Origin of the sequence: Kitasatospora sp. NPDC088264 (genome assembly GCF_040685715.1) — a bacterium.
Classification (GTDB): Bacteria; Actinomycetota; Actinomycetes; order Streptomycetales; family Streptomycetaceae; genus Kitasatospora.
On sequence record NZ_JBFBIR010000055.1, the window covers coordinates 1 to 56,218 of the forward strand.

Annotated in this window: 49 protein-coding genes and 1 pseudogene; 24 read left to right on the forward strand and 26 right to left on the reverse strand. The window is 73.3% G+C overall.

The annotated features are described in order from the left end of the window. Positions 1-108: 108 nt before the first annotated feature. Complete coding sequence (locus AB0O82_RS30445) at positions 109-1,197, reverse strand: NADH:flavin oxidoreductase (RefSeq protein WP_363587134.1); 1,089 nt, start codon at positions 1,195-1,197, stop codon at positions 109-111. 354 nt (positions 1,198-1,551) lie between these two features. Between AB0O82_RS30445 and AB0O82_RS30450 the strand changes: the two genes are divergently transcribed. The 4 genes from AB0O82_RS30450 (at position 1,552) to AB0O82_RS30465 (ending at position 7,560) form a co-directional block, all read left to right on the forward strand. Further along, on the forward strand, positions 1,552-2,328 hold the full coding sequence (locus tag AB0O82_RS30450; RefSeq protein ID WP_363587135.1) for an SDR family oxidoreductase: 777 nt from the start codon (positions 1,552-1,554) through the stop codon (positions 2,326-2,328). 30 nt (positions 2,329-2,358) lie between these two features. After that, positions 2,359-3,555, forward strand: a complete 1,197-nt coding sequence (locus AB0O82_RS30455) for a cytochrome P450 (protein WP_363587136.1) — start codon at positions 2,359-2,361, stop codon at positions 3,553-3,555. A gap of 107 nt (positions 3,556-3,662) precedes the next feature. Further along, a complete protein-coding gene (gene car, locus AB0O82_RS30460; protein ID WP_363587137.1) occupies positions 3,663-7,133 on the forward strand; it encodes a carboxylic acid reductase in 3,471 nt (1,156 codons plus the stop codon). Positions 7,134-7,188: 55 nt separating this feature from the next. Next, positions 7,189-7,560: a nuclear transport factor 2 family protein gene (locus AB0O82_RS30465; protein WP_363587138.1), complete on the forward strand. Its 372-nt coding sequence runs from the start codon at positions 7,189-7,191 to the stop codon at positions 7,558-7,560. Positions 7,561-7,586: 26 nt separating this feature from the next. On the opposite strand, the gene AB0O82_RS30470 is transcribed toward AB0O82_RS30465, so the two are convergent. The 7 genes from AB0O82_RS30470 to AB0O82_RS30500 all read right to left on the reverse strand — a co-directional run bounded on the left by AB0O82_RS30470 (position 7,587) and on the right by AB0O82_RS30500 (position 14,422). Continuing rightward, complete coding sequence (locus tag AB0O82_RS30470) at positions 7,587-8,288, reverse strand: hypothetical protein (RefSeq protein WP_363587139.1); 702 nt, start codon at positions 8,286-8,288, stop codon at positions 7,587-7,589. A 109-nt stretch (positions 8,289-8,397) separates the two neighbouring features. Further along, positions 8,398-9,945 (reverse strand): Na+/H+ antiporter, encoded by a 1,548-nt coding sequence (locus AB0O82_RS30475; RefSeq protein ID WP_363587140.1) that lies wholly within the window; start codon positions 9,943-9,945, stop codon positions 8,398-8,400. 149 nt (positions 9,946-10,094) lie between these two features. Beyond that, a complete protein-coding gene (locus AB0O82_RS30480) occupies positions 10,095-10,262 on the reverse strand; it encodes a hypothetical protein (protein ID WP_363587141.1) in 168 nt (55 codons plus the stop codon). Between the two features lie 166 nt (positions 10,263-10,428). After that, the gene (locus AB0O82_RS30485) at positions 10,429-11,025 is read right to left on the reverse strand and encodes a hypothetical protein (RefSeq protein WP_363587142.1); all 597 of its coding nucleotides are present in this window, start codon (positions 11,023-11,025) and stop codon (positions 10,429-10,431) included. Between the two features lie 53 nt (positions 11,026-11,078). Further along, a complete protein-coding gene (locus AB0O82_RS30490) occupies positions 11,079-11,711 on the reverse strand; it encodes a hypothetical protein (protein WP_363587143.1) in 633 nt (210 codons plus the stop codon). Between the two features lie 165 nt (positions 11,712-11,876). Further along, positions 11,877-12,956 (reverse strand): helix-turn-helix transcriptional regulator, encoded by a 1,080-nt coding sequence (locus AB0O82_RS30495; RefSeq protein WP_363587144.1) that lies wholly within the window; start codon positions 12,954-12,956, stop codon positions 11,877-11,879. Positions 12,957-13,096: 140 nt separating this feature from the next. Next, positions 13,097-14,422: a radical SAM protein gene (locus AB0O82_RS30500; RefSeq protein WP_363587145.1), complete on the reverse strand. Its 1,326-nt coding sequence runs from the start codon at positions 14,420-14,422 to the stop codon at positions 13,097-13,099. Between the two features lie 367 nt (positions 14,423-14,789). Between AB0O82_RS30500 and AB0O82_RS30505 the strand changes: the two are divergent. Together AB0O82_RS30505 and AB0O82_RS30510 are read left to right on the forward strand one after the other, a co-directional pair. Then, positions 14,790-15,959: pseudogene (locus AB0O82_RS30505) on the forward strand (family 2 encapsulin nanocompartment cargo protein terpene cyclase); the annotation flags it as partial. Between the two features lie 55 nt (positions 15,960-16,014). Continuing rightward, positions 16,015-16,899, forward strand: a complete 885-nt coding sequence (locus AB0O82_RS30510; protein ID WP_363587146.1) for a geranyl diphosphate 2-C-methyltransferase — start codon at positions 16,015-16,017, stop codon at positions 16,897-16,899. Positions 16,900-16,983: 84 nt separating this feature from the next. On the opposite strand, the gene AB0O82_RS30515 is transcribed toward AB0O82_RS30510, so the two are convergent. Further along, on the reverse strand, positions 16,984-17,637 hold the full coding sequence (locus tag AB0O82_RS30515) for a dihydrofolate reductase family protein (RefSeq protein ID WP_363587147.1): 654 nt from the start codon (positions 17,635-17,637) through the stop codon (positions 16,984-16,986). A 203-nt stretch (positions 17,638-17,840) separates the two neighbouring features. On the opposite strand from AB0O82_RS30515, the gene AB0O82_RS30520 reads away from it, so the two are divergent. The 5 genes from AB0O82_RS30520 (at position 17,841) to AB0O82_RS30540 (ending at position 22,413) form a co-directional block, all read left to right on the forward strand. Continuing rightward, complete coding sequence (locus AB0O82_RS30520; RefSeq protein ID WP_363587148.1) at positions 17,841-18,920, forward strand: phosphatidylinositol-specific phospholipase C domain-containing protein; 1,080 nt, start codon at positions 17,841-17,843, stop codon at positions 18,918-18,920. A 271-nt stretch (positions 18,921-19,191) separates the two neighbouring features. Beyond that, complete coding sequence (locus AB0O82_RS30525; RefSeq protein WP_363587179.1) at positions 19,192-19,524, forward strand: ribonuclease domain-containing protein; 333 nt, start codon at positions 19,192-19,194, stop codon at positions 19,522-19,524. An 84-nt stretch (positions 19,525-19,608) separates the two neighbouring features. Then, positions 19,609-20,055, forward strand: a complete 447-nt coding sequence (locus AB0O82_RS30530; RefSeq protein WP_363587149.1) for an isomerase — start codon at positions 19,609-19,611, stop codon at positions 20,053-20,055. Between the two features lie 92 nt (positions 20,056-20,147). Further along, positions 20,148-21,506, forward strand: a complete 1,359-nt coding sequence (locus tag AB0O82_RS30535) for an MFS transporter (RefSeq protein ID WP_363587150.1) — start codon at positions 20,148-20,150, stop codon at positions 21,504-21,506. Between the two features lie 58 nt (positions 21,507-21,564). After that, entirely contained in the window at positions 21,565-22,413 is an 849-nt protein-coding gene (locus tag AB0O82_RS30540; RefSeq protein WP_363587151.1) for an SAM-dependent methyltransferase, read from the forward strand. Between the two features lie 13 nt (positions 22,414-22,426). Here AB0O82_RS30540 and AB0O82_RS30545 read toward each other — a convergent pair whose 3' ends face one another. Continuing rightward, complete coding sequence (locus tag AB0O82_RS30545; protein WP_363587152.1) at positions 22,427-22,708, reverse strand: hypothetical protein; 282 nt, start codon at positions 22,706-22,708, stop codon at positions 22,427-22,429. 357 nt (positions 22,709-23,065) lie between these two features. Here AB0O82_RS30545 and AB0O82_RS30550 point away from each other — a divergent pair, with 357 nt between their 5' ends. Together AB0O82_RS30550 and AB0O82_RS30555 are read left to right on the forward strand one after the other, a co-directional pair. After that, positions 23,066-23,704, forward strand: coding sequence for a DUF4360 domain-containing protein (locus AB0O82_RS30550; protein WP_363587153.1), 639 nt, complete (start codon positions 23,066-23,068; stop codon positions 23,702-23,704). 207 nt (positions 23,705-23,911) lie between these two features. After that, positions 23,912-25,564 (forward strand): metallophosphoesterase family protein, encoded by a 1,653-nt coding sequence (locus AB0O82_RS30555; RefSeq protein ID WP_363587154.1) that lies wholly within the window; start codon positions 23,912-23,914, stop codon positions 25,562-25,564. 10 nt (positions 25,565-25,574) lie between these two features. On the opposite strand, the gene AB0O82_RS30560 is transcribed toward AB0O82_RS30555, so the two are convergent. The 5 genes from AB0O82_RS30560 to AB0O82_RS30580 all read right to left on the reverse strand — a co-directional run bounded on the left by AB0O82_RS30560 (position 25,575) and on the right by AB0O82_RS30580 (position 30,237). Then, positions 25,575-27,020 carry a cytochrome P450 gene (locus AB0O82_RS30560; RefSeq protein ID WP_363587155.1) on the reverse strand — a complete coding sequence of 482 codons (1,446 nt, stop codon included), beginning with the start codon at positions 27,018-27,020 and terminating at the stop codon, positions 25,575-25,577. A gap of 85 nt (positions 27,021-27,105) precedes the next feature. After that, on the reverse strand, positions 27,106-27,723 hold the full coding sequence (locus AB0O82_RS30565) for an ATP/GTP-binding protein (protein ID WP_363587156.1): 618 nt from the start codon (positions 27,721-27,723) through the stop codon (positions 27,106-27,108). After that, entirely contained in the window at positions 27,704-28,066 is a 363-nt protein-coding gene (locus AB0O82_RS30570; protein ID WP_063345928.1) for a DUF742 domain-containing protein, read from the reverse strand. Before AB0O82_RS30570 ends, AB0O82_RS30565 begins: the two co-directional genes overlap by 20 nt. 132 nt (positions 28,067-28,198) lie before the next feature. Continuing rightward, positions 28,199-28,585, reverse strand: coding sequence for a roadblock/LC7 domain-containing protein (locus AB0O82_RS30575; RefSeq protein ID WP_208869028.1), 387 nt, complete (start codon positions 28,583-28,585; stop codon positions 28,199-28,201). 17 nt (positions 28,586-28,602) lie between these two features. Further along, positions 28,603-30,237 carry an ATP-binding protein gene (locus AB0O82_RS30580; protein ID WP_363587157.1) on the reverse strand — a complete coding sequence of 545 codons (1,635 nt, stop codon included), beginning with the start codon at positions 30,235-30,237 and terminating at the stop codon, positions 28,603-28,605. Positions 30,238-30,681: 444 nt separating this feature from the next. Here AB0O82_RS30580 and AB0O82_RS30585 point away from each other — a divergent pair, with 444 nt between their 5' ends. The 5 genes from AB0O82_RS30585 to AB0O82_RS30605 all read left to right on the forward strand — a co-directional run bounded on the left by AB0O82_RS30585 (position 30,682) and on the right by AB0O82_RS30605 (position 36,277). Continuing rightward, positions 30,682-31,365, forward strand: a complete 684-nt coding sequence (locus AB0O82_RS30585) for a Crp/Fnr family transcriptional regulator (RefSeq protein WP_363587158.1) — start codon at positions 30,682-30,684, stop codon at positions 31,363-31,365. Between the two features lie 163 nt (positions 31,366-31,528). After that, the gene (locus AB0O82_RS30590; RefSeq protein ID WP_363587159.1) at positions 31,529-32,545 is read left to right on the forward strand and encodes a hypothetical protein; all 1,017 of its coding nucleotides are present in this window, start codon (positions 31,529-31,531) and stop codon (positions 32,543-32,545) included. Next, positions 32,542-34,746, forward strand: a complete 2,205-nt coding sequence (locus AB0O82_RS30595) for a hypothetical protein (protein ID WP_363587160.1) — start codon at positions 32,542-32,544, stop codon at positions 34,744-34,746. The genes AB0O82_RS30590 and AB0O82_RS30595 overlap by 4 nt, the downstream gene beginning before the upstream one ends. Further along, a complete protein-coding gene (locus AB0O82_RS30600; RefSeq protein WP_363587161.1) occupies positions 34,743-35,702 on the forward strand; it encodes a hypothetical protein in 960 nt (319 codons plus the stop codon). Before AB0O82_RS30595 ends, AB0O82_RS30600 begins: the two co-directional genes overlap by 4 nt. Next, entirely contained in the window at positions 35,699-36,277 is a 579-nt protein-coding gene (locus tag AB0O82_RS30605; protein ID WP_363587162.1) for a Pycsar system effector family protein, read from the forward strand. The genes AB0O82_RS30600 and AB0O82_RS30605 overlap by 4 nt, the downstream gene beginning before the upstream one ends. A gap of 73 nt (positions 36,278-36,350) precedes the next feature. Here the strand turns inward: AB0O82_RS30605 and AB0O82_RS30610 are convergent, their stop codons facing one another. Beyond that, a complete protein-coding gene (locus AB0O82_RS30610; RefSeq protein ID WP_363587163.1) occupies positions 36,351-36,707 on the reverse strand; it encodes a helix-turn-helix transcriptional regulator in 357 nt (118 codons plus the stop codon). Beyond that, a complete protein-coding gene (locus tag AB0O82_RS30615) occupies positions 36,704-37,888 on the reverse strand; it encodes a histidine kinase (protein ID WP_363587164.1) in 1,185 nt (394 codons plus the stop codon). Before AB0O82_RS30615 ends, AB0O82_RS30610 begins: the two co-directional genes overlap by 4 nt. 212 nt (positions 37,889-38,100) lie before the next feature. On the opposite strand from AB0O82_RS30615, the gene AB0O82_RS30620 reads away from it, so the two are divergent. The 3 genes from AB0O82_RS30620 (at position 38,101) to AB0O82_RS30630 (ending at position 42,163) form a co-directional block, all read left to right on the forward strand. Further along, a complete protein-coding gene (locus AB0O82_RS30620) occupies positions 38,101-39,033 on the forward strand; it encodes an ATP-binding cassette domain-containing protein (RefSeq protein WP_363587165.1) in 933 nt (310 codons plus the stop codon). A 72-nt stretch (positions 39,034-39,105) separates the two neighbouring features. Continuing rightward, entirely contained in the window at positions 39,106-39,888 is a 783-nt protein-coding gene (locus tag AB0O82_RS30625; protein ID WP_363587166.1) for an ABC transporter permease, read from the forward strand. A gap of 88 nt (positions 39,889-39,976) precedes the next feature. Continuing rightward, on the forward strand, positions 39,977-42,163 hold the full coding sequence (locus AB0O82_RS30630) for a hypothetical protein (RefSeq protein WP_363587167.1): 2,187 nt from the start codon (positions 39,977-39,979) through the stop codon (positions 42,161-42,163). Positions 42,164-42,226: 63 nt separating this feature from the next. Here the strand turns inward: AB0O82_RS30630 and AB0O82_RS30635 are convergent, their stop codons facing one another. Continuing rightward, positions 42,227-44,596, reverse strand: a complete 2,370-nt coding sequence (locus AB0O82_RS30635; protein ID WP_363587168.1) for a lamin tail domain-containing protein — start codon at positions 44,594-44,596, stop codon at positions 42,227-42,229. Positions 44,597-44,900: 304 nt separating this feature from the next. Between AB0O82_RS30635 and AB0O82_RS30640 the strand changes: the two genes are divergently transcribed. After that, complete coding sequence (locus AB0O82_RS30640; protein WP_363587169.1) at positions 44,901-46,352, forward strand: WGR domain-containing protein; 1,452 nt, start codon at positions 44,901-44,903, stop codon at positions 46,350-46,352. 65 nt (positions 46,353-46,417) lie between these two features. On the opposite strand, the gene AB0O82_RS30645 is transcribed toward AB0O82_RS30640, so the two are convergent. The 3 genes from AB0O82_RS30645 to AB0O82_RS30655 form a co-directional block, all read right to left on the reverse strand. Then, positions 46,418-47,425, reverse strand: coding sequence for an NADP-dependent oxidoreductase (locus tag AB0O82_RS30645; RefSeq protein ID WP_363587170.1), 1,008 nt, complete (start codon positions 47,423-47,425; stop codon positions 46,418-46,420). 92 nt (positions 47,426-47,517) lie between these two features. Beyond that, a complete protein-coding gene (locus AB0O82_RS30650; RefSeq protein WP_363587171.1) occupies positions 47,518-47,958 on the reverse strand; it encodes a nucleoside deaminase in 441 nt (146 codons plus the stop codon). After that, positions 47,955-48,800: a TIGR03619 family F420-dependent LLM class oxidoreductase gene (locus AB0O82_RS30655; protein WP_363587172.1), complete on the reverse strand. Its 846-nt coding sequence runs from the start codon at positions 48,798-48,800 to the stop codon at positions 47,955-47,957. The genes AB0O82_RS30650 and AB0O82_RS30655 overlap by 4 nt, the downstream gene beginning before the upstream one ends. A gap of 93 nt (positions 48,801-48,893) precedes the next feature. Between AB0O82_RS30655 and AB0O82_RS30660 the strand changes: the two genes are divergently transcribed. Next, a complete protein-coding gene (locus tag AB0O82_RS30660) occupies positions 48,894-49,340 on the forward strand; it encodes an Lrp/AsnC family transcriptional regulator (RefSeq protein ID WP_363587173.1) in 447 nt (148 codons plus the stop codon). A 49-nt stretch (positions 49,341-49,389) separates the two neighbouring features. Here AB0O82_RS30660 and AB0O82_RS30665 read toward each other — a convergent pair whose 3' ends face one another. From AB0O82_RS30665 to AB0O82_RS30675, 3 genes are all read right to left on the reverse strand, one after another. Beyond that, positions 49,390-50,427, reverse strand: a complete 1,038-nt coding sequence (locus AB0O82_RS30665) for an LLM class flavin-dependent oxidoreductase (protein WP_363587174.1) — start codon at positions 50,425-50,427, stop codon at positions 49,390-49,392. Between the two features lie 209 nt (positions 50,428-50,636). Further along, positions 50,637-51,026, reverse strand: a complete 390-nt coding sequence (locus AB0O82_RS30670) for an SCO5389 family protein (protein WP_063345914.1) — start codon at positions 51,024-51,026, stop codon at positions 50,637-50,639. Between the two features lie 81 nt (positions 51,027-51,107). After that, positions 51,108-52,646 (reverse strand): MFS transporter, encoded by a 1,539-nt coding sequence (locus AB0O82_RS30675; protein ID WP_363587175.1) that lies wholly within the window; start codon positions 52,644-52,646, stop codon positions 51,108-51,110. A 205-nt stretch (positions 52,647-52,851) separates the two neighbouring features. Here AB0O82_RS30675 and AB0O82_RS30680 point away from each other — a divergent pair, with 205 nt between their 5' ends. Further along, positions 52,852-53,607 (forward strand): class I SAM-dependent methyltransferase, encoded by a 756-nt coding sequence (locus AB0O82_RS30680; RefSeq protein ID WP_363587176.1) that lies wholly within the window; start codon positions 52,852-52,854, stop codon positions 53,605-53,607. A 94-nt stretch (positions 53,608-53,701) separates the two neighbouring features. Here AB0O82_RS30680 and AB0O82_RS30685 read toward each other — a convergent pair whose 3' ends face one another. Together AB0O82_RS30685 and AB0O82_RS30690 are read right to left on the reverse strand one after the other, a co-directional pair. Next, positions 53,702-54,922, reverse strand: coding sequence for a hypothetical protein (locus AB0O82_RS30685; protein WP_363587177.1), 1,221 nt, complete (start codon positions 54,920-54,922; stop codon positions 53,702-53,704). Positions 54,923-55,114: 192 nt separating this feature from the next. Beyond that, positions 55,115-56,218, reverse strand: a 1,104-nt coding sequence (locus tag AB0O82_RS30690) for a glycoside hydrolase family 15 protein (RefSeq protein ID WP_363587178.1), incomplete at its 5' end; no start/stop codon positions are given.

A 56,218-nucleotide genomic window follows, 5' to 3' on the forward strand; every position in this document is an offset into this window, starting at 1 on the left:
GTGGATAACTTCTGTGGGGAACGGGCGGGGCCGGGGTTATCCACAGGATCCGGGCGGTGCCTGTGGTGGCGGACAGTCCGGCGGGCGCCCGTTCGTCGAACGGCCCTGTCAGGCCAGGCTGGTGAGCACCGCCGGGTCGTACGGGACGGTCCGGGAGAGGTCGCCGCGCAGCGCCCTGGCGGCCCAGTCCGGATTGGCGAGCAGGGTGCGGCCGACGGCGACGAGGTCGAACTCGTCGCGCTTGAGGCGGGCCAGCAGTTCGTCGATGCCGGTCACGCCGGCCCGGCTGGTGTAGCCCTGGGCGAACTCGCCCTCGCCGTACTGCTGGTCCAGGCCGACCGAGCCGACCGTCACGGCGGCCTTGCCGGTGAGCTTGCGCGCCCAGCCGGCCAGGTTGAGGTCGCTGCCGTCGAACTCGGGCTGCCAGTAGCGCCGGGTGGAGCCGTGGAACGCGTCGACCCCGGCGTCGGCCAGCGGGGTCAGCAGCTGCTCCAGCTCGGCCGGGCTCTGCGCGATGCGGGCCCCGTAGTTGCCGACCTTCCACTGGGAGAACCGGAAGAAGACCGGGAAGCCCGGGCTGACGACCGCGCGGACGGCCCGCACGATCTCGGCGCCGAAGCGGGCGCGGGAGGCCGGGTCGCCGCCGTAGCGGTCGGTGCGCCGGTTGGTGCCGCTCCACAGGAAGTCGTCGATCAGGTAGCCGTGCGCGCCGTGCAGTTCGACGCCGTCGAACCCGAGCCGCTCGGCGGTCGCCGCGGCCTCGGCGAAGGCGGCCACCGTGTCGTCGACGTCCCGCTGGGTCATGGCCCGCCCGGCCGGGGCGCCGTCCAGGCCGATCCCGGACGGGCCTTCGGCGGGCGGCTCCGTCCCGGTGCGCACGACCCCGGTGTGCCACAGCTGCGGGATGATCCGGCCGCCGGCCTCGTGCACCCGCCGCACCACGCGGGCCCAGCCGGCCAGCGCCTGTTCGCCGTGGAAGTGGGGCACGTGGTCGTACGCGCGGGCGGCGGCGCGGTCGACGTAGGTGCCCTCGGTGATGATCAGTCCGACCTGGTGGGCCGCCCGGCGGGCGTAGTACTCGGCCACCTCCTCGCCCGGCACGCCGCCGGGGGACTGCATCCTGGTCATCGGGGCCATCACGATGCGGTTGGGGACCGTCAGATCACCCACGACGAACGGCTCGTCCAAGCTGGACATGCTTTCTCCCGAGTTCTCGGCACTCATGGTGTGAACATTCCGTGTGCGCCTTCTCCGCCGCTCCGGCGAATCACCGCCGGGCCGTGCGGAAAATGGTGTGGTCGGCCGCACATAGGTAACACACGATTATCGGCCCTGTTGATCGCGGCGTCCAGCGGGTGCTCTTGTCCGTGCTGCATTGCCTCAGGCGATCCACGGCATCGACACAATCATGTTGACCGTGTCCGGGAGATCACGGATAGTGGTGCAGGTGGTTCCGCGTCGCCTTCTGGGTCGCAACTGGAGAATTGATTCCCTTGCCGACCAGTGCCGCGGAAAGGAATTTCCCAGGAACGAAAGGTGGCGGAACCCAGGGTGAGCGAGAGTCGCCTTACCGCGCAGATTTCCCACGACTTGGACGGCAAACGGGCCGTGGTCACCGGCGGCAGCCGGGGCATCGGCGCCGCGATCGTGCAGCACCTGCTCGACGCCGGCGCCACCGTCGTCACCTCCGCCCGCAACCCCACCGAACACACCCCGTCCGCGGCCAAGTTCATCCAGGCCGACCTCAGCTCGCCGGCCGGGGTGCGGGCGTTCGCCGACGCCGCGCTGGACTCCCTCGGCGGGGTGGACATCGTGGTCAACAACGCGGGCGGCTGCCGGGCCTTCCAGACCGCGCTGGAAATCGAGAACGACTGGCAGTACACGGTCGACATCAATTTCCTGGCCGCCGTCCGGCTCAATGCCGCACTCGTGCCGGCCATGCGCGCGGCCGGCGGCGGGGTGATCGTGCACCTCTCCTCCATCGCGACCATTTCCTCCTACCCGATGATCCTGCACTACGCCGCCGCGAAATCCGCGCTGGAGGTGTACAGCAGGGGCCTCGCGGTCGAGTTGGCGCCGGACGGAATCCGGGTCGTCGCGATCTCCCCGGGAAACGTGATGACTCCCGGGGCGGATGAGGCGCGCGAGAAGATCGTCGACTATCTCGGCATGGAATCGGAGGGGGACTGGGCCGACGAGGTCCCGCTCGGGCGGATCGGCCAGACCGAGGACATCGCCGAGGCGGTCGGCTTCCTGGTCTCCCGGCGCGCCTCGTGGATCACCGGCAGCAACCTCGTCATCGACGGCGGCAAGAGCGCGTCCCTGTGACCGCCCGCCAGGACTGGAAGGACTGACACGATGACCGCGACAGAAGAGGGACCGCGGGCCTATCCGTTCGGTCCGGCCGAGCAGCTCGACGTGGACCCGAAGCTGGCCGAGGCCTGCGGCGAGCAGCCGGTGCTGCGGGTGAGCCTGCCCTACGGCGGCGACGCCTGGCTGGTCACCCGCCACGCCGACGTCAGGACGGTGCTGGCCGACCCCCGGTTCAGCCGGGCCGCCGCCGCGGGCGAGGACGTGCCCCGCATCGTCTCGGCCGGCCTGCCCCGCACCTCGATGCTGAGCATGGACCCGCCGGAGCACAGCCGGCTGCGGCGCAGGGTCGCCAACCCCTTCACCGTGCGCCGGGTCGAGGCGATGCGCCCGCGCGCCCAGCAGATCGTCGACGGCCTGCTCGACACCATGATCGCCACGGGCTCGCCCGCCGACCTGACCCAGATGCTCACCTGGCCGCTGCCGATCACGATGATCTGCGAACTGCTCGGCGTGCCCGTCGAGGACCGCGACCGGTTCAACGCCTGGGTGGACGGCCTGCTGATGCTCTCCGACCCGGCCCGCTCCGCACGGGACCGCGGGCACCTCAACGAGTACCTCGCCGGCCTGGTCGCCGAGCGCCGCGTCGAGCCCACCAGCGACCTGCTCGGCGAACTGGTCGCCGTGGAGGACGAGGAGAACCGGCTCACCGAGGAGGAGTTGGTCAGCCTCGGGGTCAGCCTGTTGTCCGCCGGCCAGGAGGCCACCGCCAACCAGATCGGCAACTTCGTCTACACGCTGCTGACCAGGCCCGAGCTGTGGCACGAGCTCGTCGCCGATCCCGGCCTGATCCCCGACGCGGTCGAGGAACTCTCCCGGATCATCCCGATCAGCGCCACCGCCGGCTTCACCCGGATCGCCACCGAGGACGTCGAACTGGGCGGGCAGACCGTCCGGGCCGGCGACGCGGTGGTCACCGAGTTCTCCCTGGCCAACCGGGACCCGGAGGTGTTCGACCGCCCCGAGGAGATCGACTTCCGCCGGAAGAACATCCCGCACGTCACCTTCGGACACGGCATCCACCACTGCCTCGGCGCGGCCCTGGCCAGGATGGAACTGCGCGTCGTGCTGGACACCCTGGTGCGCCGCCTGCCCGGCCTGCACCTCGCCGTGCCGGCCGACCAGGTGACCTGGCGGACGGAACGGCTCATCCGCGGAGCGGACGCGCTGCCGGTCGCCTGGTGAGACGCCGCCGGCCGGAGCGACCGCCTGACGTCAGGGAGTCGGCGGTTGCTCCGGCCGGGCCCCAGCCCGCACTTCGACATCACCCGGACACTACGGGAGGACTCAGCATGGCCGAACCACCGGAGGCGATCACCGCGGCCGTGCGTGATCCGGGCAAGGGACTCGCCGAGGTCATGGCGGCCATCATGGAGGGCTACGCCGACCGGCCCGCCCTCGGCGAACGCGCGCGGGAGCCCGTGACCGGGCGCCTGCTGCCCGGCTTCGAGACCGTCAGCTACCGCGAACTGTGGGCCCGGGTACGCGCCGTCGCCACCGAGTGGCACCACCACCCGGACCACCCGCTGAGCGCCGGCGACCGGCTCTGCATCCTGGGCTTCACCAGCACCGACTACGCCACGCTCGATCTCGCCTGCCTCCACGCGGGCGTGGTGGTCGTGCCGTTGCAGTCCAGCGCGCCGCTGTCCCAGCTGGCGCCGATCGTCGCGGAGACCGAGCCGCGCGCCCTCGCGGCGAGCATCGAGCGGCTGGACACCGCCGTCGAAGCCGTCCTCGGGGTGCCCTCGATCCGGCGCGTGATCGTGTTCGACTACCGCCCCGACATCGCCGAGCAGCGCGACGCCTTCGAATCCGCCCGGCGGCGCCTGGCCGGGGCCGGCCGCCCGGTGGCCGTCGACCCGCTGGCCGCCGTGGTCGAGGCCGGAGCCGGACTGCCGCCCGCGCCCCTGTTCGTCGCAGACCCGGGTGACGACCCGTTGGCGCTGCTCATCTACACCTCCGGCAGCACCGGCACCCCGAAGGGGGCCGTCTACCCCCAGCGGCTGGTCCGCACCGCGTGGAACGGCTTCAGCTACGGCGCGGAGGACGCACCCCCGGTCAGCGTCCACTACATGCCGCAAAGTCACCTCGCCGGCCACTGGGCGCTGATGGGCTCGCTCTCCCGGGGCGGCGTCGGCCACTTCACCGCCAGGAGCGACCTTTCCACCCTGCTCGACGACATCGCGCTGGTCCGCCCCACCGAGCTGACCATGGTCCCGCGCATCTGCGACCTGCTCTTCCAGCGGTACCGCAGCGAACTGGACCGGCGCTCCGGCGAACCCGGCGACGTCGACACGGCGGTCAAGACCGACCTGCGGGAGAACGTCCTGGGCGGGCGCGTCACCAAGGCCTTCTGCGGCACCGCCCCGCTCTCCGCCGAGGTGGCGGCCTTCGTCGAGTCCTGCCTGGGCTTCCACCTGTACACCGGCTACGGCTCCACCGAGGCCGGCGGGGTGCTGCTCGACTCGGTGGTGCAGCGCCCGCCGGTCATCGACTACAAGCTGGTCGACGTCCCGGAACTCGGCTACTTCCGGACCGACTCGCCGCACCCGCGCGGGGAACTGCTGCTCAAGACCGCCACCGCCATCCCCGGCTACTACAAGCGGCCCGAACTCACCGCCGAGATCTTCGACGCGGACGGCTACTACCGGACCGGCGACATCATGGCCGAGATCGGGCCGGACCGGCTCGTCTACGTCGACCGCACCAAGGACGTCCTGAAGCTCTCCCAGGGCGAGTTCGTGGCCGTCTCCCGCCTGGAGACCGCCTTCGTCGCCAGCCCGCTGATCCGGCAGATCTTCGTGTACGGCAACAGCGAGCGCGCCTACCCGCTCGCCGTGGTCGTCCCCGCCCCGGACGCGCTGGCCAGGGCCGACGGGGACGCCGAGTCGCTCAAACCGCTGCTCATCGAGTCGCTCCAGCGGATCGCCAAGGAGGCCGAGCTCAACTCCTACGAGATCCCGCGCGACGTCCTGATCGAGACCGAACCCTTCAGCGCCGCGAACGGCCTGCTCGCCGACAGCCACAAACCGCTGCGCCCCCGGCTCCGGGAGCGCTACGGCGAGGCCCTGGAACGGCTCTACGCCGAACTCGCCGACGGGCAGGAGCGCCGGCTGCGCGACCTGCGCCGGGCCGGGCCGGACCGGCCGGTGCTGGAGACGGTCGGCCGGGCCGCCCAGGCGCTGCTGGGCTGCGCGGGCGCCGAGCTGAGCGCCGACGCGCACTTCACCGACCTGGGCGGGGACTCGCTGTCCGCGCTGTCCTTCGCCGCCCTCATGACGGAGATCTTCCGGGTCGAGGTCCCGGTCGGGGTGGTGATCAGCCCGGCCAACGACCTTGCGCGGGTGGCGGGTTACATCGAGGAGCGGCGCCGCACCGGCGCCGCGCGGCCCACCGTCGCCTCCGTCCACGGCGAGCACGCCGTCGAGGCCCGCGCCGGCGACCTCACCCTGGACAGGTTCCTCGACGCGGCGACGCTCGCCGCCGCCCCGACGCTGCCCCGCCCCGACGGCGCCGTCCGCACCGTGCTGCTCACCGGGGCCACCGGCTTCCTCGGCCGCTTCCTGTGCCTGGAGTGGCTGGAACGGCTGGCGCCCGCGGGCGGCAGGCTGGTCTGCGTGGTCCGTGGCGCCGACGCGGCCGTCGCGGCGAAGCGGCTGGAGGCCGCCTTCGACAGCGGTGACGCCGAACTGCTCCGGCGGTACCGGGAGTTGGCCGACGGAACGTTGGAGGTGCTGGCGGGCGACATCGGCGAGCAGCGGCTGGGCCTGGCCGAGGACACCTGGCAGCGGCTGGCCGACACCGTGGACCTGATCGTCCACCCGGCCGCCCTGGTCAACCACGTGCTGCCCTACGACCAGCTGTTCGGGCCCAACGTCGTCGGCACGGCCGAACTGATCCGGCTGGCGCTCACCACCCGGCTCAAGCCCGTCACCTACGTGTCCACCGTCGCCGTGGTGGCCGGCGCCGCGGCCCTCGACGAGGACGGGGACATCCGCGTCACCAGCCCGGTGCGCCACCTCGCCCGGGGCACCGGCAACGGAGGCGCGCATGGATCCGAGCACGAGGACGGGCACGACGACGCGCACGGGTACGGCGACTACGCGCACGGGTACGCGACCAGCAAATGGGCCGGCGAGGTGCTGCTCCGCGAGGCCCACGACCTGTGCGGACTGCCGGTCGTCACCCTGCGCTCGGACATGATCCTCGCGCACGGCAGGTACCGGGGGCAGCTGAACGTGCCCGACGTGTTCACCCGCCTGCTGCTCAGCCTGCTCGCCACCGGCATCGCTCCGGGCTCCTTCTACCGGGGCGGCGGGCGCGCCCACTACGACGGCCTGCCGGTCGACTTCACCGCCGAGGCCGTCACCGCGCTGGGCGCGCGGGCCACCGAGGGCTACCGGACCTTCAACGCGCTGAACCCGCACGACGACGGCGTCTGCCTGGACACCTTCGTCGACTGGCTCATCGAGGCCGGCCACCCGATCCGGCGGATCGACGACTACGACGACTGGCTCGCCCGGATCACCACCGCGCTGCGTGCCCTCCCGGAGAAGCAGCGCCAGCACTCGCTGCTGCCCCTGCTGCACGCCTTCGCGCGGCCCGGGGAAGGCGTCCCCGGGTCGGCGATCCCCGCCGCCGGGTTCCGGTCCGCCGTGCGGGCCGCCAAGGTCGGCGCCGACCAGGACATCCCGCACCTGTCGGCGGCCCTCGTCGGCAAGTACGTCACCGACCTGCGCCACCTCGGCCTGCTTCCCCGCTGACCGCAGCACCGCACCACCATCCCCGCATTCGACCCGACGGACACAGGAGTTCGGCATGGCACAGAGCATCGGCGAGACGGTCATCTCGGGTCTGCGGCTGCTGGAGGCGAACGACTTCGCCGGCTTCCGGGCGCTGTGCACCGAGAAGGCCACCGTGTGGCAGAACGACGGCAAGGACGAGCAGGCGATCGACGAGCGGCTCGTGCACTTCAAGGCCTTCGCCGCCGGTGTCGAGTCGCTGCGGTTCGAGGTCCTCCGCCAGTTCGAGAAGCCGGACGAGGTGCTCCAGCAGCACGTCATCCACCTGCTGTCGGCCGAGGGGGTCGTCCAGGAGGTCCCGACCGTCGTCTACTTCCGGTTCGAGGGCGGCCTGATCGACCGGATCGAGGAGTGCCTCTACACCGTGCCGAAGGCCGGCACGGCCTGACCGCCCGCCTTCCTGAACCCGAACCGTCAGGCGGGCGCTGCGGCGCGGGAGTCCCGGAGGCTGCGGCGGGCGGCGGCGGTGACGAGCAGGACCCAGAGCAGGCTGAGGCCGCCCAGGGCGTAGACGCCGCCGTGCAGGAAGGCGAGGTCCAGGTCGGTGCCGGCCGGCGGGGCCCAGCCGTCGGGGTCGACGAGGACGGTGGTGGTGGTGCCGGCGGAGGACGACCCGGAGCAGCCCGAGCCCTGGAACTCCGGGTGCGGCAGCGGCTTCCCGTCCGCGCGGCGGATCGCGCAGGACCAGCTGGTCCGGCCGCTGCGGTCCTTCGAGCTGTGGGCCTCGGTGACGACGACCTCGGTCCGCTCCCCGCGGTGCGCGAGCACCTCCGCCCGGATGGTGGTGGGTGGCAGGGCCAGCAGCAGGACCCCCAGCAGGACGCCGGGCCAGAGCACCCAGCCGGCGGCCCGGACCACCATCAGCCCGCCCAGCGAGGTGATGAGCACCAGCACGGCGAGGATCGTGAACAGGGCGGAGTAGTCCGGGTCCACGGCGAGCGCCATCAGGCCGACGAGCAGCAGCGGGGCGAGCACCGCGACCAGGCCCGCCGCCCGGCGGATGGTGCGGGGCGCGAGCGGGTTGTCCTTCCGGGGTCTCCGCTTGGCGGTCTTCGGCCGCTGGGCGGCGGCCGCCGCGCTCAGTGGTCTCTTCTGCTTCTTCCTGCCCTGTGCCATGTGGCCCCCGTTCGGTGCTGCGTCGGACTGCTCGCGACAGTCTGACCTGCGGTGCGGAGGTGCGGAAGACCGGGGCCGCAAGCCGTCACGGCCGGCCGGGTCGGGCCGGTCAGACCCGCCCGAGTCCGGCCTGCTCCAGGTCGAGGTCGCGCTGGAGGCGGCGCAGGGTGGTGTCGCTGATGAGGTGTTCCGCGTAGAGGCGGTGCAGCCGGGCGTTCTGCACGGTGATGACCTCGTGCCGGAGTTGACGGTAGGCGGCGTCGGCGGTGGTGCCGTCGGGGGTCTCGGGGGTGCGGTCGAGGCGGGCGGCGAGGCCGCGCCGGACCCGGTCGATCGCGGTGTCGGGCATGACCTCCAGCGCCGCGAGGTGGTCGACGTGGTCGAGGGCGGCGCGGTTGAGGGCGTCGCGGGCGTCGTCCTCCTCGCGGGCGGTGTGCTCGGGCTCCAGGGCGAGCCCGGAACGGTGGACCACGGCGGCGAGGGTCAGGCCCTGCACGACCAGGGTGAGGACGACCACCGCCGTGGTCAGCACCAGGACGAGCGGGCGCCCGGGTATCCGGTCGCCGTCCGCGGTGAGCAGCGGGATGGACAGGGCCGCCGCCAGCGGCATGACGCCCCGGGTGCCGGCCCAGGTGACGACCCCGGCGACCCGCCAGGACAGCCGGCCGCGGGCGGGCTTGACCCCGCGGGTCAGCGGCAGCGTCCACAGCACCCGGACGGCGATCAGCACGGCCGCCAGCGCGAGCGCCTGGAGCGGCCACCAGCCGGTGCCGGCCGGCAGGTCGCGGACCAGGGCGGGCAGTTGCAGGCCGACGATGCTGAACACGACGCTCTCCAGCAGGAACACCACCACCGCGGAGACGGCGTGCAGCTGGAGCCGGATGCGGGCGTCGGTGAGGCGGCGGCCGGAGCGGCCGAGCAGGACGCCGGCGACCACGACCGAGGTCACCCCGGAGGTGTGCGCGGACTCCGCGAGCACGTACGCCGCGTACGGGGTGACCAGGGCTATCACGGTCTCCAGGACGGGGTCGGCGGTGCGGCGCCGGATCAGCCACACCAGGCCGGCCACGGCGGCGCCGACCAGGCTGCCGCCCCCGCCGAGCAGCAGGAGCTCGCCGCCCGCCGCAGGCAGGTCCACCGTGCCGCCCACGGCCACGGCGACGCCGACGGCGACCTTGAACAGCACCAGCGAGGTGGCGTCGTTGAACAGGCTCTCGGCCTGCACCAGCACCTGGACGCGCCCCGGCAGCGCCAGCCGGCGGCCGAGCGCGGTGACGGCCACCGGGTCGGTGCTGGACAGGACGGCCCCCAGCACGAACGCCATCGCGGGCGGGAGCCCGGCGACGGCGACGGCGACGAAGCCCACGGCGGCGGCGGAGGCGAAGACCAGGCCGAAGGAGAGGATCGTCACCGGGCGCCACACCGTGCGCAGATCGCGCAACGACAGTTCCTCGGCGGAGGAGTAGAGCAGGGGTGGGAGCACCACCAGGGCGATGGCCTGCGGCGGTACGTGCAGCGCGGGCACACCCGGGACCATCGCGACCGCGAGGCCGACCAGGACCAGCAGGGAGGGCGCGGGCACCCGCAACCGCCGGGCGAAGGTGGCCACGCTCGTGGCCAGAACCACCAGAACCAGAACGATCCCCACGGCGTGCATCTGCGGAAACGACCCATCACGACGATCGGGGTCGCCGCCGCCCGAGCGCTGCGGTCGTCCCCCGAGCCGACCAGACTTCCCGGCACACCGTCAATCATCTTATCGGGTCGTTTGCGCGGGACGGCAGGGTGCCCGGCAGGTCGTGCCCCTCAGCGGCGCCCGAGCAGCCTCGCCAGGAAGCCGCCGCTCTTGCGCTTCGTCCGGTCGCAGGCGCAGCGGCCGGACTCGGGCACCCCGGCGAGTACCTGGTCGACGTGCATGCCGCACCCCGCGTAGCTTGCCTTGCCGCACGTCCGGCAGGTGGTTCGTCGACACATCGCGCTGCTCCTCACGTCGCACCCCCGGATGGGGTGGCCAGTCCTTTCAGGATACCCCGCCCGGTATTTTTGGACGCGTGCCCCGGGCTGGCGCCCCGGACCTGCGGTGCCCGGCCGGACAGCCCCGGCCGGGCACGGCAGGCATTCCTGGTGGTGCGCCGTACGGTCAGACGGCCTGCAGATAGAACAGGTCCGGTCGGCTGTCCTGGACGATCTGGTAGCCCAGGCCGTCGCTGTGGTTCTGGGCGGCGACCCACTTGCCGGAGTTCAGGTTCTGGAGGGCGAAGCGGTTGCCGCCCGGAACCTTCGCCATCCAGAACGCCTGGTTCTCGGGGACGATGTCGCCGCAGCCGACCGTGATGATCCAGTTGCCGTCGTCCTTTCCCCAGCGGTCGACGACCATGCACCAGCCGCGCCAGCTGTCGCGGAAGTACACCAGCTCGCGGCCGTCGGAGGCGTGCTTGCGGCAGACCTGCCACTTCTGGTTCGACTCGTCACCCCAGAAGTACTGGATGACCGAGCCGTGGTTCCCGGGGGAGAGCGCGACGGTCAGCGGCCGGTCGGCCCCGGCGGTGTTGATGCGGTAGAGGCCGGGGTCGCAGGGGTAGTCGCTCTCCGGGTCCGCAGCGAGTGCGGTGGCCGACGTGGGGGCGGCCAGGGCTGCGGGGGAGGCGGTGAACAGCAGGGCGCCGACGGCGGCCGCCGTGCCGAGGACGTTCAGCGGGCGGCGGGCGCGGTAGCGCGGACGGTGCGGGTGGGGCATCGTGGACTCGCTTTCGCAGCAGGTGGGTCGGGCCGTTTCGGTGATCCTGGGCATCAGCAGACGAGTCGCGCCCGGGCCGCCGCGCGCAGGGTGCCGGCAGGCTCCGGGTAGGCACAGGAGACGGTCCCCTGCTCCGGGACGTCGAAGGTGGTGAAGGTGCCGGGGCCGTTCGGGCTGGTGTTGATCCAGTAGCCCGTGTTCCCGCTGCGGGCGCAGATGTAGCGGACCCACTCGCCGGTGACCTTCCGGGTGCCGCGGTAGAGGCCGTAGTAGCCGGGGCTGTTGAAGTTCACGGTGTCGGTGACGGTGGTGGTGCGGGTGGTCGCCTTGGTGCTGGCCACCGAGAAGCCGACCTTGACGCTCACCTTGGCGAAGATCGCCTTGAATTCGGCGCTCACCTCGGTGCTGGTGTTGATCGTGGTGCTCACCGAGTCGACCTCGCTGAGGGTCTTGGTGTAACTGCCGGTGGTGCCGGGGGTGATGGCGACCGCGAGGAAGTCGGTGACGGTCGGTTCGACCCGGGCCGAGGCGATGTCCTCCCACAGGTAGTCGCGGGCGGGGTCGCAGGTGGCGGTCGGCGGTGTGGTGTCGGCGTGTGCGGGCGCGGCGCCGAGGCCGAGTCCGGTCACCGCGACCAGTGCGGCGACTCCTGAGGTGAAGGCGGTGCGCCTGGTGCGCGAGCTCATGAGGGTGCTCCTCCGCTGGACGATGAAGGCACTGCGATGCACGTCACGTCATGTGCATGACGTGAATCCCCCGTGGGGAAATCTTCACGTTCGCGGCGGGGCCCCGGCCATCCCAGATTCCTGGGGGCGTGCGGCGGGCGCGCGCCAGGGGCGCGGGGCCACGGGTCAGCAGCGCCCCCCGCCGAGCATGATCCGCGCGATCAGTTCCTGTCGGCTGCCCACCCCGGTCTTGGTGAACACCGACTTCAGGTGGTCCTGCACCGTGTACGGCGTCATCGCGAGCAGCCGGGCCACGTCCCGGGTGTCGCTGCCGCGCACCAGCAGCAGCGCCACCTCCTGCTCGCGGGCGGTCAGCCCGTACGCGGCCAGGTAGAGCGGCATCACCTCGGCCGGCGAGGCGGGCGTGGCCACCACCGTCACCTCGTCCGCCGCCGCGTCGCCGCGCAGCGCCGATCCGTGCAGCAGGTACCAGCGATCGTCCCGGGAGCGGACCCGTACCGGCGTCTGCGGCGCGGCCAGCCCGTGCGCCGCCCGGCGGGCGTGCTCGGCGGCCATCGCCACGGAGGTCGGGATACTGAGCGAGGTGGGGGTGGGGTCGGCCAGCCGGTCGAGCAGGTCCTCGGCCGGGCCGGACATCGCCCGCAGCCGGTTGCGCCGGTCGAGCAGCAGGACCGCAGGCCCCGCGTCCTCCTGGTCCGGCGCGCCGGCCGGAACGTGGCACGCCCGCAGTGCGTTGCCCAGGTGGCGGGCGGCGGCGCCGGCGAGCTCGCGCTGGCGTCCCAGGTAGGGGCCGCGGTCCGGGGCCCGCATGAACGCCGCGCACCCCCACATCCCGCCCGTCGCGTCGAACACCGCCCGCAGTTCGTCCCCGAACCCGGCCGGTGCTATCTGCTCCCGGAACCGCACGCTCTCCTGCGGGCGCCCCTTGGTCGCCCGGCTCAGCGTCTCCGCCTGCGCCCCGCTGTGCCGGATCTTCGGGAAGGTCGCCAGGTCGTCCTCCCAGACCTCCAGCCTGACGGCGTGCTCGTACGCCGTCAGGCTGAGGTCCTCGCTCTGCACCGAGTTCACCAGCCCGGTCGCCGGATCCGCTGTGTGCCAGCACACCGCGTCGAACTCCAGGACCGGGCGCAGCAGTTCGTCCGCCCGCCGGAACACGTCCGGCGCCGTCAACCCCTCCCCGGCGAGCTCCCGCATCCCCTCGATCGCCGACCGCGCCGCCACCCCACGAGCCCCACGTAATCCCATGGCGGGAAGCTAACACGCTGTTCGTACCCCCACCCACGCGCCGATCGGCGGGGTCCGCCTCCTCCTCGCGGTGGGCCGACGGCCCCCGGCGTCATCCTGACGTCCCGTCATGCCGACCGGGGGCGGCGTGCGTCGGGGGCTCAGCCGGGCAGCGAGTCCATGAAGGAGCTGACCGAGAAGACGGCCTTGCCGGGGCCGGCCGGGCCGTAGCCGGGCGGGGAGGAGAGGCCGAACTCCTCCAGGGTGGCGCGGTAGGCCCGGAGCAGGCGGATGTGGTACTCCAGCGGGGCGCCCTGGGGGTTGGCCTTGCCGAGCGGAGTGGTGGGTTCGGGGCACCAGGTGGTGAAGCGGGGCACCACGCCGTGGGACATGAAGAAGCGCAGGCCCTCCCGGGTGGAGGCGATGGCCTCGTCGACGGTGGTGAAGCCGAAGGGCTGCGCCATCTCGACCCCGGCGACGAAGTTGGGGATCACGTTCTCCGGGCCGAACACCTCGGTGGAGTCGAGGATGCGCCGGTGCCACTCGTCGCGGCCGACGTAGCGCTCCTTGCCGGGGCAGTACAGCTCGAACAGGCGCTTGTCCCAGACCTCGAAGTTGGGGTGGTAGATCCGCACGCCGTAGTCGTGGAAGCGCTGGACGTCCTCGCGCGGCAGGGCCTGGGCGACGACCTTGCCGATCCAGCGCCCGGGGAAGCGCTCCTCGATGGCCTTGGCGTAGTGGCCGTAGAAGTCGGCCTCGTCCCGGCCGCCGACCTGCGAGGTGATGGCGCCGCCGGTGAGGGTGTACGCCTGGGAGGCGCGGGCGGTGTCGTGGCGGTCGATGAGCTCCAGCGCCTCCAGCACCTCCTCGACCGGCTTGACCCCGGTGTAGGGGCGGCCGGCGGCCTTGTGCTGGCGCCAGTTGTGGTTGATGTCGCAGTACTGGCACTCCTCCTTGGCGCCGAAGTACTGGCAGACCCGGAAGACCGTCAGGTAGATCAGGTAGCCCCACTGGATGGTCGGGGCGACCTCCATCACCGACTTCCCGTTGGCTAGGGCGTGCCGGTAGTAGTCAGGCATCGGAGGCAGGCCCACGTCGGCGATCCGCGCGCCGTCGAGGTACAGGCCGAGCGTGCCGTCCTCCCCGGCGCCGACCCGGTACGGCGAGTCCGGGTTGACCCGCACCGACACCACGGTGCGGCGCAGCCCGTACGGGCCGCCGGTGAGCACGACCTCCTCCGGCGGGCGGTTGAGCGCGGCCGCGCCGAGTTCGGGCAGGGTGCGGTGGTCGAAGGAGAAGATGAAGTACGACTTCGGCTTGACCTCGCCGCTCCCGTCGGCGCCGGTGCTGCCGCTGAGGGCGGACTCGTCGAAGGCCATGCCGCCGCGCAGCAGGTCCTCCTTGATCACGGCCTCCCGGGGCACGTCGGGGAAACGCTCCATGAGGTCCTCGACCAGTGCGGTGCGGCTGCGGCCCTGGGTCTCCATGTGCTGGTACGTCCTTCCTGGCCCCGTTCCGTCACGGGGTCGTGGCCATTCTTCTCCCCCTTACGCCGGCGGGCGCGGCGGACCGATGCATGAGGAGGTGGCGTTTCAAACGCCATACGGGCCCACGTTCACCTGATCGGGTGTAGAAGATCGTTCGGAGCGTTTCCGAACCGGTCCCCGCGCCTACGGTTGTGAACCGAGCGAGACGGGGGGCGCGTTCGAAGACCGCCCGCGCCGTCGGCCAGGTGACGAAGCGTCATGTCTCGCGATCCTTCATCAGAGTCAGAGGAGGCTCCATGCCCCTGTGCACCAGAGCGGGGACACCCTTCGAGCGCACTGCCCCCGCGGCGGTGGGGTCATGAGCTCCTCGGCGATGGAGCGGATCCTGCGCGGGCCGAGCGGCCTGGGCACCGCGGGCCTGAACCTGGCGCAGAGTCCCCCCGCCCCGAGCGCGCCCGCACCCAACACCTCCGTGCCCGGCGTCCCCACGTCCGACAGCCCCTCGCCGGGTGGTTCCAAGCCGGGCGGTTCCAAGCCGGGTGGTTCCAAGCCGCAGCCCGGCGACGCCATCCCGGGCCTCTACCACCACCCGGTGGCCGAGCCCGACCCGGTGCGGGTGGAGGAGCTGAGCCTCAGGATCAAGGCCTGGGCGCTGGACGAGGTCGAGCTGTACCCGCCGGACTGGGAGAAGCAGTTCGACGGCTTCTCGACCGGCCGCTACATGGTGGCCTGCCACCCGGACGCGCCCGGCGTCGACCACCTGATGCTCGCCGCCCGCCTGATGGTCGCCGAGAACGCGGTCGACGACTACTACTGCGAGGAGCACGGCGGCTCGCCGGTCGGCCTCGGCGGGCGCCTGCTGCTGGCGCACACCGCGCTCGACCCGCTGCACACCACCCCGGAGTACCACCCGGAGTGGGAGGCCTCGCTGCACGAGGACGCGCCCCGCCGGGCGTACCGCTCCGCGATGGAGTACTTCACCCGGGCCTCCACGCCCTCCCAGTCGGACCGGTTCCGGCACGACATGGCCCGGCTGCACCTCGGGTACCTCGCCGAGGCGTCGTGGGCCGAGACCGAGCACGTCCCGCAGGTGTGGGAGTACCTGGCGATGCGCCAGTTCAACAACTTCCGCCCCTGCCCGACGATCACGGACACCGTCGGCGGCTACGAGCTGCCGGCCGAACTGCACGCGCTACCCGCCATGCAGCGCGTGATCGCCCTGGCCGGCAACGCGACCACCATCGTCAACGACCTGTACTCGTACACCAAGGAGCTGTCCATCCCCGGACTGCACCTGAACCTGCCCGTGGTGATCGCCGAACGCGAGGACTGCTCGCACCGGGACGGCTACCTCAAGGCGGTCGAGGTCCACAACGACCTGATGCACGCCTTCGAGGCCGAGGCGGCCGCGCTGGCCGCGGCCTGCCCCGTCCCGACCCTCGTGCGGTTCCTGCGCGGTGTGTCCGCGTGGGTCGACGGCAACCACTTCTGGCACCAGACCAACTCCTTCCGCTACACCCTGCCCGACTTCTGGTAACCACCGTTTCCGGCAGCCGTCCCCCTTCCGTTGATCACCCGCTAGGAGCTGACGCATGTCCCTGACCGACGACATCACCACCCCCGCCGACAACGCCGCCATCCCCGGGCCGGCGACCCCCTACCAGGGCGACATCGCACGTTACTGGGACCACGAGGCACGGCCGGTCAACCTTCGCCTCGGCGACGTGGACGGCCTCTACCACCACCACTACGGCATCGGCGACGTCGACCAGGCCGCCATCGGCGACCCGGCTGACAGCGAGCGCGAGAAGAAGGTGATCACCGAGCTGCACCGCCTGGAGTCCGCGCAGGCCGAGCTGCTCCTCGACCACCTGGGCGCGGTTCCGGCCGACGCCACCTTGGTGGACGCCGGCTGCGGCCGCGGCGGCTCGATGGTGATGGCCCACCAGCGCTTCGGCTGCCGGGTCCAGGGCGTCACGCTCTCCGCCAAGCAGGCCGAGTTCGGCAACAACCGGGCCCACGAGCTGGGCATCGGCGACTTCGTCCGCTCGCAGGTCTGCAACATGCTCGACATGCCGTTCGAGACCGGCCAGGTGGCGGGCTCGTGGAACAACGAGTCCAGCATGTACGTCGACCTGCACGACCTGTTCGCCGAGCACTCCCGGATCCTCGCCGTCGGCGGCCGGTACGTGACCGTCACCGGCTGCTGGAACCCCGCCTACGGGCAGCCGTCCAAGTGGGTCTCGCAGATCAACGCGCACTTCGAGTGCAACATCCACTCCCGCCGGGAGTACCTGCGGGCCATGGCCGACAACCGGCTGGTGCCGCAGGCCGTCATCGACCTGACCCCCGCCACCCTGCCCTACTGGGAGCTGCGCGCCACCTCCTCGCTGGTCACCGGCATCGAGGAGGCGTTCATCAACTCCTACAAGGACGGCTCCTTCCAGTACGTCCTGATCGCGGCCGACCGGGTCTGACAGGGTCTGACAGGTCTGACAGGTCTGACGGTCCGAGTGTGACGGTGGCCTCCCCACGGGTGCGGGGAGGCCACCGTCTTTCGGCTACCGCCGGGTGAAGGTGAGGTGGGTGACGCCGCTCGGGCTGGTCACCGCCTCGGTGCGGAAGCGCTGTTCCAGGCCTTCGAGCCCGTCCCAGAGCCGCTCGCCGCGGCCGAGGACGATCGGCACCACCACCACGTGCAGGTGGTCGATCAGGTCCGCCTCCAGGAAGGCCCGGACGGTGCTCGGGCCGCCGCCGATCCGGACGTCCTTCCCGTCGGCCGCCGCCTTGGCTTGGCGCAGTGCCTCCTCGGGCGTGGCGTCGAGGAAGTGGAAGGTCGTCCCGCCCGCCATCTCCAGCGTGGGGCGCGGGTGGTGGGTGAGGACGAAGACCGGGGTGCGGAACACCGGCTCCGGCCCCCACCAGCCCTTCCACTCGTGGTCCTGCCACGGGCCGCGCTGCGGGCCGAACTTGTTGCGCCCCATGATCTCCGCACCGATGCCGTCGCTCCAGGTGCGGGCCATCGCGTCGTCGACGCCGGTGTCGCCGCCGGTGTCGCCCTCCCGGCCGTGCATCCGCCGGAAGGTCCGGGTCTGGAAGAACCAGCCGTGCAGCCGGTCGCCGGCGTGGCCGAACGGCGAGTCGAGGCTCTGCCCCTCGCCCGTTCCGTAGCCGTCGAGCGAGATCGAGAAGTTGTGGACGCGGACCAGGGACACGGGAGTTCCTCCGGTGCTCGGTGCTCAGGCGCGGACCGGGCCGCGCCTGCTGGACGGCCCACGCTAACCCGGGCGGGAGCGGTACAGCCGTCACGCTATTGTCGTGTCTTCTTCACCCGGAGCTCGCCCTGGTGGGCGATGCTTCGTCCGACCGTCCGGGAGGGGCGGCCGGAGGCACATCCGCACTTGGGGGGACAGTACCTGTGACCGTACGCCGCACCGCCGCCGCCATCTTGGCGGCCGGCCTGCTCGCCGCCGCCGCGGCCCTGATTCCGACGACCGCCGACGCGGCGCAGGACGCGGCCGCGAGCGGCCCGGCGGACCTGCCGTTCGGCTCGGCCACCACCGTCGGCCTGCACAACACCTACGACCCGGCCGCCTACCCGTACCTCGCCCAGGGGCTCGACACCGGCACCGGGATGATCGAGCTGGACATCTGGACGGACATCGTCACCAAGGAGTGGAAGGTCAGCCACTCCAACCCGCTCGGCAACTCCAACAACTGCACCGCCGCCAGCACCCCGGCGCAGCTCTACAGCGGCGGCGCCAACAAGAACCTGGAGAACTGCCTCGACGACGTCCGGGTCTGGCTCGGCGCCCACCCGGGCGCCGGCCCGCTGGTGGTCAAGCTGGAGCTCAAGGCGGGCTTCTCGGCCAACCTCGGCATGGGGGCGACGGAACTGGACGCGCTGATCGCCGCCCACCTGGGATCGGCCGTGCTGCGCCCCGCCGACCTGCTCGCCAAGCCGGGCGGCGGCTCGTACGCCAGCGTCGACGAGGCGGTGCGGGCCGGCAACTGGCCGAGCCGCGCGGCGCTGGCCGGAAAGGTCCTGCTGTACGCGATCCCGGGGACGGTCGAGGAGAGCAACCCCTTCGACACCCTGCACACCGACGTCGAGTACGGCCGCCACCTGCGCGACCTCGCCGCCGCCGGCCGGATCGGCGACGCCCAGCTGTTCCCCGCCGTGCACGGCGCCAAGACCGGCGACCCGCGCGCCGCGTACACGGGCGCGGACGCCGGGATCCGGCCCTGGTTCGTGGTCTTCGACGGCGACGCCGCCACGTACCTCGACGGCGTCGACACCGCGTGGTACGACCGCTCGCACTACCTGCTGGTCATGACGGACGCGCACAATGTGGCGCCCGCCATCAGCGCCACCGACCCGACGGCGGACCAGGCCCGCGCCCGCACCGAGCAGCTGGCCCGGGCGCACGCCAGCATCGTCTCCAGCGACTGGCGCAAGCTGCCGGCCGTCCAGTCCCTGGCCCTGCCCCGGGGCTGACGCCGAGACGCCGGACGCGCCACCGGGGCGGTGAACGCCCCGGTGGCGCAGGCGTGTCCGGCCTCGGCTCGGCTCGGCTCGGCTTCGCGCAGGGCGGGCCCGGAGCGGCTGCTGTCCAGGCCAAGTCCACTGTGGGTACGTCGAGTTGACCCGAGATGAAGAGTTGGATCAGGGCTTTCGGCGGGCCGGGGCGGTCGCCATGCTGGTTGTCATGACCCGAACTCTACGCGCGTGGAAGTCTCGCGCCGCCGCCGTCCCCGCCGTCGCTCTGATGACCCTCGCGCCCGTCGCGGTCGCCACCGAGGCGCACGCCGCGGTGAGCGGCTCGGTGTGCCTGTCCGCCCTGCCGTCGCAGGCGCGCACCACGCTCAACCTGATCGCCTCCGGCGGGCCGTTCCCGTACAGCCAGGACGGCGTGGTGTTCCAGAACAAGGAGCGCGTGCTGCCGAGCCAGTCCTCCGGCTACTACCACGAGTACACCGTGGTGACGCCCGGCTCGCCGACCCGCGGCACCCGCCGGATCGTCACCGGCCAGCGCACCCGCGAGGACTACTACACCGGCGACCACTACGTGACCTTCCGCCTGATCAACTTCGGCTGCTGACCCGCTGTTCACGCTCCCGGGCTCCCGGGTCACCGCCGCAACCGGGGGCCCGGGAGTGCCGCGCCACCGCCGCGCCGCACCCCGGTGAGCGCCCTGCCCGAGGGCCGCGCGGCCGCGCGCGGTAGCGTCGCCGAACTGTCCGAGGAGCCCCGAGCGGGCTCCGTCTCCTGGGAGGTCCCCGTGCCGCAGATCCTGGTCGACCACTCCGCCGGCCTCGCCCTCGACCAGGCGGGCTTCGCCGAGGAGGTCCACCGGCTGATCGCCGAGGTGATCGACACCACCGTGGCGGACTGCAAGACGCTGTTCCGCCCGGCCGGGCGCCACGTGGTCGGCGACGGGAGGGGCGGGCGCGCGGTGGTGCTGGTGGAGGTCAAGATCCTGGCCGGCCGCAGCACCGCGCAGCGTGCCGAGCTGACGGCCCGGGTGCTCGCCGCGCTGGAGGCCCGCCTCGACGTGCCCGCCGCGATCGGCGTGGAGGTCACCGAACTGGACCGCGAGACCTACCGCTTCGTCCACCACCCCGGCCGGTAACACCACCCCGGCCGGTAGCGCCGGGCCGCCGGGGGCGGCGGACCTCGCCGCGTCCGATACCGCGCCACCTCGATCGGTGCCATGCTGAGGCCATGACAGATCGGACCGGAACCACCCCGCCGCGCGAGGAGCCGCAAGCCGGCCGGCGGCGACGGGAGTTGGCCGCCGCCACGGTGGGCTCGGTGGTCGAGTCCTTCGACTGGAACATCTACGCCGTCCTCGCCCCGTACTTCGCGGCGGACCTCTTCGGGCACGGCAAGGGCGGGGTCAGCGGCCTGCTCGGGGCGTACGCGACCTTCGCGGTCGGGTTCGTCGCCCGGCCGGTCGGCTCGTACCTGATCGGGCGGCTCAGCGACACCCGGGGGCGGCGCTTCGCCCTGACCCTCGGCATGTCCGTGATCGCCGCCGCCAGCCTCGGCATCGCCGTGCTGCCGGACCAGCGGACGATCGGCGCCTGGGCGGCGGTCCTGGCCGTCGCCGCGCGGGTGGTGCAGGGGCTGGCCTTCGGTGGGGAGGCGCCCAGCGTCGCCGCGTACGTGACCGAGACGGCCCCGCCCCGGCACCGCTTCGCGTTCAGCTCGGTCTCCTACGGCGGGATCATCGTCGGCTCGCTGCTCTCCTACGGGGTGCTCGCGCTGCTGCTGCACACCCTCGGCAAGTCCGGTGTGACCGACGGCGGTTGGCGCTGGGCCTTCGTGGTCGCGGCGCTGCTCGGGCTGGCCGCCGTCTGGGTGCGCCGGGCGGCCCCGGAGAGCGCGGAGTTCCGCCGAGCCCGGGCGGAGTCGACGGGCGCCCGCCCGCCGTTCCTGCGGGTGCTGCGCGAGCACCGCTGGGCGGTGCTCACCGTCTTCCTCAACACCCTGGGCGGGACGGTCGGTTACTACTTCGCCCTGGTCTACCTGCCGCAGTACGCCGCCGCCTACGGGGTGGTCGACCGGGAGGAGGCGACCTCCTTCATGACCGTGGTGCTCGCGGTGGTGCTGGCCACCATGCTGCTCAGCGGCGCCGCCGCCGACCGCTTCGGCCTGCTGCCGGTGGCCCGGGCCGGGTTCGCGCTGCCGGTGCTGCTGGTCCCGGTGCTGCTGATCGGGCTGCGGCAGGGCTGGCTGCCGTTCCAGGTCGTCGCCGTGCTGCTGGGGATGCTGGTGGCGACGGTGCTCGGGACGCTCAACGTCTTCACCGGCCTGCTGTTCCCGACGGAGGTCCGCGCCCTCGGCCTGGGCGTGGTCAACGCGGCCACCATCGCCGTGTTCGGCGGCTCCTTCCCGCTGCTCGCCGAGTGGCTGCACGACCACCACCGCCTCGGCCTGATCCCCGGCTACGTCACCCTCTGCACGCTGGGCCCGGCGCTCGGCCTCGTCACCGCCCTGCGGGTGCCGTCCTTCGCCGCCGCCGTGGGGGCTCCGGCCATCAAGGCGCGCGGCGGTCGGGTGCCGTCCCGAAGTGGCTGACGTTCGATCATGTCCTGTGGTTGAGTGGGACGGGAACGAACGTGCGGAAGGGCAAGACATGGAGAACAGCGGTCCGGACGGCTGGCTGACCGGGGTCCGGTTCGAGGAGGCGCCGCAGGTGGACCTGCGCACCGACCGCGCGCACCCGGCCCGGGTCTACGACTACCTGCTCGGCGGCAAGACCAACTTCCCGGTGGACCGCGAGGTCGGCGACCGCATCCTCGGGGAGTGGCCCGGCTCGCGCACCGCCACCGTCGCGGCCCGCGCGGTGATGCACCGGATGGTCCGCCGGCTGGTCGAGGTGCACGGCGTCCGCCAGTTCCTGGACGTCGGCACCGGCATCCCCACCACGCCCAACCTGCACGAGGTCGTCCAGGCCGTCGACCCGTCCTGCCGGGTGGTGTACGTCGACAACGACCCGATCGTGCTCGCCCACTCGCGCGCGCTGCTCACCAGCACCCCCGAGGGCCGCACCGCCTACGTCGAGGGCGACCTGCGCGAGCCGGGGAGGTTCCTGGCCGATCCCGCGGTGGCCGCCACCCTGGACCTCGACCGGCCGATCGCGCTGACGCTGATCAACATCGTGCACTTCCTCTCCGACGAGGCCGCGCACCCGCCGGTCCGCAAGCTGGTCGACGCCCTGCCCTCCGGCAGCTTCCTCGCGCTGACCGCCGGCACCGCCGACTCGATTCCCGACCTGGTCGCGATCGGCTCCCGCCGCTACTCGGAGGCCGGCATCGAGAACCACCTGCGCCCCCGTGCGGGCGTCGAGCGCTTCTTCACCGGGCTGGAACTGGACGACCCGGGCGTGGTGCTGATCAACCGCTGGCACCCGGAGCTGGGCGAGGGCCCGGTGCTCGGCGACCACGAGGTGGCGGCCTACGCGGGGCTGGGCCGCAGGCCGTAACGGTTTCTCCGCTCTACGGCGCCAGGGCGAGTTCCGCCGCGCCCGCGTCCCGGCTGAGCACCACCGAGCGGATGTGCTCCAGGGCGCGGGCGTAGTCGGCGCGGCCGGGGTCGCGGCGGACGGCCTCGCGCAGGCCGAGCACCCGGTAGGGCGGCCCGAGGTCGGTGATCTGCGGGACGAACTCGGCCCGGCCCACCGTCCGGCGCAGCCCCGGCCCGGCGGGCGGGGGGACGGTGAAGCGGGCGAGGGAGCTCCGGTTGCCGCGCGGATCCTCGGCGCCGTCGTAGGTGAACATGTGCCCGGCGAGCTGGTCGCCGAGGCCGTAGACCGTCCAGGTGTCGCCGATCTTCTCGTAGGCCTGCGGGATGTGGGCGCGGGTGCCGAGGATCAGGTCGATGTCGGGCTGTCCGGGAGCCGGTTCGACGGCCGGCTCGCGGGCGAGGGTGAGCTGCTGCTCGTCGCCCGCAGGTCACCCGGGAGGCGCGTCACCCCCTGTACGCGGACACCCCGGGTGTGGTGACATAGTCATGTCAATTTCGGGGCCGCGCTCGAAGTGCCAAGGCGCTCGGACCGCCAACGCGCTCGGAACGTCACCGCGCTAGGAGCGCCAACGCGCCGGCCCCGGCTCCGTGGACGATCGAAGGGGAAGCCCATGCTGCTCCGTGTACTGGCCACGACCGGAATCGCCGCAACCCTGTTCGCCTCGCCGACCCTCGGCTCCGGCGCGCTCCCGACGCCGCCGGATCGGATCGTCATCGACGTCGCGACCGTCAACGGCTCCGGCTGCCCGGCGGGGACGGCCGCCGTGGCCGTCTCCCCGGACAACACCGCCTTCACCGTGACCTACAGCAGCTACCTCGCCCAGGTGGGGGTCGGCTCGAAGCCGACCGACTTCCGGAAGAACTGTCAGCTCAACCTGCGGGTGCACGTCCCCCAGGGCTTCACCTACGCGATCGCCTCCGCCGACTACCGCGGCTTCGCCCACCTGGAGAAGGGTGCGACCGGCACCCAGCAGGCCGGCTACTACTTCCAGGGCGACCCCGCGACCGTCCAGCTGAGCCACCACTTCAGCGGCCCCAAGGACGACAACTGGCAGGCGACCGACACCGTCGACGTCGCCGCCCTGGTCTTCGCCCCCTGCGGCGAGGAGCGCAACTTCAACATCAACACCGAACTGCGGGTCGGCGCCGGCAGCTCGGACCCGAACAGCACCACCAGCTTCATGACCATGGACTCGACGGACGGCAGCATCAACACCGTCTACCACCTCGCCTGGAAGCAGTGCCCCTGATCTCCGGCGCTTGACCCCCGGGCCCTGTGCCCGACTCCCTGTGCCCGACTCCCTGCGCCCGGCCCCGGCGGAGCCCCCGACCCCTGCCGGGGCCGACGCATGCCCTCCGTCGTACCGGTGGTGACCGTCCGTCATATCGATCGTTTCCGCATGCACATGTCTGTACAGTGCTCCGGGTCGACACCCCCACTCGGCAGGCGGAGCTCCATGACGATCGCACGCAGGTCCATCCTCAAGGGCACATCCGCGGCCGGCGCCGCGCTGGTCGCGGGCGGTGCGGCCGCCCAGCCGGCCGCGGCGGCGGACCCGGAGGCAAGCCCGGACGCGGGCCGGGAGGCGGGGCCCGCCGCGAGCCCGCTGCTGCGGTCCACCCCGCACCGGACCGGGGCGCCCAGCGTGAGCGGGCTGCACCTGCAGTTCGGCACGGACCCGTCCGCCGACATGACGGTCTCCTGGATCACCCCGCAGTCCGTGCGCCGCCCGCAGGTCCGGCTCGGCTCGCCGGACGGCGGCCTCGGCCGTGTCGTCGAGGCGCAGACCCGCACCTACCGGGACGCCCTCGGCAAGGAGGAGGTGTACGTCCACCACGCCCGCCTCACCGGCCTGCGCCCCGCCACCACCTACCTCTACACCGCCGGCCACGACGGCGCGAGCCCCGAGCCGGGCTCCTTCACCACCGCCCCGCGCGGCCGGGCGCCCTTCACCTTCACCAGCTTCGGGGACCAGGCCACCCCCAACCTCCGCCGCCAGGTGGTCTTCCCCGACGGCATGCCGTCACCGCTCGGCAAGTACCCGGTGTTCACCAGCAGCCAGGTCGGCACCCCGCACTCCGCCGACATCGTCGCCGCCGTCGAACGCGTCGGCCCGCTGTTCAACCTGGTCAACGGCGACCTCTGCTACGCCTCCTACAGCGGCCGGCACGGCCAGAGCCGCACGCTGACCTGGGCCGACTGGTTCATCAACAACAGCCGCTCGGCCCGGCTGCGCCCCTGGATGCCCTGCGCCGGCAACGGCGAGAACGAGGCCGGCAACGGCCCGATCGGCGCCCTCGGCTACCAGACCTACTTCGAACTGCCCGACTCCGCGGCCGCCGACGACGCGGAGACCCGGGGCATGTGGTACGCCTTCACGGTCGGCTCGGTGCGCTTCATCAGCCTGGCCAACGACGACGTGGCCATCCAGGACAGCGGCGACCACTATCTGCGCGGCTACTCCGGCGGGGCCCAGCAGCGCTGGCTGGAGCGCGAGTTGCGGTCGGCGCGGAGCAGCCGGGCGATCGACTGGATCGTGGTCTGCATGCACCACCCGATGATCTCCAGCTCGCAGCACGGCGCCGGCAGCGACCTCGGCATCCGCGAGGCCTGGGGCCCGCTGTTCGACGCCTACGGGGTCGACCTGGTGGTCAGCGGCCACGAGCACTACTACGAGCGCTCCCACCCCGTCCGCGGGACCCTTCCCAACGACACCCGCACCCCGGTGCCGTCCGACACCGACCTCCACACGGTCGACACCGGCCGCGGCACCGTCCACATGGTCATCGGCGCCGGCGGCAACGCCGCCACCACCCAGGACGACCTGTTCGGGGAGCCCAAGGGCCGGGTGGTCGTCGCCCTGGAGGACGCGCCGCGCCCGCCGGCCCCGTACCGGCAGTCCGTGTGGCTGACCGAGGACGCCCCGTGGGCCGCCGTCCAGGACCGGCAGCACACCCACGGCTTCGCGGCCTTCGACGTCGACCCCGGCGACCGGCGCGGCGGTCTGACCAGGATGCGGGTGACGTACTACACCTTCGACGGCCCGCACGGGGACCTCACCCCGGTCGACACCTTCACCCTGCAGCGGCCCCGCAGCGACCGTCGTTAGGGACGGGCCGTCAGCGCCGGAACAGGCCGGTCAACGCCCGCCACCAGCCGCGCCGCTGCGCCGGGATCCGTACGGCGGCCGGTGCCTCCGCCTCCTCCACCGCCGGCGCGGGTTCGGGTGCGGCGACGGCCGCCGGCTCCGGGGCGTCGACCGGCTTGGAGTCGGGGTGCGGCTCGATCTCGCGCGGGGTGAACTCCACCGGCAGCTCCACCAGGTGCCGGGAGATCCAGGCGGAGGTCCAGGTCAGCTCCTCCTCCGGCACGGCGAGCCGAAGGTCCGGCAGGAGGGTCAGCAGGATGTCGATCCCGGCCTCGGCGACGGAGCGCCCGATGTCCTGGCCGGGGCACTCGTGCGGGCCGGCGCCGAAGGAGAGGTGGGAGCGGTTGCCGTACAGCGGGGTGGCCAGGTCGGGCCGGACGACCGGGTCGACGTTGCCGGCCGCGAGTCCGAGCAGCAGCAGGTCACCGGCCCTGATCTGCTGCCCGCCCAGCTCGGTGTCGACGGTCGCCCAGCGGCCGGCCACCAGCGACATCGGCGGGGAGTCCCACAACACCTGGTCCAGCGCCTCGCCCAGGGTCATCTGACCGCCGGACAGGTGGGCGCGGAACCGGGGGTCGGTGAGCACCATCTTCAGGGTGTCCGCGATCAGGTTGACGGTGGTCTCGTTCGCGGCGAGCAGCACCACCCGCAGGTGCTCCATCACCTCGTCGTCGGTCAGCCCGGCCGGGTGCTCCATCAGCCAGGTGACCAGGTCACCGCCCGGGTCCTCGCGCTTGGCGGCCATCGTCCGGCGCAGGCTCGCCACCACGTACTCGTTGCTGGCGATGGCCGTCTCGGTGCCCTTCATGAGGTCCCGGGCGGCGTTCACCAGCTGTGGTCCGTACTCGTCGGGCATGCCGAGCAGCTGGGTCATGACGAGCATCGGCAGGTGCTCGGCGAACTGGGTGACCAGCTCGGCCCGGCCGGTCTGCCCGACCACCTGGACCAGCTCGGTGGTGAACCGCCGGACGTGGCGGCGCACGCCGCGCCGGTCGAAGCGGTTCAGGCCGTCCAGCACGGCGCCGCGCAGCCGCCGGTGCTCCTCGCCGTCCGCGAACACGCACAGCGGCTGCCAGGCGATCACCGGCATCAGCGGCGAGTCCATCGGGACGTCACCGTCGCGGAACGCCGACCAGAGGCGGGAGTCGCGGGAGAACAGGGACGGCGAGCGCATCGCGGTGATGTTCGCGCCGTGGCCGAGGATCAGCCAGGCCGGGAGGTCCCCGTGCAGCAGGACCGGGGCCACCTCGCCGTGTTCGGCGCGCAGCTTCTCGTACAGGCCCGCCGGGTCGGCCTCGGCCTCCGGCCCGTACAGGCGCCGGACGCCGCCGGGGCCGAACGGTTCGAGGGCGCGCCCGTGGGCCGGGCAGCCGGGCGGCGGGGTGGGGGCGGCGTCATCGGGGAACGGGGTGCTCACGGGCTCTCCGGGGTCGGGTGGGGTCGGCGGGGCGGACGGGGGGTTCGGCTGGCGGGGTGCGCGGGCGGCCCCGGGCGGGCGGTCGTCAGCGGGTGGGCGGGACCGCGAGCTCGTACAGGTACCGCATCAGGGTCATCAGGGTGTCCCGGCTGGACTCGCGGCTGCGCGCGTCGCAGGCCACGATCGGCACCTCGGGCGGCAGGTCGAGGGCGGCCCGCAGCTCGTCGACCGGGTGCGCCGGCGCCTCCGGGAAGCCGTTGACGGCCACCACGAAGGGCACGCCGCGGTCCTCCAGCCTCCCGATCACCTCGAAGCTGACCTCCAGCCGGCGGGTGTCCACCAGCACCACCGCGCCCAGGGCGCCCTCGAACAGGCCGTTCCAGAGGAACCAGAACCGCTCCTGCCCGGGGGTGCCGAACACGTACAGCACGAGCTGGTCGCTGATGCTGATCCGGCCGAAGTCCATCGCCACCGTGGTGGAGGTCTTGCGTTCGACCCCGGTGGGATCGTCCACGCCGACCCCGGCCTGGGTCATGGTCTCCTCGGTGGTCAGCGGGCGGATCTCGCTGACCGAGCCGACCAGCGTCGTCTTGCCGACGCCGAAGCCGCCCACGATCACCACCTTGACCGCCATCGCGACGGAGTCCGGCAGCAGGTCCGAGGCGGCCGGCCCGACCACCGTGTCAGAGCCTTTGAAGTCCATGGATCACCGCCTCCAACAGGGCACGGTCGGGAAGTTCCGCCTTGGGGACGGCGGCGCGGGCCTCGATCCGCCCGTCGTCGAGCAGGTCCGCCAGCAGCACGGTGACGACGCTGGTGGGCAGTTCGAGGTAGGCGGAGACCTCCGCCACCGAGAGCGGCGAGCGGCACAGCCGCAGGATGGCCGCGTGCTCGGGCTGCATGGTGGGCGTCGGCTCCGCGCGGGAGACGATCAGGGTGACCAGGTCGAAGACGCCCGGTCCGGCCGGGCCGCTGCGGCCGCGGGTGATCACGTACAGGCGGGCGGGGTCGGGACCGTCCCACCCGTCCTGGTCGGCCGTCGTCATGTGCCCGCCTCGCTGTGCTCGTTCATGTGCCCACTCCGCGGTGCCGGGTCAGGCGGTCGCGGTCGCGGTCCCTGTCGCGGTCGGGACCGGGACGGCGCACCGGCCGCCGCTGCGTCCGACGCTCCGGCCGGTTCACGCGACCACCTCGGGGTTGCGCGGGGGAGTGGCCAGGTGCTCGCCGATCCGGGCGACCAGGTCGCGCATCTGCTGGCCCACCAGCCCGGCGTCGACCCCCTCGTCGGCGAGTACCGCGAGGTACGCGCGGGAGGCGGCCGCCATCAGGTAGAAGAAGCCGCCGTCCACCTCGATCACCACCAGCCGCATCGAGCCGTCGCCGTGCGGGAACTCCTGCCCCACCGCCGCGGCCAGGCTCTGCAGCCCGGCACAGGCGGCGGCGAGCCGGTCGGCGGTGTCCGGATCGGTGCCGTGCTGGGCGATCCGGAGGCCGTCGCCGGAGAGCACGACGATGTGGCGGATGTACGGCACGCTGTCTGCGAGGTCCTTGAGGATCCAGTCCATGTTGCTGCGGTGCGGAATCACTGCTCGCCTTTCCCTGCCGTCTCTTCATTGGTCTGACCGGCCGAACTCGCGGCCGGCCCATGGCCGTTGATCCCCTCGGTGAACGCCTCCAGCCAGAGGCCGGGCTGTACCGGCTCCTTGGCGTGACGCCCTCCCGTCCCCGGGGCGGGGCCCGCGGCGGGCCCCGAGGCCGGGTTGCCGTACTGTCCGGCGGTCCGGGCCGATCCGGGGTAGCCCGCCCGGGGGGTGGGCGGGCGCCGCCGCCGTTGCGGCAGGCCGTTCGCGGTGCGCTCGGTCACCACCACCTCGTCGTCCCCCGGGCCCGGCCCGCTCGGCGCCCACGGGCCAGGCGCCCCGAAGGACGGCCCGATGGACGGTCCGACGGACGGCCCCGTCACGCCGGTCGCCGCCGCCCGCGCCCCCCACGGGGCCGCCGACTTGGGCGGGTTCGCCGGGAGCGGCCGGGGGCCGGAGAACGCGCCGATCCCGTGCGCCCGCCCGGTCGGGGGCGCGGTGGTGACCAACTCCTGCGGCACCACCAGCACGACCCGGACGCCGCCGTAGGCGGAGCGGCGCAGCGAGATCTGGAAGCCGTACGCCTGGCACAGTCGGCCGACCACCGCGAAGCCCAGCCGGGGCGACTCGGTGAGGTCGTCCAGGTCCTTGGAGACCTGGGCCTCGCGCAGGCTGCGCTCGGCGCGGATCCGGGCCTCGTCGGTCAGGCCGAGGCCGCCGTCCTCGATCTCGATCGCTATGCCGCTCTGCACCTCGGCGGCGCTCAGGTGCACGTGGGTGTGCGGCGGCGAGTAGCGGGTGGCGTTGTCGAGCAGTTCGGAGACGGCGTGGATCAGCGGCTCGACGGCCGGTCCGATCACCGACACCTGGGCCACCGGGTGCAGGTCCACCCGCTGGTACTCCAGGATGCGCGACATGCCGCCGCGCAGCACGCTGTAGAGCGCCACCGGCCTGGTCCACTGACGGCCGGGGCGGGCGCCGGACAGGACGGCGATGCTGTCGGCGAGGCGGCCGGTCAGCGCGTTGCCGTGGTCCAGGCGCAGCAGGTCGTCGAAGACCGCCGGATCGTTGCCGTGCCGGTCCTCCATCTCGCGCAGGTCCTTGGCCTGCCGGTGGATGATCGCCTGCACCCGGCGGGCGATGTTGACGAAGGCCCGCTCGGCGGAGTCGCGCCGGTTCACCTCGTCGTCGACGGCGACGATGATCCCGCGCACCACCGACTCCAGCGCGCCCCGGAACTTCGGCGCGGCCAGCGGATCGCGCACCTGGTACGACCGGGCCAGGCTGTCCATCGACGCGCCGTACCGGGCCCGGGCCACCAGCCTCGGCAGCTCCTCCTTCGCGAGCCGCACGGCCTCGGCCTCCTGGCCGGCCAGCCGCCGCTGCAACTCGCCCACCTGTCGGGCGTGCTGCTCCCGCAACGCGGCCAGCGCACGCCCCCGGCGGGCCGACTCGGCGGCCACCACGGCCACCAGCACCGTGCCCGTCGCCCCGCACCAGAGCACCTCCGCACGGACCCCGGCGGACACCACCGCCGCGGCGGCCGCCACGGCCGCCGCCATCACGGCGGTGGGCAGCAGCCACCCGAGCAGGGGCGCGGACGGCCGTCTGGCGGGTGATGATCCAGCTCGAAGCATTCTCGGCATCCTCAAACGATCGGAACAGTACGGGGACGGGCGACGGCCGGCGCCGGAGGCATGGTGATGCAGCATAGCCAAGTTCAGGACAATCCTGACGGAAGTTCAAGAATCCAGCTGTACAGCCGACTTGTCCTGCCGTGCCGGACATGCCGGACATCTCGCACACCAGTCTCAGCCCCGGCCGGCCGCCGTCCCGCCACCAGGCTTCTCGCCCCGCCCCGCCCGCACCGCCAACCCGCCCCGGATTCGCTCATGCGAAGGGTTTCTTCGCCAATTCCCCACCCCGAAAGATGAGTTCGTGCTACAGCGGCGCCTCCTGCGCCGGCCCCGACCGGACCACCCCCCTCCCGGGGACCGCCACCACCGGGGCGCCCAAGGGAAATTCCGGCGGGAGACCGCATCCGTCTGCGCACCCGCCGTGGCGCCTCCTAAGGTCAGCGCATGAACGATCACGGCCGAACGGCGGACCCCCTGGGTCAGACCCTGCGCCGACTCATGGGCGAAGCGAGCTGGAACAGCATGCTGGCGGAGGCCTTCGAGCGCCGGCATCCGATCGGCGCCACCCTGCTGCGCCAGGCGGAGCCCGGAACGCACGTGCTCGCCCTGCTGAGCGGGGTGGCGAAGGTGACCCGGCGGGAGCGCACCGGAGACGTCAGACTGCTGGCGTTCCGCGGCCCCGGTGAACTGCTCGGCGAGGTGGCCGTGCTGGACGACGGGGTCCGTTCGGCGAGCGTCCAGGCGATCTCGGACTGTACGGTCGCGGTCCTCGCCAAGGCCGCGTTCCTGCGGTTCGTCACGGACCGGGACCTGTTCCCGGTGATGGTCCGCTACGCCATCGGCAGGCTGCGGGAGTCGGACCTCGCCCGCAGCGGCGGCGACATCGTGGCCCGGCTGGCGGGCGCCCTGGCCACCCTGGCCGACGTCTCCGCGGACCCGGCGGGGCCGCCGGGGCGGCGCACGGAACTCGCCCTGACCCGCGACGAACTGGCCCAGCACCTCGGGGTGTCCCGGAACACCGTCACCGCGGGCCTGGCCGAACTCGGCTCCCACCAGGTCCACGCCGGACGGAAGTCCATCGTCATCGGCGACCTGTCCGCGCTCCGGCGGGTGGCCCACGGGGCGTGACTGACGCGGCGCCGGTCCGTTCGGAAGGTCCGCCGCACGACTGATGCCACGTCAGTTCGTGTGACGGGCGTCACCAGGTTTCCGCACTGAGCGAGCACACCGCACGGCGCGCGCTCGCGAAGCTTGGGGCACACGGTCCGCACCGGAACCACAAGGAGCACAGATGTCGCAGTCCGACCAGCCGATGCCCGAGGCCAGCGCCCTGCCCTACAGCCGGAGCCGCCAGCTGCCGCCGTACCGGGGCATCGTGGCCGTCGACGCCAAGGACTTCACCGGCTACCCGGCCATCGAGCACGGCATGATCAGCCAGGCCGTCCCGCAGGTCCTCCAGTGGTCCTTCGAGCGCGCCGGGCTCGCCGAGGTCTGGCACGGTCGCCGGTTCCCCGCCTCCACCGGCGACGGCTACGTCTTCGGCTTCGACCCGGCATGGATGCCGTTCCTGATCCACCCGTGGCTGCACACCCTCCAGGAGGTGCTCACCGAGTTCAACGTGAACTCGGTCGGGACGGTGCGGATCCGGCTGCGGGTCAGCCTCCACATCGGGCCGCTGCCCGACTCCGGCGGCGAGTTCGACGGCAACGGCACGCCCCGCAACGACACCCACCGCCTGCTCGACTCCCGCCCGGTGAAGGCCATGCTGGCCGCCTCCAACGAGAGCATCACCCAGGTCGCCGCCATCCTGTCCGACCGCTGCTACGACGACGCGGTGGCGGGCGGATTCACCGGCCGCCACCCCGACCACTTCATCGAGGTGCCGGCCACCGTCGAGGGCAAGCGGTTCGACCAGCGGGCCTGGCTGTACGTACCCGCGCCCTCGGGCAACCTCTACGACCGCCGCATCCTGGGCGACACCGTGGTCGGGGAGCACGAGCGGGCGCAGGCCGCGGCGGCGGAGCCGGCGGCCGGGCAGGCGGACGGTGGTCGCGTGGGGAGCGGGCCGGTGAGCTACCGGGCCGACCGCGGAAACGTCAACGGCGGCGGCACGGTGCACGGCGGCCAGCACGTCACCAACGTGGAGGGCGGCCAGCAGGTCACCAAGGTGCGCGGCGACTACGCCGGGCGCGACTTCGTGCGCGGCGACTCCTTCGGGGGCGACTACGTGGCGGGCCACAAGGCCGGTACGGTCCACGGCAACCAGGGCGACACCTTCCACGGTGACAAGAAGGAGCGCCGCCGGTGAGCGCCGGGGACCAGTCCTCCGCCGCTGGCGCGTCCGGCGGCGGCCCGTCCGGCGACCGCCCCGGCGACCCGACGCCCGACCGGGACGAGACCGCGTCCGGATATCCGGACCCGGACGACACCGACGACTTGGCCGACCTCGACCGGGACTTCCCCGACCGGCGCTATGTCATCTACGCCCCGAACGGCAACATCAACACCGGCGCGGTGCACGGGGACCAGCGCGTCGAGAACGCCGGCGCGACGTCCGCCCCGGGGGGCCCGCACGTGGAGGCGCACGAAGGTCCGATCTCCGCACTGGAGATCCTGGACGCGCGGGCCGGCTTCGCCCGGCCCGAGTGGTTCCCGTCGGCACTGCGGCAGTTGGACACCGGCCTGCTGTTCCTGGCGGGCGAGCCCGGTACCGGGCGCCGCACCGCGGCCCTCAACCTGCTGTTCCAGCACAGCGGGCACAGCACGAAGCTGCGCGCGCTCGACAGCGACGAGGACCTGTCCACCTGGCGCCCCCGCGACGCCGAGGCCCGCGGGTACCTGGTGCACGGCCTGCTGCCCACCCTCCAGCTGGGCCCTGCGGTGGTCGCCAACCTCCGCCGCCTGCTGGCGGACGCGAACGCGCGCATGGTGGTCATGCTGCCGCACGACCCGGACCTGCTCCGCAGCCTCGCCCGCGACCTGGACCTCACCCCGGTGCGCTGCGTGCCCCCGCCGCCCGGCGCGGTCTTCGAGGCCCGTCTGGAGGCTGCCGTCCCCGACCCCGACCGGCGCCGACACCTGCTGGAGCGGCTGCGGCCGGGGCTGGACGACCTCCTGGCGTCGGAACTGGTCCCCGCCCAGGTCGCCGAACTGGTCGCCGAGGTGGCCAGGGCCGGCGACGAGGGCCCCGACCTCGCCGATCTCCGCAGGCGGCTCAGCTTCCTCGCCGAGAAGGAAGTCCCCGACCTGCTGAAGAAGTTGCGCGACGACCCGGACGGACTCGCCTTTCTGCTGGCGACCAGCGTCTTCGAAGGACTCGACCACCGGATCGTCCGGGACGAGGCCGACCGCCTGCTCAAGCTGGCCGACGGCCGTCTCGACGCCGTCCTGCCGACGGGCGGCGACGACGGCCAGACCGGTGGGGTGAGCCGGGAGGCCCCCCGCCCGAACCCGCGGTTCGTCTTCCGGCGGTCACTGGACGAACTCCTGGCGACCGTCCGCGCCGAGTGCGCGCCCGGCGAGATCCGGGCGACCTCCCGCTACACCTACACGGTGGAACCGGTGCGCTTCACCCGGCACCGCCAGGCCGAGACGGTGCTGCGGCACGTCTGGCGGCAGTACGGCGAGCTGTCCGGGCTGCTGACCGAGTGGATGGACGCCGTCCCGGGTACGGACCCCGAACTGGCCGCGCCCCTGGGCCGGGTGATGGGACTGGCCGCCGGCTGGGGCGGCGGCCGGCGCGCCCTGCGCGACATCGTCAAGCTGGCCCGGTCCGACCGTCAACGCAGCCGCCGCACCGCCGCGTTCGCGCTGGGCATCGCGGCGCTGGACCCGGTGCTGGCCGGAGAGGTCAAGTACCGCCTGAGGAACTGGAGCCACGAGGTCGGCTGGCAGGCGCGGTCCACGGTCGCCTACGCCTGCGGCGAGGAATTCGGGACGTCCCGCCCGGAGCTCGCGCTGTCGCTGCTGCGGGGGTGCTACCGGGGGCGGGAGGGGGACGAGAGGGCGGTCGCCACAGCCGTCGACGCGGCGTTGTGGGAGCTCTTCGCCTCAGGTAACCAGCCGGTCGTCCTGCGCGAATTGATGGACTGGACGGACCGCCCGGGGCGCGGGGCCGAACTCGCGCTCCGGACCTTCCCCCGACTGCTGTGGGACCGCGCCTGGTTCCAGGCCCAGTTGATCACCGTCGGCGAGTTCACCGACACCGTGATCACCTTCATCCGGCTCTCGCTCAACGACGACGACCTCTTCGGCGAGACGCGCAGCGCACTGCTCTCCTGGTGTGCCTCGGCGGTCTGGAACGAACCGCTGCGCGCCGCCGTGGAAACGCTGCTGACCGCGCTCGCCCAGGAGATGAGCCTCGGTGAAATGCGCCTGTTCGTCGAGATCGACGGCGACGACAACCCCGACCTGGCCGGACGGCACATCGTCCAGCACGCCCTGGACGCTTGGCGCCAGGGCGAACCGCAGCCGTACCGGCCCGCCCCTGCCGATGGAGGAGCCCGATGACCGCCGACAGCGACCCGCCCGTCTACGCCCGCGCGACCCAGGCGCCGTGGCGGGAGATCCTGCGCCACCGCTGGTCCGGGCGGCGCGACCGCGCGCTCGTCCTGCTGGACCGGGACGGGCTCTACCACCAGGTGGGCCACCGCCGCCGCGCCCGCGCCGACGAGGACCCGGACCTGGAGGGCCCGGTGGCCGTCCGGGCGGGCCTGCGCGGATTCGACGAGGCGTACCTGGTCGAGCTGGACGAGCGGTCCGGGACCCGGGCGGTCGGCCTGTCGACCCCGTACGGCACGAAGTCGGTGGACGTCCACGTCCTGTGGTGGGTGCACGACGCCGTGAACGTCGTGCGGGCGCGGACCGTGCGGGGCTGGCTGCCGGTCCGCAAGGATCTCGAACAGCGTCTGCGCCAGCTCAAGGAGCAGTTCGCCACCGCCGGGCACGGGCTGACCGAGGCCGAGCTGATGCACTACCTCGCGACGCCCCACCTCCTGCCGCACTGCGGCCTCGGCTACCGCGTCACGGACGTGTCCGCCCGGGAGCACGACGCCGAACTGCGGCTCGGGGAGCCGGACGGGGCCGACGTGCCCTACAACTGGATGGACAAGAGCGAGGACGAGTACGCGTTCTGCCGCCGGGCCGTTCAGGAGGGCCCGGTGTCGCTCGCGGCGCTCTGGCTGGCCAGACACCCGGACCAGGTCCGGGAGGTCCTGGACTGGGCGGTCGGCCACGCCGAACTGCTCCGGGGTGAGACCACCTGGCAGGACCAACTGGCTCTCATGCTCGGCAAGTTGAGCGAGCAGGAGAGGCAGGAGCTGTCCCGGATGCTGCGCGACCGCCTCATCGCGCTCGGACGGCGGGTGCCGGGCCCCGGGCCGCAGGGCACCGGGCCGGAGTTCGTCAAGATCCGCTCGCAGGCCAACGGCTGGGCGGGCGGCGTGGCGAACGGGAGCCCGGTGTGACCGCCGCCGGCATACCCGGCGGCCGGGCGCCGACCGCACCGACCGCCGCCTCTACCGCCGCCTCGGACGCCGCCCCGAGCCCGTCGGCGGTGGCGGCGATCGAGCGCCTGGTGGCCGCCAACAGCATGGAGCTCACCCGGGCCGACGCCAAGGCCGCCGTGTTCCTGGCGTTCACCGGTGCGGTCCTCGGGGTGTTCATCCCGCTGGGCGGGGGCGGGAGCGGCGGCGGATCCGGGCCCCGGGACTGGGCGGTGCCGTTCCTGTGGTGGAGCGCGGTGGCGAGCGCGCTGCTGGCCGTCGCCTGCTTCGTGGCCGCCCTCGTTCCCCGGTACCGGAAGGGCGAGCGGCAGGCCCCGGCCAGCCCGGCCTACTTCGGGCACATCGCGCCGGGTGCCGGGGTGGACCGGCTGCGCCGTGTCTTCGAGCTCGGGGGCCGTGATCCGGTGGGGGCGCTGTTGTCCTCGCTGGCCGGGACCAGCGCGATCATCCGGGCGAAGTACCGCTGGATCGAGGCCGGTACCGCCGTGCTGCTCCTCGCGCTGCCCCAGTTCGCGCTGACCCTCCGGCCGGTCTGAGGCCGGTCTGAGGCGCGGTCTGAGGCGCGGTCCCGTCCACGGTCCGCCCCAGGGCTCCTGGGGCGGGCGGCCGTCAGGATTCGACGAGGGCTGCGCGGTAGGCGGTGATCACCAGGTGCACGCGGTCCCGGGCGGCGAGCTTGGCCAGCAGGTGGCCGACATGCGTCTTGACCGTCCCGGTGCTGACGGACAGCTGCTCGGCGATCTCGGCGTTGGTCAACCCGCGACCGATCAGCGTCAGCACCTCCAACTCCCGCCCGGTGACGGCGCGCAGGACTCGATCCCGCTCGCCGCCGCCGGGCGCGGCGCTCGCCGGCTCGGCGGCGGCCACGATCCCGGCCAGACCCGCCCGCACCAGGGTCTGGTCGTCGGCCACCACGACCCGGATCGGCGGGCCGACGGGCGCCCCGGTCACGACGTCTCCCGTCATGAGGTCTCCCGCCCGCCCGGGTCGGCCAGCGGCAGCACGGCACGCACCCGGAACCCGCCGCCCGGCAGCGGCCCGACCTCCAACCGGCCCTCGTACAGCCCGACCCGCTCGGCCATCCCCGCCAGTCCGTGCCCGCCGACCCCGACCGGCCCGCCGCGCCCGGCGTCGCTCACCTCCAGCACCAGCGCCTCCTCCTCGAACTCCACGGCGACCCGCGCCTCGGCCGTGTGCGCGTGCTTCACCACGTTGGTCAGCGCCTCCTGGACGATCCGGAACGCGGACAGCTCGACCCCGTCGGACAGCTCCCGGACCACGCCGCCGACCCGTAGTTCCACCCGCACCCCGGCCTCGGCGCTGCTCGCCACCAGCCGGTCCAGATCGGCCAGCCGGGGCGCGGGCGCGAGCCCGGCCCCGTCGGCGCCGCGCAGGACGGTCAGCAGGCCGCGCATCTCGACCATCGCGTCCCGGCTCACCGCCTGGATCGCGGCCAGCGCCTGCTCGGCCTGCGCCGGATCCCGCCCGATCACGAAACGACCGTACCCGGCCTGGACGTTGACCACGCTCATGCTGTGCGCGATCACGTCGTGCAGCTCCCGGGCCAGCCGGATCCGCTCCTCGGCCAGCTCCGCCGTGGCCAGGTCGACCTGGTGTCGGCGCAACTCGGCGCCGTACGCCCGGTAGCGGGCCACCGCGCAGCCGAGCGCCCACGCGGTGACGACCCCCAGCGCGGACAGCACGAGGTTGTTCCACAGCTCCCGCGACCCGAACCGGCTCAGCCCGGCCCCGACCAGGCCGAACGCCAGGACGGTGAGACCCAGCCGCATCGGCCCGGCGGCCGCGACCAGGTAGACGACCATCGCCGCCGCGACCACCACCAGGAACCCGGCCAGGTTGGCGATCGTCAGCTGCCCGGCCACCGCGACCACCACTGCCCAGGCGGCGAACACCACCCCGGCCGCAGCCGTCGGCGCGAGCCGGCGCAGCCCGGCGGTCGCGCCCACCGCCACCACACACACCAGCACCGTCACCAGCTCCGCCGACGTCGGCTTCGGGTAGCCGCGGTGGTGCGGGTCGAACACCCGGTAGGCGTCCAGCACCCGGAACCAGGTGAGCACGGTCAGGGCCAGCGAGACCGTCAGGTCGACCGCGACCCAGTGGCCCGGGCGCAGCCTCCTGGTCACCGGCGGATGCGGAGCACAGGGCATTTCCCCAGGTTAGCGGCGGCCCCCGCGCCCGGCATCGCCCTGTGGGCCTACGACCACGGGCAGAGGCCGGCCCCCGCCGAACGTCGTGATTTCCGCCCACGGCGGGACGCCCCGCCCCGGGCCCGGGCGGGAGCGTGGAGCCCGCGTCGGCCCCCTCGGCCGACCAGGAGACCCGGAAAGGCACCACGATGATCGAGGTACGCGACCTCACCAAGCGCTACGGCGGCGCCGTCGCCGTGGACGGGCTGACCTTCACGGTCCGGCCGGGACAGGTCACCGGCTTCCTCGGGCCGAACGGCTCGGGCAAGTCCACCACGCTGCGGATGATCCTCGGCCTGGACGCCCCGACCAGCGGGCGAGCGACCGTCAACGGCCGGCCGTACGCGGCCCTGCGCCACCCGCTGCGGGAAGTCGGGGCGTTGCTCGACGCCGGCGCCGTCCACCCTGCCCGCTCCGCCTACCACCACCTGCTCGGCATCGCCGTCACCAACGGCATCGGGCCGGCCCGGGTCCGCGAGGTGTTGGCCCGCACCGGCCTGGAACAGGCGGCCCGCCGCAAGGCCGGGCGGTTCTCCCTCGGAATGAAGCAGCGTCTCGGCATCGCCGCCGCTCTGCTCGGCGACCCGCCCGTCCTGCTGCTCGACGAACCGGTCAACGGGCTCGACCCGGAGGGCGTGCACTGGATCCGCACCCTGCTGCGCGGCCTGGCCGCCGAGGGCCGGACCGTCCTGCTCTCCTCGCACCTGATGAGCGAGACGGCCGCCACCGCCGACCACCTGGTGATCATCGGGCGCGGCCGGTTCGTCGCGGACCGCCCCACCGCCGACTTCCTCGCCGAGAACGCGCGCACCGACGTCCTGGTCCGCTGCGCCCGGCCGGCCGAACTGGCCCGACTGCTGCGCGCCCCCGGAGCCGCCCCGGTCACCGAGGAGTCCGGCGGGGCACTGGCCGTCGGCGGCCTGGAACCGGCGGCGATCGGCGAGCTGGCCGCCGCGCACGGCCTCGGCGTCCACGAACTCACCGTCCGGCAGGCCTCGTTGGAGCAGGCGTTCCTGGACGCCACCGGGGAGGCCGTCGACTACCGCGCCACCACCGGTACGTCCGGAAGGCGGACCGCATGACGGCCACCACCACTACGTCCGGAAAGAGGACCACATGACCGCCCCCGCCAGTACGTCCGGAAAGAGGACCACATGACCGCCCCCACCACCCGAGGCGCGCTGGCCGGAGAGTGGGTCAAGCTGCGCAGCGTCCGCGCGACCCCGCTCACCGCCGTCGTCGCGCTCGCCGCCGCCCTGTTCATCGGCCTGATCGACTACGGCAGCGCCGCCGACAACTGGGACGTCTGGACGGCCGTCCAGCGCGAGCGCTTCGACCCCGTCCGCTACGGCTTCTCCGGCGGCTTCTACGTCGCCGTCCTGGCGATCGGCACGCTGGGCACCCTGGCCGCCTCCAGCGAGTACACCACCGGCCAGATCCGCAGCACCCTGGCCGCCGTGCCCCGGCGGGGCCAGGTGCTCGCGGCCAAGGCGCTGGTGGTCGGCGGGGTGTCGGCGCTGCTCGGGCAACTGCTGGCGTTTCTGACCTTCCTGCTCGGCCGACGGGCCCTGGCCGGGAAGCACCTGGCGGTGTCGCTCGGCGACCCGGGCGTGGCGCGCGCGGTCGTCGGCTGCGGCGTGTTCCTGTCCGTCTTCGCCCTGCTCGGCCTGGCTCTCGGCTTCCTGGTGCGCCACACCGCGGGCGCCGTCGCCGTGCTGTTCGGCCTGTTCTTCCTCTCGCCGATGCTGCTGGCGCCGCTCGGTGACGGCGCCACCCGGTTCGGCCTGCAGAGCGTCTTCGAGGGCCTGGGCAGCACCGTCGCCTCCGCGGGCGGCACCGACCGGCTCGGCGCGGCCGGCTGCCTGGCCACCCTCGCCGGCTACCTCGCCGTCGCCCTCACCCTGGCCGCCCTCAGCCTGACCCGCCGGGACGCCTGACCCTCCCGCCGGGACGCCTGACCCGCCGGGAGGCCTGAGCACTGGGGGACGCCCGAGCGCTGTCGGTGGCGGCTGCGATGATCCGCCCATGGACATCGCCCACGCCCTCGACGGACTCGACGCCCACCCCTGGGCGTCCGTCTCGCACGCCTACGGACCCGCCGAAGACCTGCCCGGCCTGCTGCGCGCGCTCGTCGCCGGCGGCGAGCAGGCCGACGAGGCGCTCGCCGAGCTCTACTCGTGCATCCTCCACCAGGGCTCGGTGTACACCGCCAGCGCGGACGCCGTCCCCTATCTGGCCCGGATCGCGGCGGCCGGCTGCGGGACGGTCGAAGTCCTGGGCCTGCTCGGCGGGTTGGCCGAGAGCGAGGGCGAGTGGGGCGGAGCGCGGGACGGGGAGCGGGAGGGCGGCGGGGAGGGCCCGCCCGCTCCCGTCCGGGCCGCCGTCGTCGGCCAGCTCCCGCTGCTGCTGCCGCTGCTGGCGGACGGGATCGCCGCCGTCCGGCAGGCCACCGCCTGGGCCGTCGGCCAGACCAGGGCCGTCGAGCCCGCCCTGCCCGCGCTGCGCCGCCGCTGGGCGAGCGAGACCGACCCCGTCGTCCGCGGTGAACTGCTCACCGCCCTCGGCCGGTTGGACCGGTCCGCAGCCGCCGCCGAGGCCGGGCCGCTGCTGGGCGAGGACACGCCGGCGCCGCTGCGCCTGGCCGCCGTCCTCGCCGGGTTGGACGCGGGCGAGCCGTGGACCGGTGCCCACCACGCCGCCGTCCTCGCCCTGCTGCCCGCCGACCCGGTGGCCGCAGACCGGTACGACCTGGACCGCCGGGAGCCGTTGCGCGCGATCACCGAGGAACTGCTGCTGCGCGAGACGCCCGCCGACCGCGACGCCGCCTACGCCCTGCTCGACCGGGCCCTGCGCGACGAGCGCCGCGAGGTGCGGGCCGAGGCGGTCTGGGCGGCCGACCATGCCTGCCAGCTGTCCCGCAGCGCGCCCCGGCGGCTGCTCCCGGCGCTCGCCCGGCTCGTCGCCGACCCTGACGTGGTGCACCTGCTCGGCAACCTCGGCCCGGCCGCCGCCGAGGCCGCCCCCGGGCTGGCCGCCCGGGCCGCGCAGGCCGAGGACGGGCCCGCCGACCAGGCCCTGGCCGCGCTCGTCCTGATCGCGCCCCGGACGGCGGCCCCGCTGCTCGCCCGTGCGCTGGGCCGGCGCCCGCGCGCGCTGGAGGCCGCCGCCGGCCAACGGGCCCCTGCCGACGCGCCGTTCCCCTTCGACCCCGAGCTGCTCGCCGCCGTCCGCGTCCGGCTGACGGCCGAGCAGCTCGGCGGAAACGAGCACCACCAGCTGTTCCGCCTGGTGCGCCAGTGGGGTCGCGCGGCTGCCCCGGCCCTGCCCGAGCTGTGCGCGGCGCTGCCGCACCGCCCGGAGGCGGCGGACGCCGTCGCGGCCGTCGCGGTGGACGGCCCGGCGGCGGAGCGTGACCGCGCTGCCGCCGCGCTGCGGGAGGTGCCCGGTTCCGTCGCGGCGGCCCGGGCGCTGTACGACCTCACCGGTGATCCCGAGACGCTGCTCGGGGCACTCGCCGACCGGCTCGCGGCCGGCCCGTACGCGGTCGCCGAGGCCGCCCGGGCCGCCGCAGGCCTGGGCGCCGAGGCCCTCTCGCTGGCCCCCGCCCTGCGCGCCGCGCTCAGCGCCGGAGGCGTGCCCGACACTTCCCCGGTGCCCGACACCTCTCCGGTGCCCGACACCTCTCCGGTGCCCGACACTTCCCCGGTGCTGGAGGCCGACCTGGCGGTGGCCGACGCGCTGTGGCGGATCACCGGGGACGCGGCCGAGGTCGTCCCGATCCTGGACGGCGTCCTGCGGCGCGCCGATGACGGGGCGTGGTTCGACCGGACGGCCGTCCGCGCGGCCCGCGTCGCCGCCCTCCTCGGGCCGGTCGCCCGCCCGCTCACCGCCAGGCTCGACGGGCTGCTCGCCGACCGGGTGAAGGCCCCGGCCGCCGTGCTGGCCCTCCTCGCGGTGACCGACGGCGCCGCCCTCGACCGCGGCCGCCTGGCCGAGGCCGCCCTGTGTGCGGCCGAGACCGGGTCGGACCTCCGGGGCGCGGGCGAGGCCCTGGCGGCCCTGGGCACCACCGCCCTGGACGACGGTCAGCGCCGCCGCCTCGCGGACCTCGCCGGGCGCGACCGCCGGATCGTCGGGGGCTGCTTCGCGGGCGCCGGCATCCGTGACGACGAGGCCCTGCGCGCCCTGCTGGCCGCCGTGGCCGGAGGCTGAACGGCGAACGCGGTGCCGGCCTCCCCGTCCGGCGGGAGGCCGGCACCGCGCCGGTGTCGTGCGTCAGGGCAGCGGGATCCGCACGACCTGCGGGTCGTGGTCGCTCAGCTGGGTGCTGAACTCGCTGTTGATGTGCACGATGTCGTAGCTGTACGGCTTCGCCGCCAGCGCGCCGGAGATGAGGATGTGGTCCAGCACCTGGGAGTTGCCCTCGTACACGTAGGTGTAGCGCTCGGGCAGCGGCAGGGTGCGCGGCAGGTCGGTCAGCGAGCCGCCGGCGGTGAGGATGTCGGCGGTCTGCGAGAACTCGAAGTCGTTGAGGTCGCCGAGCACGATGACCGCCGCGTTCGGGTCCACCGCCAGGATCTGGTCGGTGAAGTTCTTCACCGCCGTCGCCTGGTTGTGGCGCTGGGTCTCGGACGGGTGCGCGGGCGGCTGGTAGCGGCCGAACAGGGGCTGGTCGCCGCCCTTGGAGTTGAAGTGGTTGGCGATCACGAAGACCGGCTTGCCGTTCCAGCGGAACTCGCCGGCGAGCGGCTTGCGGCTGGAGTTGAACGCCGTGTTGGTCGGGTCGATCCGGCCGGGGGAGTAGGCGAGTTGGGGCGTGCCGCCGTTGTTGACCACCGAGTCGGCGGTGGTGGAGCCGGCGCCGGGGCGGTCGGTGAAGCTCAGGCCGCGGTCGGTGCGGAACAGGAACACCTGGCGGATGTTGCCGCCGGGCTGGCCGCCGTCCTGGCCGTCCACCGGGTCGATCTGGCGGTAGGAGTAGGCCGGGCCGCCGGCCGCCGAGATGGCGGCGGTGAGCTTGGCGAGGGTCTGGTCGGGGGCGGTGGTGCCGTCGTCGGTGGGGCCGCTGTTGTCCTGGATCTCCTCCAGGGCGACGAGGTCGGGCGAGCGTAGGTTGGTGACGATGCCCGCCGCGAGGCCGTCGAACTTGCTCTGCGGGTCGGCGGGGGAGAGGTTCTCCACGTTGAAGGTGGCGGCGGCGAGCTGGCCGGCCGTCGGGGCGGCGGTGACCTCGGGGGCGAGGTTGCCGGAGGTGACCGCCGGGGTCGCGGTGACCTGGAGCTTGAAGTTGCCGAAGGAGTAGTCGAGCACGCCGACGGTCGCGCCGGTCAGGGTGTCGCCGACGTTGGCGGCGGGGGTGGGCGCGAGCGCGTTCGCCAGGGTCACCCGCTCCGGGTTGCCGTCGCCCGCCTGGAGCAGGATGCCGCCCCGGTTGGTGCGGGTGGTGCTGCCCTGGGGCACGACGGGGAGTTCGCCGTACTTGTTGCTGGGACCGACCACGGCCGCGTTGTCGATCTCGACCCGCATGCCCTCCAGCGAGGCCCAGAAGTCGATGCCGTCGGTGGCGGGTTGGTAGTTCCCGGCGGTCTCGACGTCCCCGCCGGTGACGCTGGAGATCACCGCTGCCGGGGGCACCCGCCCGCCGGGGCCGACCAGGGTGGGCGCGGGCAGCGGCGCGTTGTGGGCGAGCACCGTGACGCTGGGCGCGGTGAGTTCGGTGATCGACAGGTTGGTGGTGCCGCCGCTGCCGCCGGGGCGGTACTGGCTGACGGTGGCGCTCACGGTGACGGAGTCGCCGACCGCGACGGTGGGCGCGCCGGCGGTGTAGACGTAGACGCCCTCGCTGGTGCCGGGGTCGTTGTCGGGCTGCGGGTCCTGGTACCAGAAGCCGTTGGGCCCGACGGCGGTGACCACGCCGGGCACCGCGCTCACGGCGCTGCCGGCGAGCGGGGAGGTGCGGGCCGCGCCCTGGATGTCGTGTATTCGGGCGCCGGTGGTGGTGCCGCCGCCGGTGGACGCGGAGTTGCGCGGCGTCGGGGCGCCGATGGTGAAGTCCGCCGCGTTGTTGTCGGTGTCGGTGGCGCCGCCGCCGACGCGCAGGGCGGCGGTGGCGTTGGACAGGTTGCCGGTCGGCGAGCCCTCGGCGGAGCTGGCGCCCGACCCGTAGCCGACCAGGTCCTTCACCCCGGGCTGTGTCGCGCAGCCCGAACCGCAGGTCAGCGCCGTGCCGTTGGTGACCAGCGCGACCTTGCCGGAGGTCGCGGCCAGGTTGAGGGTCCCGGTGGCGTCCGGCGTCGGCAGCGCGGCTCCCGTCCCGGCCCCGGCGGCCTCCTGCACCAGGAGGAAACGCCCCGGCGCGATCGTGCCGGACAGCGTGGTCCGCCCCCAGGACGTGCCGCCCGCCGAGGCGTACTGCACCGTCCAGCCCGTGACGGACACCGGCGCGGTGCCGCGGTTGTACAGCTCGATGAAGTCGTTGGCGTACGGGGCGCCGGAGTTGCCACCCCCGCCGTACACCTGGCTGATCACCACGTCGGGTGACGCCGCCTGGGCGACGCCGCCGGGCAGCGCCAGCAGCGCCCCCACCACGGCTGCGGCGGACGCCCCCGCCATCGCTCTGCGCCGGACTCGCTGGGTACTCCGCATGAGCTTCCTCCTGACGGCCGCTCGGGCTGGTGGGCCCGGCGGTCTGAGCACGGACAAGAAAGTTCGGGCGCTGCGGTTCTAGCAACGCCACCCGATCCCTACCGTGCGCGGCGGGCGACGGCCAGATGTACGGCGGAAGAATGGTTCGTGAGGCGACAAGTGGGAGGCGGGGTTCCGGGCGGCCCGGCGGGACGCGTTGTCAGTGCCGCGCCCTAGGTTGGGGGTTGTCGGCGAGCGGGGCCGAGAACAGGCCCCGCCCCGCCTCCCGTCTCCGTTGCCCGAGAACCCGAAAGGGGACTTCGTCGTGTCCGTCGCCGTGGAAGAGCAGGTCACCTACCTCGAACTGTCCGAGGAGGAGGGGAGCGCGCACAAGTTCTACGAGGTGCGGCTCGCCGGCAGTACGGTGACGGTCCGCTACGGGCGGATCGGCGAGGAGGGGCAGGCCAAGTCCACCAGCTTCCCGAGCGCCGAGAAGGCCGCCGCGTCGGCGGCCAAGAAGATCGGCGAGAAGGTCCGCAAGGGCTACGCGCCGGCCGTCCAGGGCGTGCGCCAGCACCGGGCGGTGACCAGGCGGCAGCTCGTCAGCACCCGTTCGACGGCGAACCAGGCGCCGCTGCTGTGGCGGTTCCGCTCCGGCTCGCCGGCCTTCGGCGTCTTCGTCGGCGAGGAGCACGCCTGGGTCGGCAACGAGCGCGGCGACGTCTACACCCTCACCCACGACGGCGAGGTCACCGCCCGGTTCGGCCTGCCGGACGGCGTCAAGTGCATCGTCGCCGACGACTGGTGGATCTACGCGGGCTGCGACGACGGCAAGGTGTACGACCTGGGCGGCAAGGTCCCCCGGGTGGCGTACGAGATAGCCGAGGACGTGGACATCTTCTGGCTCGACATCCACGACGGCGTCCTGGGCGTCGCCGACGAACGCGGCGGGCTGACCACCGTCGACCACGAGGACGAGTTCCAGTGGCGCCGCAAGGCCGAGGGCCGCTCCGGCTGGATGGTGCGCTGCGACGCGGACGGCGTCTACCACGGCCACTCGCGCGGCGTCGCCCGCTACGCGGCGCGCGGCGGCGACCAGGTGTGGCACACCGCGACGAAGGGCGAGGTGCTGTTCGGCTGGCAGGAGGCCGACGAGGTGTTCGCCGGCACCGGGCGCGGCTGGGTGCACCGGCTGCGCAAGTCGGACGGCTCCGAGGTCGCCGCCTACCGTTGCGACGCCGCCGTGTTCTCCTGCGCGGCCTCCCCGGACGGCGAGTACGTCTTCGCCGGGGACAACCACTCCTCGGTGTACTGCTTCGCCGCCGACGGCACCCGGCTGTGGAAGCTCGCCACCGGCTGCGGCTCCGCGTACAGCATGCAGTACCGGGACGGCCGGCTCTACCTGGTGACCACCGACGGCTCGCTCGCCTGCCTGGACGCGAGCGAGCAGGCCGTCCGGGCGGCCGAGGCCGGGACGCTGCCGGCCACCGCCGAGGTGCTCGACGCGGGCTGGGAGGCGGTGCGGCCGGGCACGGCCCTGGAGACGGTGGTCGTCGGCACCGGCGGCCTGCCCGGCGGCGGGATCGAGGTCGAGTGCGTGCAGGACGGGGCCCGGCTGCGGGTGCGGGTGGTGTCGGCGGGCTTCGACCCGGGCCGACGGGTGCAGTTCCCGAAGGACATCCGGGTCGCCGGGGCGCGGTACCTGGTCGCCGAGGTGCGGGAGTCCGCCTCGGGCGGCTTCTACCGGGCGCGCGGCGAGATCAAGCGTCTGCTCTGAACGCCCCCGGTGCGGCGGCGGCGGACGCCCGTCGCCGCCGCACCGGGCCCGGCTCAGGCCGGAGTTCAGCTCAGCCGCAGCACCAGCTTGCCGGTGTTCTCCCCGCGGAAGAGCATTCCGAGGACCGCCGGGAAGTCGTCCACCGTCCCCTCCACCACGTGCTCCTTGACCTTGATCCGGCCGTCCCCGATCCAGCCCGCGAGCTCCCGGGCCGCCTCCGGGTAGCGGGGCGCGTAGTCGAACACCACGAAGCCCTCCATCCGGGCCCGCCGCACCAGCAGTGACAGGTAGTTGGACGGGCCCTGCACGGCGGTCTCGTTGTTGTACTGGCTGATCGCTCCGCAGAGCACCACCCGGGCGTGCATCGCGAGCCGGGTGAGCGCGGCGTCCAGGACGTCCCCGCCGACGTTGTCGAAGTACACGTCGATGCCGTCGGGCGCGTGGTCGCGCAGCGCCTTGCGGACGTCCTCGGAGTGGTAGTCGATCGCCGCGTCGAAGCCCAGTTCCCCGGTGAGCAGCGCGCACTTCTCGGGGCCGCCCGCGATGCCGACCACCCGGCAGCCCTTGATCCTGGCGATCTGCCCGACCAGGCTGCCGACGGCCCCGGCGGCGCCGGAGACCACCACGGTCTCGCCCTCCTTGAGCGCCCCGACGTCCAGCAGCCCGAAGTAGGCGGTCATCCCGGGCATGCCGAGCGCGCCGAGGTACGTCGACAGCGGCGCGAGCGCGGGGTCGACCTTCAGCGCGCCCTTGCCGTCCGAGACCACGTACTCCTGGACGCCGAAGCTGCCGACCACGTGGTCGCCGACGCGGAACTTCGGGTGGTCGGACTCGACGACCTCGACCACGGACCCGGCCCGCATCACCTCGCCCAGCCCGACCGGCGGCAGGTAGGACGGCCGGTCGTCGAGCCACCCGCGCATCGCCGGGTCCAGCGACACGTACCGCGTCCGCCCCACGAACTGCCCGGGCCCGGCCGCCGGCACCGGCTCCGACCCGTGTGCCCAGTCCTCCGCCCGCACCTCCCCGACCGGACGGCGGGCGAGGCGGATCTGACGGTTGGTCGCGGTCATGACGTCTCCTGGGGGCGCGCGGGCCTGCACTGGACGCCCGAGTCTAAGCAAGCGCTTAGTCATCTGACCAGTGCCCGCCCGGCGCGTCGACGTCAGCGGCCTGGCCGGTAGTAGGCGTCGAGGGGTGCGCGCGCCTCGTCGAACAGGGCCGGGCCGTCCTGGGCCACCGTCGGCCAGGCGCCCGCCTGCGGGTTGAGCTCGACGAGTTGCTCGGTGGAGAGCGCGAAGACCACCCGGCCGAGGCCGGAGCGGACGATGCCGCCGGCGCACATGCCGCAGGGCTGGCAGCTGGTGTAGAGGGTGGTGCGCGCGGCCAGGTCCGGGTCGAGTTCGCGGGCCGCCCAGCGGGCGAGCTTCAGCTCCGGGTGGGCCGTGATGTCGTCGTCGCGCCGCACCGTGTTGTGCGCCTCGGCGAGGATCGCGCCGTCCGGGCCGGCCAGCAGGGAGCCGTACGGTGCGTCGCCCAGGGCGACCGCCCGGGCCGCGAGGGCGACGGCGCGCCGCAGGAGGGTTTCGTCGGCCAGGGTGATCACGGGCGGGCCTTCCATTGGGTGGCCACGGTGGTGAGCGCCCGCCAGGCCGCGCGGGGCCGACGGGTCTCCTCCGGATCGCCGTGGTAGGGGTCGAGGACGACGGTGTCCGCGCCGAGCAGCCGCAGCTGGTCGAGGTCGTCGAGGACCTGCTCGACGGTGCCGACCCCGGCGGGCCGCTCGGGATCGTCGACCGGCGCCTCGGTGATCCGCAGGGCGATGCGGGGGGAGAACCCCGGTAGCGAGTGCTCCGCCAGGATCGAGCGCATCAGGGGCAGGGGCAGCCGCAGCGGGTGCCAGGCGTCGCCGAACCTGACCGCGCGTCGGATCGCCGCCCCGCTGTGGCCGCCGACCCAGACGGGCGTCGGGGCGGCGTGGCTCCCGGTCCCCGTCCCCGTCCCCGTCCCCGGAGTCTCCGGACGCCAGGCGTCCCGCAGCACGCCCAGGTACTCGTCGGTCAGCCGGCCGCGCGCGGCGAACGGCACGCCGAGCGCGTCGAACTCCTGCCGCGCCCAGCCGACGCCCACCCCGAGGACGAACCGGCCGCCGCTGAGCCGGCTGAGGTTGGCGGCCAGCCGGGCCGTCAGCAGCGGGTGCCGGTAGGGCAGGATCAGCACGCTCGTGCCCAGCCGCAGGTCCGTGGTGAGGCCGGCCAGCCAGGACAGCGTGGTGAACGGCTCGTAGAACGGCTCCGGGTACCGCACGGACACGTCCGGGGTGATGGTCACGTGGTCCGACAGCATGAGGAGGTCGAAGCCGAGCCCCTCCGCGGTCCGCGCCCATTCACGCAGCACGCCGGGGTCCGTCCCGGGCCCGAAGTTCGGTACGTTGACGCCAAGTTGCATGGACCGAGGCTATCCCGGTGATCATGGCCGGCGGAACCGAACCATCCCGGTGATCACTGCCCTGTGCCGTGGTTCTGCCGGTAGAATCGCGGAATGGCCGTGAATCTCGACGACGTCGACTGGCAGATCATCGGACAGCTGCAACGGGAGGCCCGGATCTCCCTCAGCGAGCTGGGGCGGCGGGTGAACCTCAGCTCGTCCGCCACCACGGAACGGGTGCGGAACCTGGAGGCGCTGGGCGTCATCACCGGCTACCACGCCGCGGTCGACCTGGCCAAGGTCGGCTATCCCGTGCTCGCCGTCGTCCGGCTGAAGTACCCGGGCAACCGGCACGAGCCGCTGCGCCGGCTGCTCGCCGAGCGGCGGGAGCTCCTGGAGTGCCTGCGCACCACCGGCGACGACTGCTACACCCTCAAGGTCGCCGCGACCTCCATGGAGCATCTGGAGACGCTCGTGGACGAGCTGGCCGGCTTCGGCAGCACGACCACGAGCGTCGTCTACAGCCAGACGCTGCCCACCCGCGGCCCCGCCCGGCCCTGAGTCGCCGTGCCCTGAGTCTCCGTGCCCCGCTGCGCGCGAGGCCGCCGGGTCAGCCGCGCCCGGTCGAGGGCTGCCAGCCGAGGGCGGGGCCGAGGCGGGTGGCGAGGTCGGTGAGGATCTGCACGTAGTCCTGGTGGTCGAAGGTGAAGGGCAGGGCGAAGGCGACCTCGTCGACCTCCTGGTAGCCGGCGTGGGCGTGCAGCCGCTCGGCGATCTCCTCGGACGGGCCGACCAGGTCGGGCGCGAACACCATCCGGGCCGGGCCCTGCGGGGCGAGGGTGCGCGGGGTGCGGGCGAGGGCGTACGCCTGGTACTTGGCGCGCTGTTCGGGGGTGGCGCCGTCGGTGGGGATGACGACGAGGCCCTGGGAGACGCGGGCGCGCTCGCCGTCGGGGTGCTGGGCGCGGAAGGCGCGGATCTGGGTGCGCTGGATCTCGGCGAAGTCCTCGGACTCCCCGGGCTCCCCGGCCTTGACGATGCTGCTGGTGAGCAGGTTGAGCCCGTGCTCGCCGGCCCAGCGGGCGGAGCGCAGGCTGCCGGCGCCGTACCAGAGCCGGGAGGCGAGGCCGGGGGAGTGCGGCTGGACCCGGCGGGAGTACACCTCGATGCCCTCGGTGCCGGCGAAGTCGGAGGCGGGTTCGCCGCGGACGAGGCCGAGGAGGCGCTCGGCGCGGCCGGTCCCGAAGTCCTCGTGCTCGCCGGTGTCGGGGTAGAGCGTGCCGCGGACCCGGTCGTAGTGGGTGGGCGGGCCGACGCTGAAGCCGGGGTTGAGGCGGCCACCGGAGAGGATGTCGACGGTGGCGAGGTCCTCGGCGAGGCGCAGCGGGTTCTCCCAGCCGAGCGGGGTGACGGCGGTGCCGAGGTGGATGCGGCTGGTGCGCTGGGAGGCGGCGGCGAGCACGGCGACGGGGGAGGAGATCCCGTACTGGAGGTGGCGGTGGCGCAGCCAGGCGCTGTCGAAGCCGAGCTGCTCGCCGAGGGTGATGAGGTCGAGGGTGGACTCGTGGCCCCGGCGCGGGTCGGCCTCGTCGAACAGTCCGATGGTCAGGAAGCCGAGTTTCCGCAGCGGTCGTGGGGTCGGCGGCATGGTGGGTGGCTCCGGGTGGTGTGAGGCGGCCCCGGGAGGGCCGGGCGGGTGGTGCCCGTCGAACGTACGCAGGCGGCTCGCGTCCCCACAAGATCGGCGCGGGATCGGACATCGGCGCGCAACACGGCGCAATCCCGTCTCCACATCGACCCGGTACGGGGCGCGGCGGGCCCCCTCCCCCGACGGGGCCCGCCGCGCGTCCGGGAGGGTCAGCAGCTGCGCAGCTCCGGGCTCTGGTTGCGGATCTGGTTGTGCAGCGAGGTGAACTCGCGGTAGGCGTCGCCGTCCTCGGTGCCGGGGCGGAAGGCGCCGACGCGGTGGCAGTTGACGAAGGCGAGCTTGACGCCGAAGTGGTCCTCCAGGCTGCCGCGGATGGCGTTGCTGGCGAGCGCGCGCAGCAGCTGGGCGCGCTCCTCGTCGGTGGGCGTGGTGTTGTCGGTGGTGAACTCGTCCTCGGTGGCGCTGAGTTCGGTGCTGAGCCCGGCGACGACCTGGTAGGCGTAGGGGAGGGAGGCGCGGACGGTGTCGAGGAAGTCGGCCTGGTTGACCCGGCCGTGCTCGGCCTGGGCGAGGAGGGCGGGGGAGACGTCGAGCGACATGGGTGTCCTCTTTCGCGGAGTCTGGTTATCGAAGATGAAAACCATTGCAAGATGGACTGTCGGCGATGTCCGGAGGCCCTGTCAAGTGCCGTCCCCCGAAGGGCTGACGGGTGGCGCCTCCCGGTCGGTCCTGATGACGAACAGGGCGATCAGCGCCGCGAGCACGGCGAAGGCCAGGCCCATGTCGAACGCCCTGGAGATGCCGTGCGCCAACACCTCGGAGGAGTACGGCGCCGGCAGCTTTCCGGTGGCCCGGAACTGGGCCGCCTGCTGCGGGGTGGCCTGCCGTAGGAACGTGCCGACCTGTCGGCCGGCCTCGTTGCGGCCGGCCGCGCCGTAGACCGTGACCAGGATCGACAGCCCCAGCGAGCCGCCCACCTGCTGGGTGGTGTTGAGCATGCCGGTGGCCGCGCCGGTCTCGTGCGGGGCGACCCGGGAGACCACCGTCAGCGTGGCCGGGACGAAGATCGAGCCCATCCCGAGGCCGAACAGCAGGGTCGGGCCGAGGACCCCGGTCAGGTAGCCGCTGTGGGCGTCGAGCCGGGTGGACCAGAACGTCCCGCCCGCCACCAGCAGCGAGCCCACCACCAGGAACGGTCTGCGCCCGTACCGCAGCTGGGTGCGGGCGGCGAACTGGGCGGCGGCGACGCTCGCGGCGCTGATCGGCAGGAAGGCGAGGCCGGCCCGCAGCGGGCTGAACCCGAGGACGTCCTGCACGAACAGGGTCATGAAGAAGAAGATGCTGAACATGGTCGCGGCCACGCAGAGCAGCAGCCCGTAGGCGCCGGAGCGGTTGCGGTCGCGGAACAGGTGCAGCGGGGTGATCGGCTGCGGCGCCCGCCGTTCGTGGAACAGGAAGGCCGCCAGCAGCAGCGCGGCGAGGCCGAACGAGGTGAGCGTCACGGGGTCGGTCCAGCCGTGGTCGGAGGCCCGGATGAAGCCGAAGACCAGCGAGACCATGCCCGCGGTGGCGGCGAACGCGCCGGTCAGGTCGAAGCGTCCGGGGTGCCGTTCGGACTCGTTGATGTAGAGCGGCGCCAGCAGCGCGATCGCGATGCCGATCGGCACGTTGACGAACAGCACCCACCGCCAGGACAGCCAGGAGGTCAGGATCCCGCCGGCGAGCAGGCCGACGGCGCCACCCGCCCCGGCGACGGCCGAGTACACGCCGAAGGCGCGGTTGCGGGCCGGGCCCTCCGGGAAGTTGGTCGCGATCAGGGCGAGCGCGGTCGGCGAGGCGATCGCCGCGCCCAGGCCCTGGAGTGCGCGCGCGGCCAGCAGCCAGCCGGAGGACTGTGCGACGCCGCCGAGCAGTGAGGCGAGACTGAAGATCAGGACCCCGGCGACGAACACGCGCCGGCGCCCGAGGATGTCGCCCATCCGCCCGCCCAGCAGCAGGAGCCCGCCGAAGGCGAGGGTGTAGGCGTTGACGACCCAGGACAGGTCGGTGGTGTTGAACCTCAGCGCCTGCTGGATGTGCGGCAGGGCGATGTTCACGATCGTGACGTCGAGGACCACCATGAGCTGGGTGGCCGCGATGACGGTGAGGGCTGTCCCCGGGTGCTGGCCGCGTCGCGCGGGTGCGGGCGGCGCCGGGGCCAGGGCGCGCGAGGTGACCATGGCAGGTCCCCCAATGACTCGGGAGCGAATGACGGTGAGGGGGCGGGTCCGTCGAATGACACCGGCAGTATCCCCGGGGTATAGGGAACACAATCGTTCATTACCGACAACCGGCTGATTCCGGACCCGCACCACTCCGCCGGGCGTGGTGCGGCGGCGGAAAACCCGGGGCACGGCCCGCCGCGGTCGTGTCAGGATGCTCGGCATGTCTGCTCGTGCACTGAGCTTCGGCGCGGTCGCCGAAGCCTACGAACGTTTCCGGCCGGGGTATCCCGACGAACTCTTCGACACGGTGACGGCGTACGCGGGCCGGCCGGTGCGGACCGCCCTGGAGATCGGTGCGGGCACCGGAAAGGCGACCCGGCTGTTCGCCGGGCACGGGGTCGACGTCACGGCGACGGAGCCCGACGCGGCCATGCTCGCCGAACTGCGCAGGACGGCGCCCCCCAACGTGCGGACCGTCCGGGCCGCGTTCGAGGACCTGCGGCCGGGCGGGACGTACGGGCTGGTCTACGCGGCGGCGGCCCTGCACTGGACGCGCCCGGAGGGCCGGTGGTCGCGGGTGGCCGAACTGCTGGAGCCGGACGGCGTGTTCGCCAACTTCGGCGGTCCGTTCCAGCCGGCCGACCCGGCCGTCGAGGAGGCCGTGCGGGCGGCCCGGGCGCCGTTCCTGGAGAGCGACGACGTCCCGTCCCCGGACGGGACCGCCCCCGATGAGGAACTACAGTGGCCAGGAACGGAGTTGGAGCGGTCCCGGCTGTTCCGTGACGTCCGGCAGTCCGTCATCCGGCGGCGCCTGCTCGTGAGCGCCCCGTACTACCTCGGCCACCTGTCGACCATCTCGGCGTACCTCCAACTGCCGCCGCCGAGGCGGCGGCAGGCCTTCGACGCGATCGCGCGAGTGTTGCCCGAGACGGTCGAGGTCGCGGCCGACCTCACCGTCCATCTCGCGCGCCGGTGATCCGGGCGGCCGGGGCACCGGCTGTGACGTCGAACAGCGGCGCCCGGCCCGCCGCTGTCGCGGCCGGCCGGGCGCCGTGGGGGAGAAGCGGGGATCAGCCCTCCTGGGCGAGGCTCTTCATGTCCTCGTAGCCCATACCGAGCTTGCTGAACACCTGCTGCTGCTCCAGGGGCAGGCCGAGGCCCTTCAGCTCCTCGGCCTGGGCCGGGGTCAGGGGCTTGCCGGGGGTGAGCGCCGGGGTGGTCGGGGCGGTGCCGCCCTTGCCCCCGCTGGTGGCGCCGGAGGTGAGGAGGCTGAGCATCGCGCTCTGGATGTCGTCGCTGGTCAGCGCGACGGCGTCGGCGGGGGCCTCGACGGTCGGGGCGTTCTGGTTGAAGGCGAGCTTCACCGGGAAGTTGACGCCCGGTCCGGCCTTCGCCTCCAGCTGGGCGAGGTCGAAGGTGGCGGCGGAGAGCTTGCCGTCCTTCAGGTAGAGGTCGGCGCCGACCTTGTCCTCGCGCACGGTGCTCGGGACGGAGGTGGGGAGCTTCCCGAACTGCTGGGGGAGCTTGGTGGCCAGCGGCTTGAGGGCCTTCAGCAGTTCGTCGGCCAGCTGGCGGCCCGGGGCGCTCATCCAGATGTGCTCGGCGCCGTCCTTCTTGCCCTTGTCCTCGAAGGTGACGGTGCGGGACAGCACGTCCTTGAGGGAGTTGGTCAGCTGCTTGGCGGACTCCGGGTCCAGCGAGGGCTGTGCGCTCGGGGTGGCCTTGGCGCCGTCGAACTTCTTGGCGTCGTCGGCGAGCTTCTGGAGGTCGAAGGAGACCCACTTGCCGGCCAGCACGTCCTTGACCGGCTTCAGTTCTGCGGGCAGGCCGCTGCTGATGGCGTCGACCTGCGACGGGTCCTCGCCGACCAGCTTCACCAGGCCCTTGGCGTCGGCCCGCAGGAACGCCTTGGCGTCGACCTGGCGGTACTCCAGCAGCGCGGTGCCCTTCCGGTCGGAGAGCACGTAGGACAGGCGCACCGACTTGTCGAGCGTCAGGTCCTTGTCGGCACCGCTGCTTTGCGCGTTCTTGAAGGTGTCGAGGTCCTTCAGCGGCTTGTCGGCGGATATCGCGACGGAGAAGTTCAGCCCGGACACGGCGTCGGCGCTCTTCGGATCGACCTTGTCGCCGGTGGCCGCGCCGAAGGCGGTGATCTGCTCGGGGGTGGCGTCCACGGAGAACGTGAGGCCGGCGGCCTTGCCCTCGCCGACCTTGGTGAAGGCCTTGGACACCTTCTGCGCGGCGGACAGCTGCTCGACGGTGCCGCAGGCGGCCAGGCCGGCGGCGAGCACGGATGCGGTGACGGCGACGGGAACGGTTCCGCGCGCGGCCCGGCGAATGGCGGTGTTGATGGTACGTCTCCTGTGTAACGGGGCCTGACCACATGGTCAGACCAGTCCCTCCCCGGTGGCGTCGAGCGCCACAGTGCTTACACATTTGATCACATCATCGGCAAGGGGGTGGCCGATTAATTTCGGACCGGCTCAGCCCCGGCCGAGGCGCAGCGCGGTGTCGATCAATGGCACATGGCTGAAGGCCTGCGGGAAGTTGCCGACCTGGCGCTTGAGCCGCGGGTCCCACTCCTCCGCCAGGAGCCCGAGGTCGTTGCGGATGGACAGCAGCTTGTCGAACAGCTGGTGCGCCTCGTCCGTCCGGCCGATCATCGCCAGGGCGTCGGCCAGCCAGAACGAGCAGGCCAGGAAGGCGCCTTCGTCGCCCGGCAGGCCGTCCACCCCGCCGCTGGTGGGGTAGCGCAGCACGAAGCCGTCCTCGGTGGACAGTTCGCGCTGGATCGCCTCGACGGTGCCGATGACGCGCTTGTCGTCCGGCGGCAGGAAGCCGACCTGGGGGATGAGCAGCAGGGAGGCGTCGAGTTCCTGAGAGCCGTAGGACTGGGTGAAGGTGTTGCGCTCCGGGTCGTAGCCGTGGGTGCAGACGTCCTCGTGGATGGTGTCGCGCAGGGCGCGCCAGCGCTCCAGCGGCCCCTCGCAGTCGGTCTGCTCCAGCAGTTGGACCGTCCGGTCGACGGCGACCCAGGCCATCACCTTGGAGTGGACGAAGTGCCGGCGCGGGCCGCGGACCTCCCAGATGCCCTCGTCCGGCTCCTGCCAGTGCTCCTCCAGCCAGGAGATCAGCCGCAGTTGCAGCAGGTGGGCGTGGTCGTTGCGGGCCAGGCCGGTGTGCTGGGCGAGGTGCAGGGCCTCGACGACCTCGCCGTAGACGTCGAGTTGGAGCTGCCCGGCGGCGCCGTTGCCGATCCGGACGGGGCGGGAGCCCTCGTAGCCGGGCAGCCAATCGAGTTCGGTCTCCACCAGCTCCCGTTCACCGGCGATGCCGTACATGATCTGGAGGTTCTCCGGGTCGCCGGCGACGGCGCGCAGCAGCCACTCGCGCCAGGCCTTGGCCTCGTCGCGGTAGCCGGTGCGCAGCAGCGAGGAGAGCGTGATGGTGGCGTCGCGCAGCCAGGTGTAGCGGTAGTCCCAGTTGCGGACGCCGCCGATGTCCTCGGGCAGCGAGGTGGTGGGGGCGGCGACGATGCCGCCGGTGGGGGCGTAGGTGAGGCCCTTGAGGGTGATCAGGGAGCGGAT

What these genes read in the sequence shown, in the direction of transcription:
- AB0O82_RS30555 (WP_363587154.1), top strand. Translation starts at nt 23,912, where the DNA reads ATGACGATCGCACGCAGGTCCATCCTCAAGGGCACATCCGCGGCCGGC.
- AB0O82_RS30485 (WP_363587142.1), bottom strand. Translation starts at nt 11,025, where the DNA reads ATGCCCCACCCGCACCGTCCGCGCTACCGCGCCCGCCGCCCGCTGAAC.
- AB0O82_RS30565 (WP_363587156.1), bottom strand. Translation starts at nt 27,723, where the DNA reads ATGGACTTCAAAGGCTCTGACACGGTGGTCGGGCCGGCCGCCTCGGAC.
- AB0O82_RS30645 (WP_363587170.1), bottom strand. Translation starts at nt 47,425, where the DNA reads ATGACCGCGACCAACCGTCAGATCCGCCTCGCCCGCCGTCCGGTCGGG.
- AB0O82_RS30545 (WP_363587152.1), bottom strand. Translation starts at nt 22,708, where the DNA reads ATGTTCACCTACGACGGCGCCGAGGATCCGCGCGGCAACCGGAGCTCC.
- AB0O82_RS30455 (WP_363587136.1), top strand. Translation starts at nt 2,359, where the DNA reads ATGACCGCGACAGAAGAGGGACCGCGGGCCTATCCGTTCGGTCCGGCC.
- AB0O82_RS30445 (WP_363587134.1), bottom strand. Translation starts at nt 1,197, where the DNA reads ATGTCCAGCTTGGACGAGCCGTTCGTCGTGGGTGATCTGACGGTCCCC.
- AB0O82_RS30655 (WP_363587172.1), bottom strand. Translation starts at nt 48,800, where the DNA reads ATGCAACTTGGCGTCAACGTACCGAACTTCGGGCCCGGGACGGACCCC.
- AB0O82_RS30680 (WP_363587176.1), top strand. Translation starts at nt 52,852, where the DNA reads ATGTCTGCTCGTGCACTGAGCTTCGGCGCGGTCGCCGAAGCCTACGAA.
- AB0O82_RS30630 (WP_363587167.1), top strand. Translation starts at nt 39,977, where the DNA reads ATGGACATCGCCCACGCCCTCGACGGACTCGACGCCCACCCCTGGGCG.
- AB0O82_RS30490 (WP_363587143.1), bottom strand. Translation starts at nt 11,711, where the DNA reads ATGAGCTCGCGCACCAGGCGCACCGCCTTCACCTCAGGAGTCGCCGCA.
- AB0O82_RS30620 (WP_363587165.1), top strand. Translation starts at nt 38,101, where the DNA reads ATGATCGAGGTACGCGACCTCACCAAGCGCTACGGCGGCGCCGTCGCC.
- AB0O82_RS30610 (WP_363587163.1), bottom strand. Translation starts at nt 36,707, where the DNA reads ATGACGGGAGACGTCGTGACCGGGGCGCCCGTCGGCCCGCCGATCCGG.
- car (WP_363587137.1), top strand. Translation starts at nt 3,663, where the DNA reads ATGGCCGAACCACCGGAGGCGATCACCGCGGCCGTGCGTGATCCGGGC.
- AB0O82_RS30665 (WP_363587174.1), bottom strand. Translation starts at nt 50,427, where the DNA reads ATGCCGCCGACCCCACGACCGCTGCGGAAACTCGGCTTCCTGACCATC.
- AB0O82_RS30580 (WP_363587157.1), bottom strand. Translation starts at nt 30,237, where the DNA reads ATGCTTCGAGCTGGATCATCACCCGCCAGACGGCCGTCCGCGCCCCTG.
- AB0O82_RS30540 (WP_363587151.1), top strand. Translation starts at nt 21,565, where the DNA reads ATGGAGAACAGCGGTCCGGACGGCTGGCTGACCGGGGTCCGGTTCGAG.
- AB0O82_RS30590 (WP_363587159.1), top strand. Translation starts at nt 31,529, where the DNA reads ATGTCGCAGTCCGACCAGCCGATGCCCGAGGCCAGCGCCCTGCCCTAC.
- AB0O82_RS30510 (WP_363587146.1), top strand. Translation starts at nt 16,015, where the DNA reads ATGTCCCTGACCGACGACATCACCACCCCCGCCGACAACGCCGCCATC.
- AB0O82_RS30470 (WP_363587139.1), bottom strand. Translation starts at nt 8,288, where the DNA reads ATGGCACAGGGCAGGAAGAAGCAGAAGAGACCACTGAGCGCGGCGGCC.
- AB0O82_RS30670 (WP_063345914.1), bottom strand. Translation starts at nt 51,026, where the DNA reads ATGTCGCTCGACGTCTCCCCCGCCCTCCTCGCCCAGGCCGAGCACGGC.
- AB0O82_RS30475 (WP_363587140.1), bottom strand. Translation starts at nt 9,945, where the DNA reads ATGCACGCCGTGGGGATCGTTCTGGTTCTGGTGGTTCTGGCCACGAGC.
- AB0O82_RS30660 (WP_363587173.1), top strand. Translation starts at nt 48,894, where the DNA reads ATGGCCGTGAATCTCGACGACGTCGACTGGCAGATCATCGGACAGCTG.
- AB0O82_RS30500 (WP_363587145.1), bottom strand. Translation starts at nt 14,422, where the DNA reads ATGGAGACCCAGGGCCGCAGCCGCACCGCACTGGTCGAGGACCTCATG.
- AB0O82_RS30635 (WP_363587168.1), bottom strand. Translation starts at nt 44,596, where the DNA reads ATGCGGAGTACCCAGCGAGTCCGGCGCAGAGCGATGGCGGGGGCGTCC.
- AB0O82_RS30625 (WP_363587166.1), top strand. Translation starts at nt 39,106, where the DNA reads ATGACCGCCCCCACCACCCGAGGCGCGCTGGCCGGAGAGTGGGTCAAG.
- AB0O82_RS30495 (WP_363587144.1), bottom strand. Translation starts at nt 12,956, where the DNA reads ATGGGATTACGTGGGGCTCGTGGGGTGGCGGCGCGGTCGGCGATCGAG.
- AB0O82_RS30575 (WP_208869028.1), bottom strand. Translation starts at nt 28,585, where the DNA reads ATGGACTGGATCCTCAAGGACCTCGCAGACAGCGTGCCGTACATCCGC.
- AB0O82_RS30585 (WP_363587158.1), top strand. Translation starts at nt 30,682, where the DNA reads ATGAACGATCACGGCCGAACGGCGGACCCCCTGGGTCAGACCCTGCGC.
- AB0O82_RS30550 (WP_363587153.1), top strand. Translation starts at nt 23,066, where the DNA reads ATGCTGCTCCGTGTACTGGCCACGACCGGAATCGCCGCAACCCTGTTC.
- AB0O82_RS30600 (WP_363587161.1), top strand. Translation starts at nt 34,743, where the DNA reads ATGACCGCCGACAGCGACCCGCCCGTCTACGCCCGCGCGACCCAGGCG.
- AB0O82_RS30465 (WP_363587138.1), top strand. Translation starts at nt 7,189, where the DNA reads ATGGCACAGAGCATCGGCGAGACGGTCATCTCGGGTCTGCGGCTGCTG.
- AB0O82_RS30675 (WP_363587175.1), bottom strand. Translation starts at nt 52,646, where the DNA reads ATGGTCACCTCGCGCGCCCTGGCCCCGGCGCCGCCCGCACCCGCGCGA.
- AB0O82_RS30480 (WP_363587141.1), bottom strand. Translation starts at nt 10,262, where the DNA reads ATGTGTCGACGAACCACCTGCCGGACGTGCGGCAAGGCAAGCTACGCG.
- AB0O82_RS30535 (WP_363587150.1), top strand. Translation starts at nt 20,148, where the DNA reads ATGACAGATCGGACCGGAACCACCCCGCCGCGCGAGGAGCCGCAAGCC.
- AB0O82_RS30570 (WP_063345928.1), bottom strand. Translation starts at nt 28,066, where the DNA reads ATGACGACGGCCGACCAGGACGGGTGGGACGGTCCCGACCCCGCCCGC.
- AB0O82_RS30525 (WP_363587179.1), top strand. Translation starts at nt 19,192, where the DNA reads ATGACCCTCGCGCCCGTCGCGGTCGCCACCGAGGCGCACGCCGCGGTG.